Raw genomic sequence first — 56687 nt, 5'->3', positions numbered from 1 at the left:
CACCAGGCCGGTGGCGATGCCGAGCACGTAGTTGATCACGTACAGCTGGCCCCAGAAGCGGGTCAGCCGTTCCCAGCGGGGGTTGCGGGTCAGGAACCAGGCGGTCTGGAGGCCGACCAGCAGGGTGACCAGCCCGAGAGTGACCACGACGAAGAGGAAGTGGATCGAGGTGGTGGTGGCGAACTGCAGGCGCGCGAGGAGCAGGGTGTCCATGACCGCTCTCCAGGGGTTGGCTCGCTTGTCGTAGCGAGCCTACACGTAGCGGCACTACCTATCTCTACTACAGTATGTAGTACCAAAGGGTGAAGCGGGCCCGCCTCGTGCGGCGGGGCGGGTCAGCTCAGGAACAGCGAGACCGGCAGGGCGACCAGGGTGGTCGACACGGCCAGCGCGGCGGCCCCGAGCAGCCGGGGCGGCCGGTCCGCCACCATCAGCCGCTGCACCCGCACGTCCAGGTCGCGGTCGCCCACGCCGAGCGCGCCGGCCGGGGTGATCCGGTCGCCGCAGGTGGCGAAGCGGCGCAGCGCCCCGGCCAGCGGCGCCTCGGCGTGCAACTCCCGGGCCTTGTCGTCGGCGCGCATCTCGACCAGCAGCGCTACCCGCTCGTGCGCGTCGCGCACCCAGCGGAACCAGGGCAGCGCCAGGCGCAGCGCGGTGAACGGCAGCAGCACCAGGTCGTGCCGCTCGTGCGCGTGCGCCCGCTCGTGGGTCAGTACCGCCGCCAGTTCGGCGCGGTCCAGCAGGCTCAGCGTGCCCGCGCTCACCACCACCCGGGGCTTCACCCCGGGCAGGCAGTACGCCGCCGCGCTCGGGTGGTCCAGCACCAGCGCGCCGGGCACCGTGGGATCCCGGCGGGCGACCAGGGTGAGCAGGTCCCGGTGCCGACGCTGGGCGCGGACGCTCGCGTGGACGCTGCGCGCGGTCGTGGTGACCAGCACGGCGCCGATGCCGAAACCGACCCCGACCAGCCCCAGGTGCACGGCGCCCAGCCCGACGGGAAGGGTGCTGTGGGCCAGGTCGGTGGCGAGGGCGAGCAGGGCGCTACCGGTCGGCCGGTCGTACGCGGCCAGCCCGACCGCCATCGGCAGCCCCATCGCGGAGAGGCCGAGCGCCAGCCCGACCGCCTGCCAGCAGACGATCGCGACCCGGGGGGCACGCCAGGTCCAGGTGGACCGGGCCAGGACCTGCGCGGTGAGATAGCAGGCCAGCATCGACACGGCGAAGTGCACGGCGAAGGCCATGGCTGCCGCCCCTACCGGTCCGTCGCCTCGTCGGCCGTCCGGGCCCGGACGGCCCGGGGGTCCTCGATCCGACCGGTCAGCCCGGCCTCGGCGCCCAGCGCCGCCCGCAGCACCTCCGCCTCGGTGCCGGTCACCGACCGGGCGAAGCGGACCAGCGCCGCGTCCCGGCTGCCGCCGAGGTCGAGGGCGTCGAGCATGAGCTGTGCGATGTGCGCCTCGCGGCTGGCGGCGGCCCGGTAACGCCAGGCCCGCCCCTCCCGCTCACGCTGCACCATGCCCTTGCCGGCGAGCCGGTCCAGCACCGTCATCACGGTGGTGTACGCCAGCTCGCGCCCGTCCAGCGCGTCGGCGACCTCCCGCACGGTCACCCCGTCCGACGTGCCGGGGACCACGTCCCACAGCACGTCCATCACCGCGCGTTCCAGATCACCGAGCCGAGTCACCCGGCAATCCTACCTCGCGTAGTAGGTTGCCGGTCCTGGCCCGGGGCGTCCCACGGGCCGCTACCGCACGATCAGGTTGACGAGGCCGAGGATCAGCAGCAGGACCAGCAATGGACCGCCGATCATCCAGGCGAGGAGGCCGGTGGTGAACAGCGCCCGGTCGAGCCCCCAGGTCGTCGCCGGGGCCGCCGGCCGGGACTCCGCCGCCTCGGCCTCCGGCCGGGGCGGGCTGAAGTCGGTCGGATCCTCGCGCCGGGGGCGCGGTCGCACGAACAGCCCCCCGGCGCAGGCGAGGACGGCGAAGGTGAGCAGCACGCAGGCGAGCCAGGCCGGGTAGATGCCCGACGCGTCATGCCTGGTGCGGCGGATCGCCGCGTCCGGGGAGAGCGGCGCCACCAGCCAGGCCACGGCGGCGACCAGCACGCCGTAGGCCAGCAGGCGGGCAGCGTTCTCCCATCCCCGCCGCACCGACACCCCGGCGGCCGCGGCGGGCGCGGTGTGCAGCAACGTGCCGACCGGCACCGCGATCGCGAAGAAGAGGATCATGAATGAACCGGTGTCGAGCCAGTGCTGCCGCACCGTCCGCATCGTCGGGTAGCCCTCCGACTGCTCCCCCAGCCAGGCGGTGAGGCCGGCGCTGATGCCGATCGCCGCCAGCGTCAGGGTGATGCGCAGCGCGCGGCTCTCGGTCCGGGGAGCGGGGTTGATCACGGCCGGCAGCGTAGCCGGTCCCCGCATGTCGTCCCCGGTCTCGGGGTCGGGTGGGGCCTGCGGGGGGTCCCACCCGACGCCCGTCACACCCCCTTGGGGTGCCAGACCGTCTTCGTCTCCAGCAGCGTGGTCATCCGGGTGACGCCCGGGTCGACGGTCCAGTCGTGGTCGGCCGGGGCCGGCCGCAGCACCCGCTTGAGGTTCTGCGCCGCCTTGACCTCCAGGTCGACCGCCAGCTCGGCGTCCGTCACCCCGGTCAGGTCGATCGCGTTGACGTCCATGTGCGCGGCCAGCGTCGGCGCCGTCTCGGTGATCTTCCCGGTGAGGATGTTGACCACCCCGCCGGGCAGGTCGGAGGTGGCCAGCACCTCGGCCAGGGTCACCGCGGCCAGGGGCGCCGCCGGGGAGGCGGCGACCACCACGGTGTTGCCGGTGACGATCGCCGGGGCGATCACGCTGACCAGGCCGAGCAGCGCCGGCGCCTCGGGGGCCACCACGGCCACCACGCCGGTCGGTTCGGGCGCCGACAGGTTGAAGTACGGCCCGGCCACCGGGTTCGCGCCGCCGTACACCTGGGCGAGCTTGTCGGCCCAGCCGGCGTACCAGACCCAGCGGTCGATCGCCGCGTCGACCTCGTCGGCCGGGATGCAGAGGGCGACGAACTGCTCGCGGCGGCCCTCCAGCATCTCGGCGACCCGGTAGAGGATCTGACCCCGGTTGTACGCGGTCGCCCCGGCCCACCCCTTCACCGCGGCGCGGGCGGCGAGCACGGCGTCCCGCGCGTCCTTGCGCGAAGCCAACGACACATTCGCGTCCTGCACGAGATACGACCGTCCCGACTCGCTGCGCGGGAACTTCCCGCCGATGAAGAGCTTGTACGTCTTGCGTACCGCGACCCGCTCAGACATTGAGGTAGCCCTCCAGCCCGTGCCGGCCGCCCTCGCGACCGTAGCCCGACTCCTTGTAGCCGCCGAAGGGCGAGGTGGGGTCGAACTTGTTGAACGTGTTGGCCCAGACGACGCCGGCGCGGAGCCGGTCGGCCATCCAGAGGATCCGCGAGCCCTTGTCGGTCCAGATGCCGGCCGACAGCCCGTACGGCGTGTTGTTGGCCTTCTCCACGGCCTCGGCCGGGGTGCGGAAGGTCAGCACGGACAGCACCGGGCCGAAGATCTCCTCGCGGGCGATCCGGTGCGCCTGGGTCACCCCGGTGAAGATGGTCGGCGCGAACCAGAAGCCCCGCTCGGGCAGCTCGCACGGCGGCGACCAACGCTCGGCGCCCTCGGCGGAGCCGGCGTCGGAGAGCTCGCGGATCCGCTCCAGCTGGGCGGCCGAGTTGATCGCGCCGATGTCGGTGTTCTTGTCCAGCGGGTCGCCGACCCGCAGCTGGGCCATCCGGCGCTTCAGCGACTCCAGCACCCGGTCGGCGACGTTCTCCTGGACGAGCAGCCGGGAGCCGGCGCAGCAGACGTGCCCCTGGTTGAAGAAGATGCCGTTGACGATGCCCTCGACGGCCTGGTCGACCGGCGCGTCGTCGAAGACGATGTTGGCGGCCTTGCCACCCAGCTCCAGGGTGAGCTTCTTGCGGCTGCCGGCGACCGAGCGGGCGATGGCCCGGCCGACCTCGGTGGAGCCGGTGAAGGCGACCTTGTCGACGCCGGCGTGCTCGACCAGGGCGCGACCGGTGTCGCCGGCGCCGGTGACGATGTTGACCACACCGGCCGGCAGGTCGGCCTGCTGGCAGATCTCGGCGAAGAGCAGCGCGGTCAGCGGCGTCGTCTCGGCCGGCTTCAACACCACCGTGTTTCCGGCGGCGAGCGCCGGGGCGATCTTCCAGGCCAGCATGAGCAGCGGGAAGTTCCACGGGATGACCTGGGCGGCCACCCCGAGCGGCTTCGGGTCGGGTCCGAAGCCGGCGTGCTCCAGCTTGTCGGCCCAGCCGGCGTAGTAGAAGAAGTGCGCGGCGACCAGGGGCAGGTCGACGTCGCGGGACTCCTTGATCGGCTTGCCGTTGTCCAGCGACTCCAGGACGGCCAGCTCGCGGGAGCGCTCCTGGATGAGCCGGGCGATCCGGAACAGGTACTTGGCGCGGTCCCGGCCCGGCATCGGACCCCAGACCCGCTCGTACGCCTCGCGGGCGGCCCGGACCGCGCGGTCCACGTCCTGCGCGCCCCCCTCGGCGACCTCGGCGAGCACCTCCTCGGAGGCCGGGTTGACCGACTTGAAGCTGCCGCCGTCGGCCGGGTCGACGAACTCCCCGTTGATGAACAGCCCGTAGGAGGCCTTCAGATCCACCACCGAGCGGGACTCGGGGGCGGGCGCGTATTCGAACATCACTCTCAGTCCAGGGTGAAGTAGTCGGGACCGGAGTAGACGCCGGTCGTCAGCTTGGTGCGCTGCATGAGCAGGTCGTTGAGGAGGCTGGAGGCGCCGAACCGGAACCAGTCCGGGTCGAGCCAGTCCGGGCCGACGGTCTCGTTGACCATCACCAGGTACTTGATGGCGTCCTTGGTGGTCTTGATGCCGCCGGCCGGCTTCACGCCGACCTGCCGCCCGGTGGCGGCGCGGAAGTCGCGGACCGCCTCCAGCATCACCAGGGTCACCGGCAGGGTGGCCGCGACGGGCACCTTGCCGGTGGAGGTCTTGATGAAGTCGCCACCGGCCAGCATGGCCAGCCAGGAGGCCCGGCGCACGTTGTCGTAGGTGGCCAGCTCGCCGGTCTCCAGGATCACCTTCAGGTGGGCGTCGCCGGAGGCCTCCTTGGTGGCCACGATCTCGTCGTAGACCTCCTTGTAACGGCCGGCCAGGAAGGCGCCCCGGTTGATCACCATGTCGATCTCGTCGGCGCCGGCCTCGACGGCCGCCCGGGTGTCGGCGAGCTTGATCTCCAGCGGCGCCTGACCGGACGGGAAGGCGGTCGCCACACTGGCCAGGTGCACACCGGATCCGCGCAGCACCTCGGCCACGTACGGGACCATCGCCGGGTAGACGCAGACCGCGCCGACGTGCGGGCAGGAGAGGTCGGCCGGGTCGGGGCGCAGCGCCTTGGCGGCCAGCGCCCGGACCTTGCCGGGAGTGTCCGCGCCCTCCAGGGTGGTCAGGTCGACCATCCGGATGGCCAGGTCGATCGCCTGGGCCTTGGCGGTGGTCTTGATGGAGCGGGTGCCGAGCTGTGCCGCCCGCTGCTCCGCGCCGACCTGGTCCACGCCCGGCAGGCCGTGCAGGAAGGTCCGCAGAGCGGTCTCGGATCGTCCCAGCTCGGAGAGGTCCGACCGGGCCGACGTCGCTGTCGCCGTCATGACCCGAATACTACGCATCCCGAGGTCGAGTGATCTTGGTCACGGCGGACCGGTCGCGCGCGCCACACGTGAGCGGCGTCGCTGGTCACCCCTCACCCGCAGTGCCCGGCCACCCGGACCGGTAGGTTGAGCGATCGTGGACGTACACGTCATTGACCACCCGCTCGCCCAGTCGCGACTGACCGCCATGCGGGACGCCCGGACCGACTCGTCGACGTTCCGGGCCGCGCTGCACGAACTCACCACCATGCTGGTGTACGAGGCCGCGCGCACCTTCCCGGTCGAGAAGTACCCGGTGCAGACCCCGGTCACCGGCACCGAGGGCACCCGACTGGCCAACCCCCCGCTGCTGGTGCCGGTGCTGCGGGCCGGGCTCGGCATGGCCGACGCCGCGCTCGGGCTGCTGCCGGAGTCGTCGATGGGCTTCGTCGGCCTGGCCCGGGACGAGAAGACGTACGAGCCGCGCGCGTACATGGAGTCGCTGCCCCGCGACCTGTCCGGCCTGCCCGTGCTGGTGCTCGACCCGATGCTGGCCACCGGTGGCTCGCTGGAGCACTGCTGCCGGCTGCTGGCCGACCGTGGTTGCACCGACATCACCGTGCTCTGCGTGCTGGCCGCGCCGGTCGGCATCGCCCGGCTGGAGCAGTCGGGCCTGCCGCTGCGCCTGGTCACCGCCTCGATCGACGAGGGCCTGAACGAGAACATGTTCATCGTGCCGGGCCTCGGCGACGCCGGCGACCGGCAGTTCGGCGGCATGCCCCGGTTCTGACCGGTCACCGTCACGGTCCCGGGGCGGATGTCGGCGGGTCGGCGCGCGGGGGAGCGCGCAACCGCTACCGTCTCGGGCCATGACTGGTGTTGCGCTCGCCGAAGAGCTGCTGCTGCTGGCGTACGACGACGAGACCGGCAAGGCGACCATGCCGCGGATCAGCCTCGACCTGGGGATGGCCGCGGCCGTCCTGGTCGAGCTGGCCCTGGCCGGCCGGATCGCGTACGCCGAGAGGTCCCTGACCGTCACCGACCCGACGCCGGTGGGTGAGCCCATCATCGACGAGGTGCTGGCCCGGATGGCCGCGGACACCCCGCACACGCCGTCCTCGTGGGTGCAGCGGCTCCGGCACGGCCTGCGCGACCGGATCCTCGGCGATCTGGTCGACCGGGGCGTGGTCCGGGACGTCGAGGAGACCGAGCTGGGCTTCATCCACGTGCACCGCTATCCGACGGCGGACGCCACGGTGGAGGAGGAGACCCGGCGGCGGCTCGCCGAGGCGCTGGCCGACGGGCAGCTCCCCGACGAGCGGACGGCTGCCCTGGCCACCCTGGTCGCGGTGCTGCGGATGGAACCGGCGCTCCGGCTGACCGGCGCGGCGGCCGAGGACGCCCGCCGCCGGCTGGAGGAGATCGCCGGCGGTGCCGGCTTCTCCGGCAACGTCAGCCTCGACGACTCCGTGGTCCGCCCCTCGGTCGGCCTCGTCGTCGCCGCCCTGGCCCAGGCCGTGGACCAGGCCCTCGGCAAACGCCCCTAACCCCCACCAGGCCCCCCACCAGCCCCGTTGATCAAGGAGTTTGCGTCCTGGAGAGCGCTTCCGGAGGACGCAAACTTCTTGATCAACCGTGAGTGGGGGGGTGGCCGGGGTGGGTGGGGTCAGAGGCCCAGCGCGGTGGCGATCTCGGTGCGGAGGGTTGCGATCGCGGTTTGGGCGCGGGCGCGGGCCGCGGGCACGTCGCCGTCCGCGACCGGCTCCACCACCTCCAGGTACGCCTTGAGCTTCGGCTCGGTGCCGGACGGGCGGATCACCACCCGGACGGCGTCGGTCCGCAGGATCACCACGTCCGAGGCGGGGAGCAGGTCCTCCGCCGCCGTCACCGGCCGCCCCAGCAGCGCGGTGGGGGTGGCCGCCCGGACCCGGGCCATCGCGTCGGCGATCACCCGCAGGTCGTCCACCCGCACGGAGAGCTGGTCGGTGTGGTGCACGCCGAACTCGGCGGCGAGCTCGTCCAGCCGGTCGGTCAGCGTGCGGCCCTGCGCCTTCAGCCCGGCGGCCAGCTCGGCGACGGTCAGCGCGGCGGTGATCCCATCCTTGTCCCGGACGTGCTCCGGCGCCACGCAGTAGCCGAGCGCCTCCTCGTACCCGAAGACCAGCGGCTCGGCCCCGCCGCCGGCCCGGACGATCCACTTGAACCCGGTCAGCGTCTCGTCGTAGGGCAGGCCCCGGGCGGCGCACATCGCCCGCAGCAGGGACGACGACACGATGGTGGTGGCGTACAGGCCGGTCACGCCGCGGCGCATCAGGTGGTCGGCGAGGAGCGCGCCCACCTCGTCCCCGCGCAGCATCCGCCAGCCGGTCTCCCCGTCGCGCACCGCCACCGCGCAGCGGTCCGCGTCGGGGTCGTTGGCGATGGCGAGGTCCGCCCCGATGGAGCCGGCGAGCGCGACGAGGTGGTCCACCGCGCCCGGCTCCTCCGGGTTGGGGAAGCTCACCGTCGGGAAGGCCGGGTCCGGCTCCGCCTGGTCGGGCACCACCCCGGGCACCGGGAAGCCGGCCCGGGCGAAGGCCGCGGTCAGCACCGCCCCGCCCACCCCGTGCAGCGGCGTGTACGCCACCTTCAGGTCGCGGGGGCCGTCCGGGTCGACCACCGCGGCGGCCCGATCCACGTACGACGCGACCAGGTCGTCGCCGAGCACCTGGCCGGGCTGGCCGAGCGGGACCTGGGCCAGCACGCCGACCGCCCGGATGGCGGACTCGATCCCGGCGTCGGCCGGCGGCACGATCTGGGCGCCCGCGCCGAGCGCCCCACCGAGCTGCGCGCCCAGGTAGACCTTGTAGCCGTTGTCCTGCGGCGGGTTGTGGCTGGCGGTCACCATCACCCCGGCCACCGCTCCGAGGTGGCGCACCGCGTACGCCAGCACCGGGGTGGGCAGCGGCCGGGGCAGCAGCAGCGCGGGCCGGCCGGCGCCGGTGGCCACCTCGGCGGTGCGCTCGGCGAACGCCCGGGAGCCGTACCGGGCGTCGTACCCGATCACCAGCGGCCCCTCGCCGCCCTTGGCGGCGAGCCAGCCGACCAGCCCGGCCGCGGCCCGGGTGACCACCGCGAGGTTCATCCCGTTCGGGCCGGCCCGCAGCGGGCCGCGCAGCCCGGCGGTGCCGAAGGTCAGCGGCCCGGCGAACCGGTCGGCCAGCTCCGGCGCGCTCTCCGGCAGCCGGTCGAGCACTGCTCGCAGCTCGTCCCGGCTGACCGGGTCGGGGTCGTCGTCGAGCCAGCGTCGAGCCTGGTCGCGCATCTGGTCAAGGTCAGTGGTTTCCGCCGCCATTGCCTCTTGATAGCACGGCGGCGGATCACCACGTCCCGTCGGCCTCGACTCAGCCGGCCGTCGTGAGCTGGAACGTCTTCGTCATCTCGTCGAAGATCGGCTTGCTCTCGTCGAACTTGGCGTCGGTGGCGGAGAGGTAGAACGAGTACATCTTCCCGTCGCTGAGCACGCCCCGCCACACCCCGTGCCGCTTGCCGTCGCCGTCGCCGCAGGTGTACTCGAACTGGACGCCCGGCTTGCCGGCGGTCTCCTGCTCGTCCATGCCGACCTGCTGGTACGGCTTGTCGCAGGTGGTGCTCTTGGTCTTCAGGAAGTTCTGGGCGACCTCGGCCCACCGGCTCGGGGTGCCCTTCCACTTCTCGGCGAGGATGCGCACCTTGCGCCCGTCGTCGGCCGGGTCGACGTAGTCGACGTAGCTGCCGCCGGTCGCCTTCTTCCAGCCCTTGGGCACCATCAGCCGCACGCCCTTGGCGTTGTGCTCCTGCATCTCCGGCAGCTCGGCACCGGCCGCCGGCGCGGTCGGCTGGGCCTGCTGCGGCGCGCTCGGCTTCGGGTCGTCGCCGCCGCTGAGCGAGATCACGCCGATCAGCAGCACCACGGCCAGGCCGGCCGCCGCCGCGAGCTGGACCTTGCGCGGCCAGCCCTTCACGGTGGTGACCAGTTGGCCGCCGGCCCCCTTGACCTTGCCGAGGGCGCCAGCGTCGTTCCCCGGCGGCGCGGTGGCCGGCGACGTCCACGGCTGGCCGGTGCCCGGCACCGACCACTGGCCGCCGCCGTAGACCGGCTGGGTGGCCTCGGGCCGGCCGGCGTACATCTGCTGGGTGGCGTCCCGGGTGCCGCCGTAGACGCGCTGGGTGGCGTCGGGGTGGCCGGTGCCGATCCGCTGGGTCGCCTCGGGCGCCCCGCCCGGGTTGATCCGCTGGGTGGCCTCCGGTGCGCCGCCGTACGTCCCGGCCACCGGTCGGCCCGGGGTGGGCATCGCGCCGGTGGGCGTGTGCAGCGGGCCGGCGAGCACGTCGGCGCTGGTGTCGTCCAGGCCGGCGGCGGCCGGCGCCGGCGTCGGCCGCTCACCGCGGCGCAGCGCGGCCAGCCGGTCGGTCAGCGACTCGCCGGGGCCGATCATGGCCCGACCGCCGATCTGACCGCTCGGCTTCGGTTCGGGCTGCGCGGGCGGGGCGGGCGGCGCCGAGGGACGCTGCACCGGCACCACCGCGTACGGGTCGGTGACCGAGTTGACCGCGGTGGCGGTGCTGGTCAGCGGCCCGGTGAGCAGCTCACGGAGCATCGCCCGGGCGGTGTGCACGTCGAGCCGGCGGGCCGGGTCCTTCTCCAGCAGGCCCATCAGCACCCGGGTCAGTGGACCGCTGCGCTGCGGCGTGGCCGGCGGGTCCTCGACCACGGCGTGCATGGTCTCGATCGGGTCACCCCGGTCGAACGGTGGCCGCCCCTCCACCGCGGTGTAGAGCGTCACACCGAGCGAGAAGAGGTCGCTGGGCGGGCCGAACTCCTGGCCCATGGCCCGCTCGGGGGAGATGAAGTGCGGCGAACCGAGCACCATGCCGGGGGTGGTGAGCTGGACGTCGGTGGGCATCCGGGCCACGCCGAAGTCGGTCAGCACGCAGCGGCCGTCGGTGCAGATCAGCACGTTGGCCGGCTTGACGTCGCGGTGCAGCACGCCGTTGGCGTGCGCCACCTCCAGCGCGCCGAGGAGCGCGATGCCGATCTTGGCCACCGCCCGGGGCGCGACCGGCCCGTCCTCGATCACCATGTCGGCGAGGCTGCGCGCGTCCAGCAGCTCCATCACGATCCAGGGGCGGCCGCCCTCGGTGACCACGTCGTACACCTGGACCACCGCGGGGTGCTGGATGGCCGCCGCGGCGCGGGCCTCGCGCAGGGTGCGCTCGTACATCGAGTCCCGGTCGCTGGGGGCCAGCCCGGGAGGCAGGACGACCTCCTTGACCGCGACGTCACGTCGCAACAGGGTGTCGGTGGCACGCCAGACCGTGCCCATGCCGCCGTTGCCCACCGCGGACCGCAGCGAGTAGCGACCGCCGATGGTGGTGCCGGGTGCCGCACGTCCGTTCGGAGGACTGACTGGTCCGCCGCTCCACGTCGGGATCTGAGTCACAGAAAAGCCACCGGGGGATATCGAGGGGGGCTGGGACACAACTCCCCTATCTTGCTGGTTCCGACGCCCGATGCGAAACCCGACGCGGCGGACCTTTGCGCTACTCGACGGTACGTGCCCGGGTCTTCACCTCCGGTCGATCTCCGTCGGTGCTGGTGTGCGGTATCCCTCACCCATCGACGGCGTCCGGCGTCCTACCATCCGGTAATGAGCGAACGGCGGTCGAGCGAGTCCGGTTTCCCGATCAAGGGCGTCTACACGGCGGCCGACCTGCCCGACGAGTTGGAGACGCGGCTCGGCGGGCCGGGCGAGTATCCCTACACCCGTGGGGTCTACCCCACCATGTACACGTCCCGGCCGTGGACCATGCGGCAGTACGCCGGCTTCGGCACCGCCACCGAATCCAACGCCCGCTACCACCAGCTCCTGCGGGCCGGCACGATGGGCCTCTCCGTCGCCTTCGACCTGCCCACTCAGATGGGCTACGACTCCGACGACCCGATCGCGCACGGCGAGGTGGGCAAGGTCGGGGTGGCCATCGACTCGATCGAGGACATGCGGCTGCTCTTCGCCGGCATCCCGCTGGACAAGGTCTCCACCTCGATGACCATCAACGCCCCCGGTTCGGTGCTGCTCCTGCTCTACCAGCTCGTGGCCGAGGAGGCCGGCGTGGCGGGCGGCGCGCTCAACGGCACCATCCAGAACGACATCCTCAAGGAGTACATCGCCCGGGGGACGTACATCTTCCCGCCGAAGCCGTCGCTGCGGCTGGTGGCCGACACCTTCGCGTACTGCCGCAAGGAGGTGCCGAAGTGGAACACCATCTCCATCTCCGGCTACCACATGGCGGAGGCCGGCGCGACGCCCGCGCAGGAGATCGCGTTCACCCTGGCCAACGGCGTGGAGTATGTCCGGGCCGCGCTGGCGGCCGGGCTGGCCGTGGACGACTTCGCGCCCCGGCTGTCGTTCTTCTTCGTCGCCCGCACCACCCTGCTGGAGGAGGTGGCGAAGTTCCGCGCCGCCCGGCGGATCTGGGCCCGGCTGATGCGCGACGACTTCGGCGCCAAGGATCCGAAGTCGATGATGCTGCGCTTCCACACCCAGACCGCCGGCGTGCAGCTGACCGCCCAGCAGCCCGAGGTGAACCTGGTCCGGGTCGCGGTGCAGGGGCTGGGCGCGGTGCTCGGCGGCACCCAGTCGCTGCACACCAACAGCTTCGACGAGGCGATCGCGCTGCCCACCGAGAAGGCCGCCCGGCTGGCCCTGCGTACCCAGCAGGTGCTGGCGTACGAGACGGACCTGACGGCCACCGTCGACCCGTTCGCCGGGTCGTACGTGGTGGAGGCGATGACCGCGGAGATCGAGGCGGCGGCGCTCGAGCTGATGGAGCGGGTGGCCGACCACGGCTCCGCGGTGGACGCCATCGAGGCGGGTTTCCAGAAGCGTGAGATCGAGCAGTCGGCGTACCAGATCGCCCAGGAGATCGACTCGGGCGAGCGGGTGGTGGTCGGGCTCAACCGCTTCACCGTCGACGAGGAGGAGCCGTACGAGCCGCTGCGGGTGGACCCGACGATCGAGGCGGCCCAGGCCGACCGGCTGGCCCGGCTGCGCGCGGAGCGGGACAACGGGGCGGTCGAGCGGGCTCTCGCCGAGCTGCGGGCCGCCGCCGAGGGCAGCGACAACGTGCTCTACCCGATGAAGGAGGCGCTGCGGGCCCGGGCCACCGTCGGCGAGGTCTGTGGGACGCTCCGCCAGGTGTGGGGGACGTACCGTCCGAGCGACCGCTTCTGATCTGCGCCTTTCCGACGGCCCCCGGCGCGATGCGGCGCCGGGGGCCGTCGCGCGTCCGGGTAGGGGTGTCCGGTCAGGGGTCGCGGGCGGGGCCTGGACGGAGCTACCGTCGGTGACAGATTCCTGGTGCGCCGCCCGTGCGGGCCGCCCGGGCAGCGTGGCCCTCCGGGCGCGGGCGTGTGCCCCCGGGGTTCCTGGGTAACCCGAACGGGTGAACCGGACGGACAGCATGTCCGGCCGCGCGCGGGACCGTCGTGTCACCGTCGGGAGTCGCCCGGCTGCCGTGGGTCGTCGGTTAATTGTCGGAGTGCCAGTTAACCGCAACGACTAATGCGACAATTCGGAACGACGGCTCGGATCGACGGCGATTTCGTGACCGCCGAAACGGTTACGCGTTGTAGGAGGTGTGGGGCAGATGACGGCGTTCGAACGCGATCTACCTGCTGTCCCGCTGTTTTTCGAGCCCTCTCACCAGGGCTTACGTGACGCTGCGCGGTCCGATCACTACCGTAACGAGGTTGCGCAGCGTCACCGCCGGAGGTCTAGGCTGTCTGCTGTCCGCTCCGATGATCCATCCATTCCTAGTGATCGAGAATTCGACGTGACGAGTGCGTTGACGCTGCCGAACGGCAGCCAGCTGGCGTCGTCCTGGCCGGAGGCGCCATCCGGGTCCCAGCCCCTGCCCCATGAGCTCGACCATCTGCTCGCCCTGCGGGTACCCGGCCTCATCGCCACCCGTCGCCACATCCACTCCCACCCGGAGCTCTCCGGCGAGGAGTTCGAGACGGCGGCGCTGGTCGCCCGCGAGCTCTCCCTGGCAGGCCTGCACCCACGGCTGCTGCCGAAGGGCAACGGGGTCATCTGCGACGTCGACGGGCGCCCCGACGGCCCGGTGATCGCGCTCCGCGCCGACATCGACGCGCTGCCGCTGACCGATCCGAAGGACGTCTCGTACCGGTCCACAGTGGACGGGGCCTGCCACGCCTGTGGCCACGACGTGCACACCACGGTGCTGCTCGGCGTCGGCATGCTGCTGGCCCAGCTCAAGGAGATCGGCCAGCTCGACGGCCGGGTCCGGCTGATCTTCCAGCCGGCGGAGGAGATCCTGCCCTGCGGCTCGCTGGAGGTCATCGAGGCCGGCGGCCTGGAGGACGTGGTGCAGATCTTCGCGCTGCACTGCGACCCGGCCCTGCCGGTCGGCAAAATCGGGCTGCGGGTCGGCCCGATCACCGCGGCCGCCGACAACGTCACCGTCCGGCTCACCGGCCCGGGCGGGCACACCGCCCGCCCGCACCTGACCGTCGACCTGGTCGACGCGCTCGGTCGGCTGGTCACCGAGGTGCCGGCCCTGGTCAGCCGCCGGGTGCCGGCCAACAGCGGGCTGCTGCTGGTGTTCGGCCACGCCTCGGCCGGCACCCGCTACAACGTCATCCCCTCCGAGGCGTGCGCCTCCGGCACCCTGCGGGTGATGGACCGCGACACCTGGGAGCAGGCTCCCAAGATCGTCGCTCAGGTCGTCCGGGACGTCATCGCGCCCACCGGCGCCACGGTCGACCTCGAATACCTGCGCGGCCGGCCGCCGGTGAGCAACGACTCCCGGGCGATCCAGGTGCTCACCGCCGCCACCGCCGCGTCACTCGGGCCCGAGGGGATCGCCGAGACCCCGCAGAGCATGGGCGGCGAGGACTTCTCCTGGTACCTGGAGTACGTCCCCGGCGCGCTGGCCCGCCTCGGCGTCGGCCGGTCCGGGCCCAACGTGGACCTGCACCGGGGTTCGTTCGACGTCGACGAACGGGCCATCCCCGTCGGGGTGCGGCTCATGGTCCAGACCGCGCTGCGGGCACTGGCGGCGGCGCGATAGGAGCCGGCGGGTGGCCACCGCCGATCGGCGCCGTCGGCGGCGCCGGGGGTGCGGGCCGCCGCCGACGCCGCCGGCGCGCCAGCACCATCAACAGCGCCACGGGTACGCCGAAGGTCAGCAGCCAGGGCAGCACCGCCCCCAGCACGGTGAGCAGGATGGTCATCGAGGCCACGAAGACCCGCCACCCGCCGCGCAGACCCACCATGAAGCCGGTCTCGGTCTCGTCCTCCGCCGTCGAGGCGTCCTTGCCGACGAAGGTCACGGTGATCGTGGAGAGCGCGGTCAGGTCGCCGAGCTTCCGCTTCTTCGCCTCCAGCGAGGCCAGGTCGGCCTGCCGCTTGCTGACCTCGTCCTCGAGGGACACCAGCTCCGGGATCGAGGACGCCCGGGCGAGCAGCTTGCGGGCGCTCTCCACCCGGGCCCGCTGGGTGATGATCCGCGCGTCCAGGTCGACCACCTCCTCGGTGACGTCCTGGGTCTTCACCTCCCGGCGCTGCTGCTTGCCGTAGGTGGCCAGCTCGTCGATGAGCGCGGTGAACTTCGCCGCGGGCACCCGCAGCTCCAGTTCCGCCTCCGCGTCGGCGGCCACGCTGCGCCGGTTGTCGCCGCCGACGAAGCCGCCCGCCTCGCCGACCGCGGCGACCGCCTTCCGGGCCGCACCCTCCACGTCGTCCACCTGCACCCGCATCGTTCCGGTGTAGATGATCGACCGCTGGTCGACCCGCAGGTCCGGTGCCGTACCACCGGCCTTGCCCGGCTCGGCGGCGCCACCGGCCGGCGCCTGGGCCGCCGGCCTCCCGGAGTCCGAGGCGGAATCGCTCCCACCCGCCCCGCAACCGGTGGCCAACAGGGCCACCAACCCGATCACCGCCAGGGCCACACCCCGGCGTCGTACCGTTCGTCCCGTCATCCCCGCTCCTGTCCCGTGACCGCCCCGACTGCCGGGGCGATGGTTCGGACGCGACGCGACACCGCGTCGGTTCCGGCAGACTGCGCTGAGGACGTCACGATTCGATACGCGAGGAGTCACGATGCGGCTCACCAAATACGCCCACTCCTGCCTCCGGGTCGACCACGACGGGTCGGTGCTGGTCGTCGACCCCGGCGGGTTCAGCGACCCGGCGGCGCTGGACGGGGCGGACGCGGTGCTGATCACCCACGAGCACCCGGACCACGTGAACGTCGAGGCGCTCACCCGGCAGCTGGAGAAGAACCCGGTGCCGGTGCACGGGCCGGCCTCGCTGGCCGGCGTCCTGGGCGACGCGGCCGAGGCGCTGCGCCCGGTACTACCGGGTGAGTCGTTCACCGCCGCCGGCGTGCCGGTACGCGCCCTCGGCGGCCGACACGCCGTCATCCACCCCGACATCCCGGTGGTCGACAACATCGGCTACCTGCTCGACGGGCGGATCTACCACCCGGGCGACGCGCTCTTCGTCCCCGAGGACGTCGAGGTGGAGACGCTCTTCGCCCCGATCCACGCGCCCTGGTCGAAGTTCTCCGAGGTGGTCGACTTCATCCGGGCCGTCGCGCCCCGCCGGGCGTACGCCCTGCACGACGCGCTGCTCAACACCAACGGGTACGCCATCCTCGACCGCCAGTACACCGCGCTCTCCGGCACCGAATACCAGCGGCTCGAGCCGGGCACCCGGATCGACGTCTGAGCCGTGCCCGCCGCCCCGTCCGACCTCGTCCGGGAGCTCTACCGCACGCCCCCGGACCGGTTCGTCGCCGCCCGGGACGCCGCCGTCGCCGAGGCCCGCCGGGCCGGTGACGCCGCCGGCGCCCGCCAGATCGCCCGGCTGAAGCGGCCCACCGTGGCCGCCTGGCTGGTCAACCTGCTCGCCCTGGACCGCCCCGAGCTCGTCGCCGATCTGGCGCCGCTCGCCGAGGCGCTACGCGCCGCCCAGCGCGACCTCAAGGGCGCGAAGCTGCGCGAACTCTCCGCCCAGCGGCGGGCCGTGGTCGCCGCGCTGGTCGCGGAGGTCCGCCGGATCGCCGCCGCCACCCCGGACGCCCCCGGGGCCGGAAAGCTGCCGCTGGGCGAGGTGGAGTCGACCCTCAACGCGGCGCTGGCCGACCCGGAGGTGGCCGAGCAGGTGCGCTCGGGGCAACTGCTGCGGGCCGCCCACTACGCCGGCTTCGGCGAGGTGCCTCGTCCGCAGCTGCGGCTGGTCACCGGGGGCGAGCAGGAGCCCCGGCGGGCGCCGGACCGGGAGGCGGAGCGGGCGGCGCGTCGGGTCCGGGACGAACGGACGGCGGCCCGGGCGGCCCGGGCCGAGCGGGCGAACCGCCGCCGGGCGCTGGAGCGGGAGCTGAGCGCGGCGCGTACCGACCAGGAACGGGCCGAGTCCGAGCGGAACAGCGCGGCGCAGGCCGAGCAGGACGGTGCCGCCGCCCTGGACCGGATCGAGGCCGAACTGGCCGAACTGGAGCGCCGGCGGGCCGCCGCCGAGCAGGAGCTGAGCCGGTCGAAGCTGGCCCGGCGGGCCGCGGAGCGGACGCTGACCGCGGCCCGAAGGCGGGCCGGCGAGGTCGAGGCGGCCATCGAGGCGCTCGATGCCGAAGAGGAGGATGCCGACGCGGCCGACGACCGTCCACAATGAGCTGGATGGATGCGCGCAGCGGGCGGCCGGCGTGACGCCGGAACAGGTGGCGACCGCGAGCAAGCCCGCCGTGCTGGAGCTGGGCGAGGCGTTCAGCCGCTGCCCGGCCACGCTGCGCCGGGCCCGGCTGCTCGGCATCTCCGGGTGGGCCTTCTACATCACCGGCCGGGCCGGGGCGCTCGGCGACGTCCGCGCCGAGACGGTCGCCGCCGCGCTCGGCTTCATCGCCCCGGAGGCGGTCGCCGACGGGTGGGACGCGGCCGCCCGGGTGGTCCGCCCGCTGGAGGTGGCCTCGGCCAACCTCGCCGAGTGCTGCCGGTGGGGCGGCACGCACCTGGACGACCTGCCGGGCATGCCGCGACTGGCGGCCCTGCTGGAACGGGTGGTGGCTGCGGCGGACGCCACCGGCATGCCGCTCTTCGCCGCCTGGCGGGCCATGCCGGCGCCGGCCCACACCGCCGGGGCTCGGGCCGCGGTCGCCCTGCTGCTGCTCCGTGAACACTTCACCGGGGCGTACCTGCTGGCCATCCGGGCCGGCGGGATGACCCCGCTGGAGGCGGTGCTGGCCGGACCCGAGGGCGCGGCCGGGGCGACGGCGTGTGGCTGGTCGCCGCCGTACCCGCCGGTGGGCCCGTTGGTCCGGCGGCGGCTCTGGGCGGAGGCGGTCACCGACCGGCTCACCTCGGCGGCGTTCCGGTCGCTGCGCCCCGGCGAGGGCGCGGAGCTGGTGGAGCTGCTCGCCGGCACCCGGGCCCGGCTCGCCACCCCGGCGGGGCGGTAAATCGGCGGCGGGCGCGCCGCCCCGCTGCCACAATCTCCGACCGTGACCCTTCCCGCCGGTTGGACCGCCCGCCGCCCCACCCTCGACGACGTCCCCGCGATCCTCGCCGTGGTGCACGCCTCCGACACCTTCGCCATCGGGCACCCCGACTTCGACGCCGCGGACGTCCAGGACTGCCTGACCGCGCCCTTCTTCGACCCGGCCCGGGACTCCTGGCTGGTCACCGACCCCGACGGCCGGGTCGTCGCCTGGACGCTGGTGGACAACCCCACCGGCGTCGGACGGGAGTGGGTCGAGGTCTACGTCGATCCGGAGCGGGCGACGGAGCTGCGGGCCGCGCTGCTCGCCCGCCAGCTCGACCGGACGGCCGAACGCGCCGCCGAGCGGGGGCTGGCCGGGCTGACCGTCCGCACCGGCGTCTACCCGCCGGAGACCCGCTGGGCGGCCGAGCTGACCGAAGCCGGCTTCACCCGGATCAAGCGGTACATCCGGATGAGCCGCGAGCTGGCCGACCTGCCCGCCGAGCCGCCGCCCCCGCCCGGGGTGACCGTCCGCCCGCTGCGCGCCGACGACGAGGCCGATCTGCGCGAGTTCCACCGGATCTACGACACCGCGTTCCGGGACACCCCGGACTACGAGCCGCTGGACTTCGACCGCTGGCGGGAGCACATCCCCGCCTCCTGCCAGGTCTGGGACGAGTGGTTCGTCGCCGAGGTCGACGGCGCCCCGGCCGGTGCCCTCGTCTCCTCCAACCAGGCGCTGGACCAGGACATGGGGTGGGTTCGCACGCTGTCGGTGCTGCCGGAGTACCGGCGGCGCGGAGTGGGCGCGGCGCTGCTGCGGCGGGCCTTCGCGGTGTACGCGGCGAAGGGCCGCACCGCAGCCGGCCTCGGCGTCGACCTCGCCAACCCGACCGCCCCGGTCACCCTCTACCGCTCGGTGGGGTTGCGCGAGGTTCGCTGGACCGACATGTACGAGCGGATCGTCCCCGCCGCCGCTGTGTGATGCACGACCCTCGCCGGGGTCGGCGGCGGAAGCCGGCGGCCCCGGGAGCAGACTAGGGGCGTGCGATACGCGCTACGCCGACGCGGTGCCGGTGGGGCGGGACCGCAGCTCGGTGACGTAGTCGTCCGGCGCGCCCGCCTTCTCCGCCGCGTTCGCGATCTCCGACAGGTACCAGGAGGTCGGCAGGCCGCCCTCGTACCCGTCGAAGACGTACACCCAGGCGGTCACGTCCCCGTCGAGGGTCGAGACCCGGACGGTGAGCTTGCGGTACGTGCCGGCGGTGACGCCCTCGATCTCGTCGAGCTGCGCGGCGTCGTACGGGTGGATGTCGTACAGCGCCACGAAGACCCGGTCGCCCGGGGACTCGACGACGGTGCTGACCGAGCCTTCCCAGCCGATCACGTCCTCGCCCGCGAAGGTCAGCCGCCAGCCCTCCAGCCAGCCGACGCCCACCATCGGCGAATGCGGACAGTAGGCGCGCATCCGGGCGGGGTCCAGGTTTGAGCCGTAGGCCGCGTAGTGACGCACGGCGATGACGATAGCCCGGCGGACGGGTGGGGGAGAATACGACGGTGCGTGTCGGACGCGTTCGGGAGAAGAAAGTCACCATGAGCACTGACGGAGGGCGAGGGCTGTGACCCACATCGTGATCATCGGCGGGGGGCCGGCCGGCTACGAGGCGGCGCTGGTCGCCGCCCAGCTGGACGCCGACGTCACCGTGGTGGAGGCCGAGGGGGCCGGCGGCGCCTGCGTGCTCTCCGACTGCGTCCCGTCGAAGACCTTCATCGCCAGCTCGTCGGTGGTGACCGGCTACCGGGACACCGAGGAGTTCGGCGTGCACTCCGACGGCCTGGAGGCGGTGACGGTCGACGCCACCGCGGTCCACGAGCGGGTGAAGCGGCTGGCGCTGGCCCAGTCCGCCGACATCCACACCAAGCTGGTGAAGGCCGGGGTCACCTTCGTCGCGGGCACCGCCCGGCTGGGCGAGGACACGCTCGGTCACACCCACCGGGTGATCGTCACGCCCGCCGACGGTGGTGACGAGTACTCGATCGCCGCGTCGACCGTCCTGGTCGCCACCGGGGCCACCCCCCGCCAGTTGCCCACCGCCGTGCCGGACGGCGAGCGGATTCTGACCTGGCGCCAGGTGTACGACCTGCCGGAGCTTCCCGAGCACCTGATCGTGGTCGGTTCCGGCGTGACCGGCGCCGAGTTCGCCAGCGCCTACCTGGCGATGGGCGTGCAGGTGACGCTGGTCTCCAGCCGGGACCGGGTGATGCCGCACGAGGACGCCGACGCGGCCATGGCGATCGAGCGGGTCTTCCGCAACCGGGGCATGAGCATCCTCAACAACTCCCGGGCGGACGCGGTCCGCCGCACCGACGACGGCGTCGAGGTCCAGCTCTCCGACGGCCGCGTCGTGTACGGCTCGCACGCGCTGATCGCCGTCGGTTCGGTCCCGAACACCGCCGGCCTGGGTCTCGCCGAGTACGGCGTCGAGCTGGCCAGGGGCGGCTACGTCACGGTGGACCGGGTGTCCCGGACCAACGTCCCCGGCGTCTACGCCGCGGGCGACTGCACCGGGGTGCTGCCGCTGGCCAGCGTCGCCGCCATGCAGGGCCGGATCGCGATGTGGCACGCGCTCGGCGAAGCGGTCCGACCGCTGCGGCTGCGTACCGTGGCGGCGAACGTGTTCACCGACCCGGAGCTGGCCACGGTGGGCGTCTCGCAGGACGAGGTGGACGCCGGCAAGGTGCCGGCCCGCCAGGTGATGCTGCCGCTGTCGGGCAACGCCCGGGCGAAGATGGACGACCTGGCCGACGGCTTCGTGAAGCTCTTCTGCCGTCCGGCCAGTGGCCAGGTGGTCGGCGGCGTGGTGGTGGCCCCCAAGGCCAGCGAGCTGATCCTCCCCATCACGTTGGCGGTGGAGAACAACCTGACGGTCAACGAGCTGGCCCAGACCATCACCATCTACCCGTCGCTGTCCGGCTCGATCACCGAGGCGGCCCGCCAGCTCATGCTCCACGAACTGGAGTGACCGCCGGGCGGCGGAAGGCGGCCGCGCCGATATCAGCCTCCCGCAGGCTCGCTCACTCGACGGGAAGTTCGGCGCGGGCGTTGCGGGCGCCGACCGCGGTCATCGCCCAGCCGGCCGCCGCGAACCCGGCCGTCGCCGCCCCCGCGATGACGGCCAGCCGCCACGCCGACTCGGTCAGCGCGGTGCCGCCGAGGTGGCCGACCAGCGCGCCGTAGCTCGCCCAGCCCAGTGCCGCTGCGGCCTCGTAGCAGAGGAACAGCCGGTACGGGTAGCGGCTCCGGCCGGCGGAGAAGCAGGCCGCCATCCGGCCACCGGGCACGAACCGGCAGAGCAGGATCACCAGTGGCCCCGGCTGGCGCAGCCCCCGGGTGACCCGGACGGCGACCCGTCGGGCCCGGCCCGGGTCGGCGTGCCGAGGTTGGCGGCGGTCGGGGGCGGTCCGCCCCAGCAGGTAGCAGGCCAGGTCGCCGGCGAAGACGCCGAGGGCGCCGACGGCGATGGTGAGCGGCAGGTTGAGTCCGCCGTAGACGGTCAGCGCCCCACCGGTGATCATGACGACCTGGGTGGGGATGACCGGTATGAACGCGTCCGCGATCAGCAGTCCCAGCAGCACCAGGTACGCCCAGGTCGGCGACGCGACGTCAGTGAGTAGTTCGGGCACGCCTGCCACCTCGCCGGTCAGGGCCGATTGGGTGTACCGAGCCTGACGGCGTGTCCGCCGTCACCGTGGACGGGCCCGGCCGCGGGTGACCACGGACACGACAGGTCCATCCGTCTACAACGATGCAGTTCAGCGAGGCGTGACGGATCTCCGGTACGCGACTCGCGTCGGTTGCGGTCGGCGGATCGGCGGTCGTGCGCGTACCGTTGTCAACGCGCGGCCCTGCACCCGTCGGGTCCCCCGTTCCTGACGAGCGGGCCGCCGCGGGTCGCCGGCAGGTCCCGTGCCGGCGACCCGCACCCTTCCGCCGCCCCGCCCCGCCCCGACGCTCCCCGCCGGAAAATTCGTTCGCCGGGCGGCCCGCCGTGCTCGTACCGTCGGCACATGCGCAGCGCGGAAGTGACCACGACGCCGGGAAATCCCGGCGCGCCGCACTGACGCTTGACGTCGACGAGGCCCCGGGCGATCCGCCCCGGGGCCTCGCGGCGTTCCGGGCCTGATCGCCTCCGGGTCGTACCCGATCAAGGAGCGCGACATGATCGACCACCGTAGGCTCGGCCGGGAGCTGGACCTGTTCCTCTCCGACCCCCTCGCGGGGGCCGGCCTGCCGATCTGGCTGCCGGCCGGCGCCGCCGCGCGGCATGCCGTCGAGGAGTACGTCCGGGAGTTGGAACGCCGGGCCGGCTACCAGCACGTCTACTCCCCGCCGCTGGGCAAACGGGAGCTCTTCGAGCTCTCCGGCCACCTCGGCTACTTCGCCGACGACATGTTCCCGCCGTTGCGGCTCAGCGCCGACGACGAGTTCGTGCTCCGCCCGGCGCTCTGCCCGCACCACGCCCTGGTGTTCCGCGCCCGCGGCCGCTCCTACCGGGAGCTGCCGCTGCGGATCGGTGAGCTTGGCGGGATGTACCGGGCGGAACGCTCCGGGGTGCTCGGCGGGCTGTCCCGGGTGCGCGCCATCTCGCTCAACGACGCGCACAACTTCTGCACACTCGACCAGGTCGGCGAGGAGGTCCGCGAGATCCTGCGGCTGATCGGCGAGGCGCACGCCGCGCTCGGCGTACGACCGGCCGGGTTCCGGCTGTCGCTGCGTGGGCCCGGGGAGAAGTACGTCGGGGACGACGCCCAGTGGGCGCGAGCCGAGGAACTGCTCCGCGTCGCGCTCGACGGGGTGGAGTTCACCGAGGCCCCCGGCGAGGCCGCGTTCTACGGCCCCAAGATCGACATTCAGATCGTCGACGCGGCGGGCCGGGAGTCGACCATCTCCACCGTCCAGCTCGATTTCGACAAGCCGGAGCGGTTCGACCTGTCGTACACCGACTCGGACGGCGCCCGGCGGCGGCCGGTGATGGTGCACCGCAGCCTCGTCGGCAGCATGGAGCGGCTCTTCGCGTACCTGATCGAGGTGCATCAGGGCGCCTTCCCGCCCTGGTACGCCCCGGTTCAGCTGGTGCTGCTCCCGGTCGACGCCGGGCAGGACGGGGCCGCCGCCGAGCTGGCCCGGCGGGCCGTCGACGCCGGCCTGCGGGTCGAGGTCGACGCCGCCGGCTCGCTGGGCGCCCGGATCCGCGACGCCGCCCGCCGCAGGATCCCGTACGTCGGGGTCCTGGGCCCCCGCGAGGCGGCCGACGGCCGACTCTCGCTGCGCCTGCGCGACGGTCGATCCGTGGACCCGATGCCCGCCACCCAGGCCCTCGCCCTCATCGGCGGCGCGATCACCGCCCGCTGCGCCGACCTCCTCCCGCCCGCCTGAGCCGCCCGCCCACGTCGAGCGGGGAGCTGTCGCTGTCGATGGATCTGCGTTCACGGCGACAACCCCTAGATCGACGCGGGCTGGGGGGCTGCGGCGTCGGCGACGTCGTCGACCGCCGGGGCGCTGAACTGGGACTGGTAGAGGCGGTGGTAGGCGCCCTGGGCGGCGAGCAGCTCGTCGTGGGTGCCCTGCTCGACGATCCGGCCGCTCTCCATCATCAGGATCAGGTCGGCGTCCCGGATGGTGGAGAGCCGGTGCGCGATGACGAAGCTGGTCCGGTCCGAGCGCAGCGCCGCCATCGCCCGCTGGAGCAGCACCTCGGTGCGGGTGTCCACCGAGCTGGTCGCCTCGTCCAGGATCAGCAGCGACGGCTCGGCCAGGAACGCCCGGGCGATCGTGATCAGCTGTTTCTCACCGGCGCTGACGTTGCTGCCCTCCTCGTCGATCACGGTGTCGTACCCGTCGGGGAGGCTGTGGACGAAGCGGTCCACGAAGGTGGCCCGGGCCGCGGCGAGGAGCTCCTCCTCGGTGGCGTCGGGCCGGCCGTAGGCGATGTTGTCCCGGATGGTGCCGCCGAAGAGCCAGGTGTCCTGGAGCACCATGCCGATCCGGCCGCGCAGCTCCTCCCGGGGCATGCTGCCGATGTCCGTCCCGTCCAGGGTGATCCGGCCCGCGTCCAGCTCGTAGAACCGCATGATCAGGTTGACCAGGGTGGTCTTGCCGGCGCCGGTCGGGCCGACGATCGCCACGGTGTGACCCGGCTCGGCGACCAGCGACAGGTCGTCGATCAGCGGCTTGTCCGGGTCGTACCGGAAGGAGACATGCTCGAACTCGACCCTGCCGGTGACCCGGGCCGGTGCGGCCCGGTCCGGGGTCTGCTCCTCGGCGTCGAGCACCGCGAAGACCCGCTCGGCGGAGGCCACCCCGGACTGGAGCAGGTTCGCCATCGAGGCGACCTGGGTCAGCGGCTGGGTGAACTGCCGCGAGTACTGGATGAACGCCTGGACGTCGCCGAGGCTCATCGTCCCGGAGGCCACCCGCAGCCCGCCGACCACGGCGATCGCGACGTAGCTGAGGTTCCCGACGAACATCATCGCCGGCATGATGATCCCGGAGATGAACTGCGCCGCGAAGCTGGCCTGGAAGAGCTCCTCGTTCTTGGCCGCGAAGGCGGCCTGCACCTCGCGCTGCCGGCCGAAGACCTTGACCAGTTCGTGGCCGGTGAACGCCTCCTCGATCTGGCCGTTCAGCTCACCGGTGTGCCGCCACTGGGCGATGAACCGGCGCTGCGACCGCTTGGCGATCTGCTGGGTGACGACCACCGACAGCGGCACCGCGACCAGGGCGACCAGCGCCAGCAGCGGCGAGATCCAGAACATCATCGCCAGCACGCCGACCAGGGTCAGCAGTGAGGTGAGCAGCTGGCTGAGCGTCTGCGAGAGGGTCTGCGAGATGTTGTCGATGTCGTTGGTGACCCGGCTGAGCAGTTCGCCCCGCGGCTGCCGGTCGAAGTACGGCAGCGGCAGTCGGTTGAGCTTCTCCTGCACCTCGGCGCGCAGCCGCAGCACGGTCCGCTGCACCACCCCGTTGAGCAGCCAGCCCTGCCACCAGGAGAGCAGTCCGGCCGCCAGGTAGAGGCCGAGCGCGAACAGCAGCACCCGGCCGAGCGCGTCGAAGTCGATGCCGACGCCGGGGACCACGTCCATCCGGGCCAGCATGTCGGCGAGGTTGTCGTTGCCCGAGGCCCGGGCGCCGGCGACGGCCTGGTCGAGGGTGCTGCCGGCGGGCAGTTGCCGGCCGACCACCCCGGCGAAGATGATGTCGGTGGCGTGGCCGAGGATCTTCGGACCCACCACGCTGGCGCCGACGCTGGTCACCGCCAGGGCGATGATGCCCGCCAGCGACCACCGGTGCGGTCGCAACCGGGTCAGCAACCGCCGGGCGGACGGCCCGAAGTTCATCGACTTCTCCGCCGGCATGCCGGCGGCCATCCATGGCGGGCCACCGGTGCGCCGGCCGGCCGCCGGGAGCCGCTTCGGCGTCGCCGCCTCCGGGCCCTTCTTCTGCTCCGGCACGCCGCCCGGTGGCATCCCGGGGCGACCGTCTCTCGTCTCGCCGCCGCGCTCGGTCACGCCGGCACCTCCGCGGTCTGCTGGGACGCCACGATCTCGGCGTACGTCGGGCAGCTCTCCAGCAGGTCCGCGTGTCGTCCCCTGCCGACGACGGCCCCGTCCTCGAGCACGATGATCTGGTCGGCGTCGACGATCGTGGAGACCCGCTGGGCCACGATCACCACCGCCGCGTTCACGGTGACCGGCCGCAGCGCCGCCCGCAGCCGGGCGTCGGTGCTGAGGTCGAGCGCCGAGAACGAGTCGTCGAAGAGGTAGATCTCCGGCTGGCGGACCAGCGCCCGGGCGATGGCCAGCCGTTGCCGCTGTCCGCCGGAGACGTTCGTGCCGCCCTGCGCGATCGGGGCCGCCAGGCCGCCGGGCAGCTCGGCCACGAAGTCCCGCGCCTGGGCGATCTCCAGCGCCCGCCAGAGTTCCTCGTCGGTCGCGTCCGGGTTGCCGTACCGGAGGTTGCTGGCGACCGTCCCGCTGAACAGGTACGGCCGCTGCGGCACCAGCCCGATCCGGCGCCACACCTCGTCCGGTTCCAGCAACCGCACGTCCACCCCGTCGACCAGCACCGCGCCGGCGGTCGGGTCGACCAGCCGGGGGATCAGCGTGAGCAGGGTGGTCTTGCCCGCGCCGGTGGAGCCGATGATGGCCGTGGTCCGGCCGGGGCTGGTCCGGAACGAGATGTCGTGCAGCACCGGCGCGCTCGCCCCGGGGTACTGGAAGGTCACCCGGCGCAGCTCCAGCTCGGCCTGCCTGGTCACCGCGATCACCGGATCGACCGCCGGCACCACCGACGACTCGGTATCCAGCACCTCGACGATCCGCTCACTGCAGACCGCCGCCCGCGGCACCATCATCAGCATGAAGGTGGCCATCATGACGGCCATCAGGATCTGCATCAGGTACTGCAGGAACGCGGTCAGCGCGCCGATCTGGATCTGCCCGGCGTCGACCCGCTGCGCGCCGAACCAGAGCACCGCGACGCTGGAGACGTTGAGCACCAGCATCACCACCGGGAAGATCATGGCCATCAGCCGGCCGACGCGCAGCGCGGTCGCCGTGAGGTCGGCGTTGGCGACGCCGAAGCGCTCCGTCTCGTACGGCTCGCGGACGAACGCCCGGACCACCCGGATGCCGGTGATCTGCTCACGCAGCACCCGGTTGACCGTGTCGATCCGGGTCTGCATCTCCCGGAATCCCGGCACCATCCGCCGGATGACCAAACCCAGCGCGATCGCCAGCACGGGCACGCTGACCAGCATCAGCCAGGAGAGGTCGAGGTCCTCGCGCAGCGCCATCACCACGCCGCCGACGCACATGATCGGGGCGGCGACCAGCATGGTGCAGCTCATCAGCACGAGCATCTGCACCTGCTGCACGTCGTTGGTGTTGCGGGTGATCAACGAGGGTGCGCCGAAGCGGGCCACCTCGCGGGCGGAGAAGCGGTTGACCTGCTCGAAGATCGTCGCCCGGACGTCCCGGCCGAAGGTCATCGCGGTCCGCGCGCCGAGGTAGACCGCCGTCACCGAGCAGGCGATCTGCACCAGGCTGACCAGTAGCATCCAGCCGCCCGTACGCACGATGTAGCCGGTGTCGCCCCTGGCCACGCCGAGGTCGATGATGTCGGCGTTGAGGCTCGGCAGGTAGAGCGAGGCCATCGTGCCGACGAACTGGAACAACACCACCGCGAGCAGCGGCCGGCGGTACGGGCGCAGATGGCTGCGTAAGAGGCGGATCAGCACGGACGGCCCCCGGGTGTCGTCTGGTCTGCGGATTCCTGCGGTGGGTTCAACCTGCCGTCCTCCCCGTCGGACGTGGTCGTGATGAGCTCGATGAGGAACTCGCGGATCACCGCCCGCTTCGCCGGGTCGGCGTCGACGGAGGTGAGCGGCGGATCGCCCTCGATCAGTTCGGTGAGGGCCCGCGCGTGCTGGCGTCCCTTGTCGGTCAGGGTGAGTTGCACGGTGCGACGGTCGGCGGCGTCCCTGCGGCGTGCGACGAAGCCGTCGCGCTCCAGGGTGTCGACGACGCCGGTGAGCGTGCCGGGCCGGACGAAGCAGCGTTCGGCGACGTCCCGGTGGGTGGTGTCGCCGAGCCGGCTCAGGATGAACAGCACCCGCATGCCCGCCGGTGTGAGGCCGTGGTGCTCGGCCAGGTAGCGGCCCCAGTGCTGGTCGACCAGGTGGCCGGCGACCGAGACCAGCCGGCCCAGCGGCGCGTGCCACATCAGGTCGGGGCGGGGCGGTGGTTCCATCTGCACGCGATGAGGTTAGCTCCCGAACCGTTCGGTGCCTAACGGGTTTCGGATACGCGACATCTTGCCGCTGACAAGTTAAGCTGCCGGGTATGGCGAGGGGCGCGTACCACCACGGGGACCTGCGGCGGGCCCTGCTCGACGCGGCGGTAGAGGCGATCGACGAGTCCGGCCCGGCCGCGCTCAGCCTGCGCGACCTGGCCCGGCGTGCCGGTGTCTCGCACGCCGCCCCCGCGCACCACTTCGGCGACAAGGCGGGCCTGCTCACCGCCCTCGCCGTCGAGGGGTACCACCGGCTCGCCGCGACGCTCGTGGCCGCCGGCGAGGACCTGCTGGAGGTCGGGGTGGCCTACGTCCGCTTCGCCGTCGACCACCGGGCCCACTTCGAGGTGATGTTCCGCCCGGACCTGTACCGGCGCGACGACCCCGAGGTCGCCGCCGCCCGGGGCCGCGCCGGGGCGGCCCTGCGTGCCGGGGTGGTGTCGGTACGCCGCGGGCGCGCACCGGCCGACCCGGCCCCGTCCGCCGGGGACGAGCTGGACCGGGACGCGCTCGCGGCCTGGTCGATCGTGCACGGCTTCGCCACCCTCTGGCTCGCCGGCGCCCTCCCCGGCGGTGCCGACCGGGACCCCGAGGCCGCCGCCCGCGCGGTGATCCGCCGCCTCTTCGAGTGAGCGCCCGCCGGTCGGCTCACCAGCTGGTCGGCAGCGGCATCCCCTCGGTGTAGCCGGCCGCGCTCTGCACCCCGACGAGCGCCCGCTCGTGGAACTCGTCCAGGTTGCGGGCGCCGGCATAGGTGAACGCGCTGCGCACCCCGGAGATGATCTCGTCGATCAGGTCCTCGACGCCCGGCCGGGTCGGGTCCAGGTGCATCCGGGCCGAGGAGATGCCCTCCTCGAAGATCGCCTTGCGGGCCCGGTCGAACGCGCTGTCCTCCGCGGTCCGCGCGCTGACCGCCCGCGCCGAGGCCATCCCGAAGCTCTCCTTGTACCGCCGGCCGTCCACGTCGGTGTAGAGGTCGCCGGGGGACTCGTAGGTGCCGGCGAACCAGGAACCCACCATGACGTTGGACGCCCCGGCGGCCAGCGCCAGCGCCACGTCGCGCGGATGGCGGACGCCGCCGTCGGCCCAGACGTGCCGACCCAGCGCGCGGGCCGCCGCGGCGCAGTCGAGCACGGCGGAGAACTGCGGCCGGCCGACGCCGGTCATCATCCGGGTGGTGCACATCGCGCCCGGCCCGACGCCGACCTTGACGATGTCGGCACCCGCCTCCACCAGATCCCGTACGCCCTCCGCGGTGACGACGTTGCCGGCCGCCACCGGGACGGCCGGGTCGAGCTTGCGCACCGCCCGCAGCGCGGAGATCATCCGCTCCTGGTGCCCGTGCGCGGTGTCCACGACCAGGGTGTCCACCCCGGCGGCGAGCAGCGCCTCGGCCTTGCCGGTGACGTCGCCGTTGATGCCGACCGCCGCGGCGATCCGCAGCCGGCCCCGGTCGTCGACCGCCGGTCGGTAGAGGGTGGCGCGTAGCGCGCCCTGCCGGGTCAGCACCCCGACCAGCCGCCCCTCGGCGTCCACCACCGGGGCGAGCCGGCGCCGGCCGGCGGAGAGCCGGTCGAAGCCGGTACGCGGGTCCGCGTCCGCCGGCACGGTGTGCAACTCGGTGGACATCACGTGCCGCAGCTGGGCGAAGCGGTCCACGCCGACGGTGTCGGCCTCGGTGACCACGCCGAGCGGGCGACCCGCCTCGTCCACCACCACGACCGCGCCGTGCGACCGCTTCGGCAGCAGGTGGATGGCGTCGCCGACCGTGTCGGTCGGGCCGAGCGTGATCGCGGTGTCGTGCACCAGGTGCCGCTGCTTGACCCAGCCGACGACGTTGGCCACCACCTCGATGGGGATGTCCTGCGGGATCACCGCGATCGCGCCGCGCCGGGCGACCGTCTCGGCCATCCGCCGGCCGGCCACCGCCGTCATGTTCGACACCACCAGCGGGATGGTGGTGCCGGTGCCGTCACCGGAGGAGAGGTCGACGTCGAGCCGGGACCCCACCTCGGAGCGGGCCGGGGCCATGAAGACGTCGTTGTAGGTCAGGTCGTGCGCGGGGACCGCGCCATGAAGGAACCGCACGGGCCCCATCATCCCTGCTCCCGTTCCCGCCCGCCGCCGCTGGTGCGGCAAACCACTCGCCGGGCCGCCGGTTGGTGGCCCGTTGCCGGGTCCGCTGGCGGGCGTGTCGGAGCGAGCGGCGGATTCCGCAGTGAGCGATATGACTGAGGGTCATATTCATGACTCCCAGTCATATCGCTCGCGGTGGTGTTCCCCCGCGGGGCGATCCGGGCTGCTGGCGCGGCCCCGCTCGCCCCCGTCCGCCTGCCCTGGCCCAGTCGGGTCGACGGCTGAGCGGTCAGGCGATGGTGCAGATGGCGGCGCCGGCCGTGATCACCGCGCCGACCTCGGCCGAGAGCCCGCTGACCGTACCGGCCTTGTGGGCGTGCAGCGGCTGCTCCATCTTCATCGCCTCCAGGACGACCACCAGATCGCCCTCGGCGACGGTGTCCCCCTCGGCCACAGCGATCTTGACGATGGTGCCCTGCATCGGGGAGGCGAGCGCGTCACCGCTGACCGTGGCACCGGCCTTGGCCCCGCCGCCCCGGCGGGCCGGCTTCTTCGCGGCGGTCGCGGCGCTGGTCGTACCCGCGCCGAGGCCGGCGGGGAGGGTGACCTCCAGCCGCTTGCCACCCACCTCGACCACGACGGTCTCGCGCTCCGCCGGCGCCTCGGCGGCGCCCGCGGTGGCGGTGAACGGCGGCACGGTGTTGTCGAACTCGGTCTCGATCCACCGGGTGTGCACGGCGAACGGCTCGGCGGTGAACGCCTCGTCACGGACCACCAGCCGGTGGAACGGCAGCGCGGTGGCCATGCCCTCGACGACCATCTCGTCCAGCGCCCGGCGGGCCCGCTCGATCGCCTCGGTCCGGGTCTCCCCGGTGATGATCACCTTGGCCAGCAGCGAGTCGAAGTTGCCGCCGATCACGTCGCCGGCGGAGATGCCGGTGTCCACCCGGACGCCGGGGCCGGTGGGCAGCCGCAGCGCGGTGATCGTGCCCGGGGCGGGCAGGAAGTTGCGGCCCGGGTCCTCGCCGTTGATCCGGAACTCGATGGAGTGCCCGCGCGGCGTCGGGTCCTCGGCCAGCCGCAGCTTCTCCCCGTCGGCGATCCGGAACTGCTCGCGGACCAGGTCGATGCCGGCGGTCTCCTCGGTCACCGGGTGCTCCACCTGCAGGCGCGTGTTGACCTCCAGGAAGGAGATGGTGCCGTCCACGCCGACCAGGTATTCCACGGTGCCGGCGCCGTGGTAGCCGGCCTCCCGGCAGATCGCCTTGGCGCTGTCGTGGATCTGGGCGCGCTGCGCCTCGGTCAGGAACGGCGCGGGGGCCTCCTCGACCAGCTTCTGGTGCCGGCGCTGCAGCGAGCAGTCCCGGGTGCCGACCACGACCACGTTGCCGTGCTGGTCGGCCAGGACCTGCGCCTCGACGTGGCGGGGCTTGTCCAGGTAGCGCTCGACGAAGCACTCGCCCCGGCCGAACGCGGCGACCGCCTCGCGGGTGGCCGACTCGAACAGGTGCGGGATCTCCTCCATGGTGCGCGCCACCTTGAGGCCGCGTCCCCCGCCGCCGAAGGCCGCCTTGATGGCGACCGGCAGGCCGTGGTCGACGGCGAAGGCGAGCACCTCGTCCGGCCCGGAGACCGGGTCGGGGGTGCCGGGCACCAGGGGAGCGCCGGCGCGCTGGGCGATGTGCCGGGCGGTGACCTTGTCACCGAGATCGCGGATCGCCTGCGGGGTGGGGCCGATCCAGGTCAGCCCGGCGTCCATGACGGCCTGGGCGAAGTCGGCGTTCTCGGAGAGGAAGCCGTAGCCGGGGTGCACCGCGTCGGCGTCGGCCTTCGCGGCCACCTCGATCAGCTTGTCGATCCGCAGGTACGTGTCGGCCGCGGTGTCGCCGCCCAGGGCGTACGCCTCGTCGGCCAGGGTGGCGTGCAGGGCGTCCCGGTCGGAGTCGGCGTAGACGGCGACGCTGCCCAGACCGGCGTCGCGGCAGGCGCGGATGACGCGGACGGCGATCTCTCCGCGGTTGGCGATGAGTACCTTGCGCACCTTGGTGGCTCCTCCCAGGCTCGTTGCCGGGAGTGTATCGGCCACTCTGATCGCCCTAACGATCGCTCAGTGTGGGATGCCGCACTGTGGCGCCGCGCGGTAGTCAAACTTGGCTATTACGCTTGTCCGATGTCTGCGACTCGGATGATGATCCTCGGCCTGGTCCGGTGGATGCAGCCGGTGCACGGGTACGACGTGCGCCGCGAGCTGCTCAGCTGGAACGCCGACCGGTGGGCCAACGTGCAGCCCGGCTCGATCTACCACGCGCTGCGCAAGCTCACCGAGGAGGGGCTGCTCCGGACGGTCGCCACCGAGCAGGTGGGCGCCCGGCCGGCCCGGACCACGTACGAGGTCACCCCGAAGGGGGAGGACGAGTTCGAGTCCCTGCTGCGGGGCCTGTGGTGGCAGCTGCACGAGACGCCGGACCCGTTCGTCGCGGCGTTCTCGTTCCTGCCCGCGATGCCCCGCGAGGAGGCGACGGCCGCGCTGCGCAACCGGGCGAACCTGCTCCGCGCCGGTGTCGAGTCGATGCGTGCCTCGTTGGACTCCGACTGGATGCGCGACACCAAGCCGGTGCACGTGGCCTGGATGTTCGAGCTCTGGGCGGCCCGGGCGGAGGCGGAGATCGCCTGGTGCGAGCGGATCGCCGAGCGGATCGAGTCCGGGGTGTCGTACCTACCTGCTGGACTCACGGAGGCGGAGGGCTGGCAGGGCTGGGCGGACGGCCGGCCGGTACGCGGTCGAGACACGCAATAATCAACATTGACCACAAGAGCTATATCGCGTTAGCCTACTCGCGGCACAACGGGGGAGCACGCCGTCCGGCGTCGTCCCCGGGGAGGGCGGTCGGTGCGGCCGGCCCGGACGACCAGGAGCAAACATGATCGAGACCAGGGGGCTGCGGAAGTCGTTCCGCTCCCGTGAGGGTCGCCAGACGAAGACGGTCGACGCCGTCCGGGGGGTGAACCTGGAGGTCGCCGAGGGGGAGATCTTCGGGTTCCTCGGCCCCAACGGCGCCGGCAAGACCACCACGCTGCGGATGCTCGCCACGCTGATCGAGCCGGACGGCGGCGAGGCCACCATCGCCGGCGCCGACCTGCGCACGGACCCGGCCGAGGTCCGCCGGCGGATCGGCTACGTCCCGCAGGGCGGCAGCACGTGGGACGAGTCCACCGCCCGGGAGGAGCTGGTCCTGCACGCCCGGCTGTACGGGATCGGCAAGGCCGACGCCCAGCGCCGCGCCGCCCGGGCCCTGGACGCGTTCCAGCTCACCGAGTACGCCGACCGCAAGTGCAAGACGTACTCCGGCGGCCAGCGGCGCCGGGTGGAGATCGCCCTCGGCATCATCCACGACCCGAAGGTCGTCTTCCTCGACGAGCCGACCACCGGCCTCGACCCGCAGAGCCGCGCCCACATGTGGGACGAGATCCGCCGGCTGCGTACCGAGGGGATGACCGTCTTCATCACCACGCACTACCTCGACGAGGCCGACGCGCTCTGCGACCGCATCGCGATCATGGACCACGGCGAGGTGGTCGCCGAGGGCACCCCGGCCGAGCTGAAGCGGGAGATCTCCGGCGACGTGGTGCTGGTCGGCCTGGACGTGGCGACCACCCCCAAGGCGGCCGACGTGCTCGACACCGAGCCGTACGTCAACAAGCTGGAGACCGCCGACGGCGGCGGGCTGCGCCTCTACGTCGACGAGGGCGCCACCGCCATCCCGCAGGTGCTGCGCCGACTCGACCACGCCGGGCTGGACCTGCGCTCCATCGAGCTGCACCGCCCCAGCCTCGACGACGTCTTCCTCACCAAGACCGGCCGCTCGCTGCGCGAGTCCTGAGACACCGGAGACAAGACCATGAAGCTCCTCCGTGACACCTGGCTCATCTTCGAGCGCCAGATCCAGCTGCTGCTGCGCAACCCGGTCTGGGTCTTCGTCGGCGTCTTCCAGCCGGTGATGTACCTGCTGCTCTTCGCCCCGCTGCTCAAGCCGGCGCTGAACGCGCCCACCCAGGCCGCCGCCTACAAGATCTTCGTCCCCGGCCTGCTGGTGCTGCTGGCCATCTTCGGCGGCCTGTTCCAGGGCTTCGGCCTGATCGCCGAGCTGCGCGCCGGCGTCATCGAACGCTCCCGAGTCACCCCGGTCAGCCGGCTCGCCCTGCTGCTCGGCCGCTCCCTGCGGGACGTGGTCTCGCTGATCGCGCAGGCGGTGATCATCACCCTGCTGGCGCTCCTGTTCGACCTGCGCGTCTTCATCGGCGACCTGCTGCTGGCGTACCTGATGCTGGCCCTGATCGCGCTGATGACCTCGGCGGTCTCCTACGGCGTCGCGCTCAAGGTGAAGAGCGAGGACGCGCTGGCCCCGCTGATGAACACCGTCGCCCAGCCGGTGCTGCTGCTCTCCGGCATCCTGCTGCCGCTGACCTTCGCCCCCGGCTGGTTGCAGGGCATCGCCGACTGGAACCCGTTCTCCTGGGCGGTCGACGGCACCCGGGCGCTCTTCGCCGGCGACCTGGGCAACGACAAGGTCTGGCAGGGGCTGACGATCATCGCGGTGCTCGCCGCCGCCGGGGTGGTCTGGGCCGCCCGGCAGTTCGCCCGCAGCGTGCGCTGAGGCGAGAGCTGCCTCTCACCAGGGGCGGGGCACCGGCCGGACGCTTGTAGCGTAAGGCCAGTGCCCCGCCTTACCCGTGACAGCACCACCTGGTTGACCTACGCCCAGCTCGGCCTCTGGGGCTTCTTCCTCTACGGATTCGGCCCGGTCGTGCCGCTGCTCCGCGACGAGCAGGGCACCAGCGCCGCTGTCGCGGGCCTGCACAGCACCGCCGTCGCCGGCGGCGCGCTGCTCGGCGGGGCGCTCTTCGCCCCACTCGCCCGCCGGCTCGGCCGCGGGGTCGCCATCTGGACCGGCCTGGCCGGCCTGGCCGTCGGCGTGACCGCGTTCGGCCTGCTGCACCCGCTGCCCGCCACCCTCGCCGCGGTCGTGGTGATCGCCACCGGCGGGATGATGGTGATCAGCGGCGTCGCCGTGGTGCTCACCGCCCGGCACGGCCCGGCCGCGCCGGGCGCGCTCACCGAGGCCAACGCCGTTTGCGCCGGGATGGGCATCCTCGCCCCGCTGGTCATCGGCGCCAGCGTCGACGCCGGTTACGGCTGGCGGCCGGTAATGGCCGTCGAGGTCGGGCTGATCGCGCTGGTCGCGCTCGCCGCCCGCCTCTTCCGGGTACGCCTGCCGCAGGCCGCCCCCGCTACCGCGGCTGCCGACGACCCCGTCCGGGTGACCGCCTCCGCCGAACCCGCCCGACCGCACCGGCGGCCCGCCCCGGCGCGGCCCGCGCCGGCCGGGCGGCTGCCCAGGGCGTACTGGATCGCCTGGGTGTTGATGTCGGTCACCGGGTCGATCGAGGTCTGCCTGTCGCTCTGGACCGCGGACGTGCTCCGCTCACACGCCGGGATGACCGCCGCGGCCGCCTCGGCGGCCGTCGCGGCGATCGTCTGCGGCATGTTCCTCGGCCGGCTGGTCGGCGGCCGGATCGCGCTGCGCTGGCCGCCGGCGCCGCTGCTGCTCGGCGCCCTGACCGTGTCGCTGGTCGGGTTCACCCTGTTCTGGCTGGCGCCGGTCGGCTGGCTCGCGGTCACCGGGCTGGTCGTGCTCGGGTTGGGCAACGCGCTGCACTACCCGCTGGCGATCTCGATCGCGCTGGCCGTGGCCGGGCCGGCCGCCGACAAGGCGGCCGGCTGGTCGTCGTACTCCATGGGGGTGGGATTCGGGATCGCGCCGGTGGCGCTGGGCGCGGTGGCCGACGGGGTCGGACCCCACCTGGCCTTCCTCGCGCTACCCGGCTTCATCGTCGCGGCCGTGCTGCTCACCGTGCGGCTCGGCCGGGCACTGCGGGCCGCGCCGCCGGCCGCCGCCGACCGGATGCCGGCCACCGTCGGCGCGTGACCAGGGTCGGGGATCAGAGCACCCGGGCGAGGGTCACCCCGTCGGCGAGGGGAAGCATGACCGCCTCGACGCGGACGTCGGCCAGCACCTCGTCGTTGAACGCGGCGATCGCCCGATCGTCGGCGTTCTGCGGCGCGATGACCCGCCCGCCGCGCAGGGTGTTGTCCACGGCGATCACCGCACCCGGCCGCATCCGGGGCACCAGCTCGTCCCAGTAGATCGGGTACCCGGTCTTGTCGGCGTCGATGAACGCCAAGTCCAGGTAGCGCTCCCGAGGCAGCTCCCGCAGCCGGTCCGCGGCCGGCCCGATGCGCAGGTCGATCCGCTCGGCGACGCCCGCGCGCGCCCAGTACGACCGGGCGATCCCGGTGTACTCCTCGGAGATGTCGAAGCAGGTCAGCCGGCCGTCCTCGGGCAGGCCCCGGGCGATCGCCAGCGACGACAACCCGGTGAAGGTGCCCACCTCGACCGCCTGCCGCACGCCGAGCAGCCGGGTGAGGAACGTCAGGAACGCCGCCTGCTCCGGCGCGACCTGCATCGTCGCCTGGTCCGGCAGCATGGCGAGCGTCTCCGCGGCCAGGTCGCGGACGATCTCGTCCGGCGGGGAGCCGTGCGCGACGAGGTAGGCGTGCAGTTCCGGAGTGAGCGGCAGCGGCTTGGTGGTCATGACCGGACGCTAACCCACATGCTCGACCTCCTGGCCGCCCGGCGCGACCTTCGTCCACAGGTCGGTGATGCTGAGGTCCAGGTCGTTCAGGAGTTGACGCAGCAGCGGCAGGGAGAGTCCCACCACGGTGCCCGGGTCACCCTCGATGCCGGTGAGGAACGCCCCGCCGATCCCGTCGATGGTGAACGCGCCGGCCACCGCCAGCGGCTCGCCCGTGGCCACGTACGCCGCGATCTCCGCGTCGCTGATGTCGGCGAAGTGCACCGTGGTCGAGGCGACCGCCTCCGCGCGCGCCTCGTGCGTCACGTCGATCAGGCTGTGCCCGGTGTGCAGCACCCCGCTGCGACCGCGCATCCGCTGCCACCGGCGGGTCGCGTCGGCGGCGTCCTCCGGCTTGCCGAGGATCTCCCCGTCGAAGGCGAGCACCGAGTCGCAGCCCAGCACCAACGTCCGCTCGTCCGGGCTGGGGCGCAACCGGTCCAGCACGGCACGCGCCTTCAACCTGGCCAGTTCCAGGCAGAGATCCTCCGCCCGCTCGGCGACCACCTGGGACTCGTCGACGCCGCTCACCAGCACGTCGGGTTCGATCCCGGCGGCCTGGAGGAGCTTGCGGCGAGCGGGACTCTGGGAGGCGAGCACAAGGCGCAGCGGCAGGGAGTTCGACACGTCGCCGACGCTACCGGCTGATCCTCGGCGGCGGGTCGTCGGCACGTCGACGCCGCCGCCAGAACAGGTAGCCGCCGCCGGCCACGACGATCGCGGTGAGGGTGGCCAGGCCGCGCGCGGTCGCGCCGCCGCCGTCCTCGTTGCCCGCCGGTCCGGCGATCGCCGTCGTCTCCGGGCTGGTGGTTACGGGGACGCTTGTCGCAGGGGCTGGCTTTTCCGGGGGGATGTCGGCGGTCAGCGCGGCGACCAGGTCGATCACTCCGTAGCCGTAATCGTCGTCCCGGCCGGGCGGTCCCTTGTCAATGGCGGTGGCAGTCAGCCGGTGAGCGACCTCGCTGGCTGGCATGTCGGGGTATTTGGATCGGATCAGGGCTACGGCTCCCGCGACGATCGCGGTTGCGCTCGACGTTCCGGTTCCTTTGGAATACTTTCCGTTGAAGCTGGTGCTGTATATGTCCACAGCGGGCGCGGTAAGGTCAACCTCTGGCCCGGTAACAGAGATGCTTGCGTGCCTTCCGTTCCGGTCTACGCCAGCAACTGCTATGACTCCTTCATAAGCAGCCGGGTAGTCGACCCGGGTGCTTTCTGGCCGATTGCCAACCCCTGCTACTACGACGACATCTGCGTCAAGCGCAGCGCTCACGGACTGTCTAAGTCGGGCAGTGTCTCCAGTGACTCCCGAAACGCTGATTACGTCTGCTCCATGGGCTGTCGCCCACTCGATGCCGGCGGCGAGCCCGTTGCTATCTCCTTGAGAGTTGGCCGGTATGCCATAGATTGGTAGAACCTTTGCCTTAGGGGCAATACCCAGCGCCCCGATCCCGTTGTCTCTGCCGTGAGCAGCTATCAGGCCGGCCATCGAAGTGCCGTGGCTGTCCCTGTCTAGGCGTCCATCACCGCTTCCGCCAGGAATCACGTCGACTCCGGAAAGCAAGTTGCGAATCAGGTCAGGGTGCGGATCGACGCCTGTGTCTGGTACTGCGACGGTTACGCCATTGCCCTCACTTATTCGATGCGCCTCTGCCGCTCTTAAATACCGCAAGTGCCACTGATCGCCGCGTATTCGCTCCTCACCGGTACGTGCCGCCACCGCGTGGTCTGGCGTGATTGGCAGTAAGTTCGTACCCGAGATCACTAGGGCGGCGAGCATGCATCTGGCGTAGCGTCGCATCACCGTTCGAAGCCAATAGCGGGCCCCGGGTCCATGGGCCCATGGTCATCCGGTGGCCGGACCACCGGGCTCACGCCCTCATCCACTTCCCATGGATGGTCGGGATCCCAACGGCGTGACTCGCCCTCATTGGGATCTGGCCGGGTCGGGTTTCCGGATGTCCCGCCGATGCGCTGTCCCGTTCCACTCATGCCATAGGGGCCGCCGCTTTTGCCGACTCCACTCCCGCCTATGCCCGGTGCTCCGCCGATTGGTGGCGTGCCCTGCATCCCGCCGAGTTGGGAAGCGCGTCCGGCTCCTGGGCGCGAGCCCGCCGCGCCGCTCGGGGCCGTGCCCGCAGCGCCACCTCCGATGACGCCACCCACTGGATTGACCCGACGGGGAGTAGCGGCACCACCGCCACTTGCTTGGCCGATACCCATGTTCGGGGGGCCGCCGATGAGACCGCCCGGCTGCATCGGGCGTGGCGGACTAATGTGCGGCAGTCTCTCGCCAAGTGGACCAGGATGGCCTCTCGTCGGGCCTGAGTTAGAACCGCGCCCGGTTGGCCCGGAGAGCGGTGGGAGACTCGAGGGCAGGCTTACGCTGGGACCCGAGGACGGGGTAAGCGGAGTGAGGGCAGGCGAGCCTGGGTTGACCGGCGTCGGCGCTAACCCGGGGCCCGCCGATCCAAGGACGGGTCCGTTCCCCTGGACCGGAGCGGCGCCAAGAACTGGCCCCTGAGTCGGAGCCGTCGCAACTGGTACTGGCCGGGCAGCTTCGCTTTGCCTGCTGAGCGGAGTCGCTCCACCTGCCGGCGCTATCGGCACCGTGACAATAGGGGGAATGATGGGGGCTGCCGAGCTGACGCTGTAAACATCAGGATTGTCATGCTGAATAGGCGACCAGGGTCGGGGCGGAGGCTGTCGGAGCATCACCTGTGCCTGCTGCAGTTCGCCGCTCAACCCGAACATGATCCCGCGCGCCCGTACGTTGAGCTGCTCCAACTCCGCGTCCGTCACCGGCGGGTCCACGACCCGGCTACCCGCGACCGCCTTCGGGTCGGCGGCGGTCGCCTCGTACGACCGCTTCTGCTGGAGTTTGGTCGTGTACTCCTCGTACACCTGCTTGAGTTCGGGGCGGCTGCTGTCGATGGCCCGGGTGGCCGCGGCGAGCGCGTCGTGGTTGGCGGCGGCCGCGTCGTGGGTGCGTTGCACCTTGTCGATGAGGGTGTCGAGTTCGCTGACGTAGGCCCGCGCGGCGGCGTTGGTCTCCGGCGGCCACGCCTCGGCCAGTCCACGGCGGTATTCGCGGAGCCGGCTGAGGTGGGTCAGCGCGAGGTCGCAGATCTTGCGCCACCCGGCGACCTGCTTCCAGTGACCCGTCGTGTCGTGGTCCTGAAGGCAGGCCCACATGCTGAGCACGTCCATCAACTGCCAGTCGGTGAGGCCGGAGGTCCGGCCGCTGCCCCTCTCGATCACGGCAGCACCACCGGCCCGCTCTCCGGGTCGGTGGGATCGTGCAGCACGGGCCGATGCTCCGGCATCACGGCGTACGGGTCGGCGAGCGCTCGTCGTACGTCAGCGACCTTGGCCAGCGCGAATGCGTCGGAGCCCTCGTAGTGCGCGGCGACCGTGCCGGCCGCCGAGGCCAGCTGGCCGGTGGCGCCACCCATCGACCAGACCATGTCGGCGGTGGCCTTCTGCGTCTCGTGGTGCGCCTGGAGGAACTGCACCAGCTCCACGAACGCGTCACACGGGTTGGGGATGGCGGCTGTCATGTCGTCGGCGATGTAGGTCAGGTGTGGCGCGTAGTTCCGTTCGACCTCGGCCTGGAGCCGGTCGGCGAACTCGCGCATCTGGCGGATGTCGGCCTCGATGCCGCCGTAGTCGCGCAGCCAGGCAGCTGGGCGCTCCTCCTCCGGGATCATCGACCCTCCTTACCGTCACGGCCCCGTTTCCCTGAGTGAGGTTAATGGCTGCGCCGCGATCTCGGCAGTCCCAGCGAGCTACTGACAGCTCAGTCGGGGCGTACCGGGGAAGGGTCAGCGCGGCAGACCGGAGACGCGCCACGCGCCCGCGCCGGCGGCGGGCGTCGCGCCGGACGGTCGGCCGCTGCGCGACCACGCGGAGGTGGCCACCGGTGCGGGCGCGGCGGCGGGACGGGATCGGCCCAGGATGACGCCGACCAGCGCGGCCAGCTCATCGGCGGTGGGGACGCCTCGGACGACCCGGAACAGCGGCTCATCGGCAGACATGGCGCCAGCGTACGCGTCGGGATGTTGACCTTCACCGCACAGTGGCGTGCCGGCGGTGTGAGCATTGCCGGCGCCGGGTACCGTCTCACCGATGTCCAACGCGCTTCCCCAACTTGTCGCTGACCGATACCGGCTACTGTCGCCGCTCGGTCAGGGCGGCATGGGCCGGGTCTGGAAGGCGAGGGACGAGGTGCTGCACCGGGACGTCGCCATCAAGGAGCTCGTCCCGCCGCCCAGCCTCACCGACGAAGAGCGCCGGGAGATGCGGGAACGTTCGCTGCGTGAGGCCCGGGCCATCGCCCGCCTCAACAACGTCAACGTGGTCCGCATCTTCGACGTGCTCCGCACCGACGGCGACCCGTGGATCGTCATGGAGTACGTGCCGTCGAAGTCCCTTCAGGACACCCTCACCGAGGACGGCCCGGTCTCGCCGGCCAAGGCGGTGGAGATCGGCCTCGGCGTGCTCGGCGCGTTGAAGGCGGCGCACAAGGCCGGCGTGATGCACCGCGACATCAAGCCCGGCAACGTGCTGCTCGGCGACGACGGTCGGGTGGTGCTGACCGATTTCGGGCTGGCCACCATCCCGGGTGACCCGAACGTGACCCGGACCGGCATGGTGCTGGGCTCGCCCGCGTACATCGCGCCGGAGCGGGCCAAGGACGGCACCACCGGGCCGGAAGCAGACCTCTGGTCGTTGGGCGCCACCCTCTACGCGGCGGTCGAGGGGAAGTCCCCGTACGCCCGGACGTCGGCGATCGCCACCCTGGCCGCGCTGGCCACCGAGCCGATGCCGCCGCCGAAGAACGCCGGGCCGCTCAAGCCGGTCCTGAACGGGCTGCTCCGCAAGGACCCGAAGGAGCGGATCACCGCCGAGGTGGCCGAGCGGCTGCTGCGCCGGGCCGGCGGCAAGCGGGCCAAGGGCATCTCGCTGCTCGACGGCGTACGCCGGCCGGGGCCGAACGGTCCCCGCGAGCCGCGTCCGCCGCTGGTGCCGGCGCCGCGCCCGGCCGAGGAGAGCATCGAGGCGAAGAGCCCCGCGCCGCAGGTCGCGGCGGGCGCCGCGGCTGCGGCGGCCGGCGCGCAGGCCGCCGACGAAGCCCCCGCGGCGACGTCGGTCGGCATCAACGCCGGCCCGACCGCGAAGGTCGACCCGCCGGCCGGCGACGCCGAGCCGACCAGCAAGCTCGACCGGCCGAAGCCGAGCAACCCCACGTCCGTCATGCCCGCGCCGGTCAGCCCGCCGGCGCCGCCCGCCGAGCGCGTTCCCGGCTCGGTGTACGACGGAAAGAGTCGCGACCGCCGTCGGCGCAACCTGCTGATCGGCGCCCTGGTGGCGGTGCTGCTGGTCGGCCTCGCGATCGCCGTGCCGCTGCTGACCAGCGGCGACAACGACCCGAAGGGTGGCGACACGCCGCAGGCCGGGGCGACCTCCGCCGCCTCGACGGCACCGTCGACCTCGGCGCCCACCTCTGCGCCGCCGGCCGCCCCGCCGCCCGCTCCCGCCACGAGCAGCGCCGCCCCGCCGAGCCCCACGCAGCCGGCCGCCGACGCGACCGGCACCAACGCGCCCCTGCCGGAGGGCTGGACGCGGTACAGCCGGTCTGAATTCTCGGTTCAACTTCCGCCGGGCTGGCGATTCACCGGCCTGGGCAGGGACAACTCGGCCATCTTCCGGCCCAGCAGCGGCGTGGGGAGGCTGCTGATCCAGTGGGGTTCCTCGCCGAAGGATGACGCGGTCGCGGACTGGCGGGAGCAGGAACCGTACCGGAAGAACATCGTCAAAAACTACGACCTCATCGGCATCAAGGCGTGCGACTGGTACCGGACCTGCGCGGACTGGGACTGGCTGGAGACCCAGAACGGGGTACGCATCCACGTCCGCAACCGGGGGGTCGCCACCGCCAGTAACCGGGGCTACGCCCTGCGCTGGGAGATCCCGACCTCCCGGTGGAACGCCAACCTGGCGAACTTCGACCAGATCGTCAAGGGTTTCCAGCCCGACCGGGTGAACTGACCGGGCGGGAATCGCGCTGCCGCGAATTTGATTCGCATGACTCTCCGTCGTATGGGGTATCTGACCTTCGACGACGGAGGGAGGCACGACATGAGTTACCGACGGAGGGACACCCGCCCGCGGGTGGCACTGTGGATGCTGGTCGCGCTCGGCGATGTCGTACTGCTGATGGTCAGTGCCGGGCTGCCGGCGATGGTGGCGCTGCTCGCCGTGGCGACGATGGTCGCCGCCGGGGTGGCCGCCTGGAAACTCAGCCGACGTGACGCGCTGGCCGGCGAGGACGCCGTGCCCGTGCCGGTGGTGGCACGACGGCGGGCCTGACCCTCGGATAGGACGGCGGCGGCAGCCGGACCAGTCATCGACCGTACGGTGATGACCGATCCCGCTGCCGCCGACCTGTGTCCGGCGCCGGTCAGGTGTTGTTGGCCAGCGCGATCAGCCGGGTCCGGTCGCCGTTCCAGTAGTTGCGGTCGACGTTGCCGCTGATCCCGGAGACGCTGCCGGTGCTGGTGTACTGCCAGAAGCTCCAGACCGAGGCGCCGGCCGGCAGGGTGCCCGGGGTGCTCGACCAGCGGGCCAGCCAGAGCGGGTGGTTGGCCCACGGGCTGGTCCAGCTGCCGGTGCACTGGTTCCACCAGCTGGTGGTGGTGTAGATGACCGCGTACCGGCCGGTGCGGGACCGGTAGGTGTTCAGGAAGTCCTGGATCCAGCTGCGCATGCCGGACGTGGTGAGGCCGTAGCAGTAGCCACCGCTGTACGGGTTGGCCTCGATGTCGAGCGCCGCGGGCAGCGTACGGCTGTCGGCCGACCAGGCCCCGCCGTTGCTGGCCAGGTAGCCGGCCTGGGTGGCCCCGGAGGAGATGTTCGGCCGGGCGAAGTGGTACGCCCCGCGGATCACCCCGGCGTAGTAGGCGTTGACGTAGTTGGTGTTGAAGTTGGCGTCCTTGTAGCTCGTACCTTCGGTGGCCTTGATGAAGGCGAACTGGATGCCCGCGTTGCGGACGCTGGTCCAGTTGATGGTGCCCTGGTAGCGGGAGACGTCGATGCCGGGAGTGGTGGCCGCGGCCGCCGGTGCGGCGGTGACGACGAGGGCCGCCGCCGCGGTGGCGGCGACGGTGAGGCCGGCGGCGAGCAGCCGGCGCAGCGAGAATCTGGTACGGGTCATGGATGCCTCCGAGGACGCCGATCGATTGACGCCAATCCTTGGAGGTAGTTGCCCTTGATCGCAAGAGGGGTCAAGGAAATTTTCATCGACGGCCACCGTTCCGACGGATGGCTGGTCGGTTCCGGTCAGCGCAGCGTTGCGGGGTCTAGCTGCCAGCGGATCGGCTCGGTGATGGCCAGGACCTCGCCGGCCTTCGCCACCCGGTCCTCGACGTAGTGCCCGCCCTCAAGCCGGTACAGCCGCAGTGAATGGCTGTCGCCGTCCTGCTCGACCAGTAGATACCACGGGATGCGCGCGATCGCGTAGAGCTGCATCTTGATCACCCGGTCGGCTGCGGCGTTGCCCGGAGACACGATCTCACCGATGAGAAACACCTGGCCTGCGTCGAGAAACGTCCCGTCGTCATCGGCGTCGGTGACGACGAGGTCCGGAACGACGATCCGGTCCACACCGAGGCGAACGTTGACCGCATCAAACACCGAGAGTCCCTGCGGCTCTGCTACTGCCTCGATGCTGTTCGCCAGTCGCCGCGCCACCCGCTGGTGCCGTCGACTCGGGGCAGGGCTCACGAGCAGGCTCCCGTCGAGCAGTTCGATCCGGTTCGGGGTCTCGCCCATGGCGAGGTAGTCGGCCTCGGTCCAGAGGCCGACGTGGTGTTCCAGGGGAGCCGCGCTCACCGGCGTCCACCTCCCGCTCCGATCGCCACCCGGTCAGTCTCACACGATACGAGCCCGCGCCCGGGCGGCGACACCGCTTCGGCCGGTAGGCTCCCCGCCCATGGTGTCGATCGACGGCCTCGGTGGCCTCTGGGACAAGCTCTTCAGCGCACAACCCGACCCACCGCCCCTGCTGGTGCTGCTCACCGCCGTCGTCGCGCTGGCGGTGGTCGCCACCCGACTGCCCTGGCGGGTCGCCCGCAACGCCGTCACCATCGCGCACGAGGGCGGGCACGCCCTGGTGGCGCTGCTCACCGGGCGCCGGCTGCACGGGGTCCGGCTGCACTCGGACACCTCCGGCCTCACCCTCTCCGCCGGTCGCCCCACCGGTCCCGGCATGATCCTCACCCTGCTCGCCGGGTACGTCGCGCCGTCGTTGGTGGGCCTCGCCGGCGCCTGGCTGCTCGGCGGCAACCGGATCACCCTGCTGCTCTGGGTCGCCGTGGCGCTGCTGCTGGCCATGCTGGTGATGATCCGCAACGTCTTCGGCGTCGTCTCGCTGCTGGTCACCGGGGGAGTGGTGCTCGCCGTCTCCTGGTACGCCTCACCGCAGGTGCAGGCAGCGTTCGCCTGGACCGGCGTCTGGTTCCTGCTGTTCGGCGGCGTACGGCCGGTCTTCGAGCTGCAACGGCTGCGCTCCCGGGGCCGGATGCCCCAGTCCGACGCCGACCAGTTGGCCCGGCTGACGCCCTTCCCCGCGTTCTTCTGGGTGACCCTCTTCGGCCTGGTCAACCTGCTCGCCCTGGCTGTCGGCGCGGCCCTGCTCGCCGGCCCGATCCTCACCGACGCCGGCCTGACCCTCTGACGCCTCTAGCCGGACGGGGCGGTGTCGCTCAGCCCAGCCGCTACTCTCGCCGGGCATGGACGAGCTGACCGCCCGCAACCGCGCCGCGTACGACCGGATCGCCGGTGACTTCGCCGCCCGCAACGCCGCCGTGCCGCCGCCCTATCTCGCGCTCGCCGACGACTTCCGCCAGCGCTGCGCGGGGCCGATGCTGGATCTGGGCTGCGGCGTCGGCCGGGATCTGGCCTTCTGGGCGGATCGGGGCGTGGCCGTGGTGGGGCTGGACCTGTCCCTGGGCATGCTCGACCACGCCCGTACCACCACCACCGCCCCGCTGGTGCAGGCGGACATGTTGCGTCTGCCCTTCGCCGACGTCGAGTTCGGCGGCGTCTGGTGTTCGGCGTCGCTGCTACATCTGCCCAAGGCGCTCGCCCCGTTGGCGCTGGCCGAGATGCGGCGGGTGCTCCGGCGGGCGGGGTGCTGCTGGTCTCGTTGCAGGAGGGCGCCGGGGAGACCTGGGACAGCTGGCCGGGCGAGGACGTCGACCGGTTCTTCGCCCGCTACGACGCCGACGGGTCGACGGCGCTGCTCGCGGGCGCCGGTTTCACCCCGCTGCGGCTGGAGCGGGGCGTCTCGCCGGTCGGGCAGCGCTGGCTGGTCCATCTCGCCGCGCTGGCCGTACCGGCAGAATGAGCCGGTGCGATATCTGATCATCGGGGCGGGCGCGGTCGGGGGCACCATCGGCGTACGGCTGGGGGAGGCCGGCCACGACGTGACGCTGGTGGCCCGCGGCGCGCACCTGGACGCGATCCGGCGGCGCGGTCTCACCCTGCGCCGGCCCGAGGCCGAGGCAACCTGGCGCGGGGAGGCCCTGGACGGCCCGGGTGAGCGGCCACTGCCGGCCGACACCGTCCTCGTGCTCACGGTGAAGTCTCAGGACACCGCAGCGGCGCTCGACGCCTGGGCCGACGCCCCGGTCGCCGGCGGCGGTACGGCGGGGGAGCGGCTACCGCTGTTCACCGCGCAGAACGGCGTGGCCAACGAGCCGGCCGCGCTGCGACTCTTCGCCGATGTGCACGGCGTCTGCGTCTGGCTGCCCGCCACCCACCTCGAACCGGGCGTGATCGTCGCCAACGGGCACCCGTACCCGGGGATGCTGCATCTCGGCCGGTATCCGTCCGGGGTGGACGCCACCGACCGCGCGGTCGCCGCCGACCTGGCCGCCGCCGGCTTCGTCGCGCGGGTGCGCGAGGACGTGATGCGCTGGAAGTACGGCAAGCTCCTGGCCAACCTCGGCAACGGTCTTCAGGCGCTGCTCGGCCCGGACGTCCCGGACGACCTGCGGGAGCGGGTCCGGGCCGAGGGTGAGGGGGCCCTCGCCGCGGCCGGGATCGCGCACACCAGCCGCGCGGAGGAGGCGGCCGAGCGGGGTGACCGGGTGGGTCTGCGCCCGGTCGCCGGCCAGCCGCGCAGCGGCAGCTCCACCTGGCAGAGCCTGGCCCGGGGCACCGGCTCCACGGAGGCCGACCACCTCAACGGGGAGATCGTCCTGCTCGGCCGGCGGCACGGTGTGCCGACCCCGGCCAATCTCGCCGTCCAGCAGGCGGTACGACGCGCGGTGCGGGAACGGATCCCGGCCGGCGACTTTCCCGCCGACGAGCTGATCAAAGTGATCGGCTGATCGGGCAACCGCGCCGCACCCGCCAGGCGTGTCACCTGCGATCGACCACGGGGAGGCTACAGGTGCCGGACGTCGACGGGTTCGACGAGTTCTACCGGGGCAGCCGGCAACGACTGCTCGGCTACGTCTACGTGCTGACCGGCGACCTGGCGGAAGCCCAGGACGCGGTGCAGGAGGCGTACATCCGGGCGTGGCAGCGCTGGTCGACGGTGGGCGGGTACGACGACCCGGAGGCGTGGGTACGCGTGGTGGCCAGTCGGATCGCGGTCAGCCGGTGGCGCCACCTGCGCAGCCGCGCCCGGGCCTACCTGCGGCACGGGGCGCAGGAGAGCGTGCCCGGCCCCGGCACCGACACCGTCGAGGTGGTCGCCGCCCTGCGCCGGCTGCCCGAGGAACAGCGCGTCGCGCTCGCCCTGTACTACCTGCTCGGCATGCCCGTCGCCGAGGTCGCCCGGCAGACCGAGGCCCCCGTCGGCACGGTCAAGGCCCGGCTCTCCCGGGGGCGCGCCGCGCTCGCCGGACTGCTCGCCGCCGCTGACCTGGAGGAGGCCCGATGAGCGAGGATCTGAGCTTCGTCGACCGGGTGCACCGGGACCTGGGTGGGGTCCGCTGGCCTGAACCGGCCGAGATCCGCGGCCGGGCCCGACGGCGCAGCCGACGTACGGCGGTGCTGGCTGCGGCCGCCGTGCTCGTCGTGCTGTCCGGCTCCACGTACGCGTTGGCCGGGCGGCCGGTGGAGCCCGCGCCGCAGCCGATGGCGTCCGCGCCGCAGCCGCTCGCGCCGGTCACCCGGGCGGAGATTCCCCGGGAGGCGCTGTTGCAGCAGGCGGACCTGGCGACAAAGGTCGATCTCGAACTCAGCGAGTCCGGTCTGGGTGGGACGGTCGATGTCATGGACCCGCTGGACCGGTGCGCGCGGGAGCGCCTTCCGGGCCTGACCGGCGAGGAGGCGCGGGCGTCGCGTTCGCAGACACTGCTGCGGCAGCGGGCCGGCGGCGGGGAGCATCCGCTCAGCGACATCCTCGTCGCACAGGACCTCTACCGGGTCACCCCACAGTTCGCCGGCAGCTTCTTCGCGGACCTGGACCGGCGGATCGCCGCATGCGCCGAATGGCGTGAGGTGCGGCCGGGCGAGCGGCAGGGCAGACCGATCACGACCGAGACGACGCACCGCTTCCAGACGCCCAGCCGGAACTTCGCCGGCGACGAGTCCGTACTGCTGCACCACACTGCCCGGGCGGGGGATGGGATCGTCGGCCCGGAAGCCGCTGACCCACCGAAACCGGACACCCTGGCGGTGGTCCGGGTCGGTGACCTGGTGACGGTGCTCATGCCGGGCCGGTCCACCACTGAGCAGGAGCTGCTTCGACTCGGTGCGGCTGCCGCACGCCGGATGTGTGCGGGCGCCAACCCGCCCTGCTGAACTGCTCGACCGGCGAGATCCGCGCGTCGCCGGAGTAGCCGGTACGGGAGACGGCGACCCCGGCGACACGCGGATCCCACAGCGCCGCTCAGAGCGGGATGTTGCCGTGCTTCTTCGGCGGCAGCGTCTCCCGCTTGGTGCGCAGCACCCGCAGCGCCCGGACGATCTGGGTCCGGGTCTCGTGCGGCGGGATGACGCTGTCGACGTACCCGCGCTCGGCGGCGATGTACGGGTTGGCCAGGGTGTCCTCGTACTCGGCGATCTTCTCGGCCCGGACGGCGGCCGGGTCCTCGGCGTTCGCCAGCTCCGAGCGGTAGAGGATGTTCACCGCGCCCTGCGCGCCCATCACCGCGATCTGCGCGGTCGGCCAGGCGAAGTTCAGGTCCGCGCCGAGGTGCTTGGAGCCCATCACGTCGTACGCGCCGCCGTAGGCCTTGCGGGTGATCACGGTGACCTTCGGGACGGTGGCCTCGGCGTACGCGTAGATGAGCTTCGCGCCGCGACGGATGATGCCGTCCCACTCCTGGCCGGTGCCGGGCAGGAAGCCGGGCACGTCCACGAAGGTCAGCACCGGGATGTTGAAGGCGTCGCAGGTCCGCACGAAACGGGCGGCCTTCTCCGAGGCGGCGATGTCGAGCGTGCCGGCGAAGTGCATCGGCTGGTTGGCGACCACGCCGACCGGGCGTCCCTCGACCCGGCCGTAGCCGATCAGCAGGTTCTGCGCGTAGAGCGGCTGGACCTCCAGGAACTCGCCGTCGTCGAGGACGTGCTCGATCACCCGGTGCATGTCGTACGGCTGGTTGGCCGAGTCGGGGATCAGCGTGTCCAGCTCCCGATCTTCCTCGGAGATGTCGAGGTCGGCGGGGGCCTCGTAGACGACCGGCTCGTCGAGGTTGTTCGACGGCAGGTACGACAGCAGCGCCTTGACGTAGTCGATCGCGTCGGACTCGTCGGTGGCCAGGTAGTGCGCGTTGCCGCTGCGCGAGTTGTGGGTGCGGGCGCCGCCCAGCTCCTCCATCGCCACGTCCTCGCCGGTGACCGTCTTGATGACGTCCGGGCCGGTGATGAACATGTGCGAGGTCTGGTCGACCATCACGGTGAAGTCGGTGACCGCCGGGGAGTAGACCGCGCCGCCCGCGCACGGGCCCATGATCAGGGAGATCTGCGGGATGACGCCGCTGGCCCGGACGTTGCGGAAGAAGATCTCGCCGTAGAGGCCGAGCGAGGCGACGCCCTCCTGGATGCGGGCGCCGCCGGAGTCGTTGATCCCGACGACCGGGCAGCCGATCTTCATGGCCAGGTCCATCACCTTGACGATCTTCTCGCCGAAGACCTCGCCGAGGGAGCCGCCGAAGACTGTGAAGTCCTGGGCGAAGACGCAGACCTGCCGGCCGTCCACGGTGCCGTAGCCGGTCACCACGCCGTCGCCGTACGGCCGGTTCTTCTCCAGCCCGAAGGCCGTCGACCGGTGGCGGGCCAGCTCGTCCAGTTCGACGAAGGAGCCCTCGTCGAGCAGCAGCTCGATCCGCTCGCGTGCGGTCTTCTTGCCCCTCGCGTGCTGCTTCTCGACCGCGCGCGCCGACCCGGCGTGCACCGCCCCGTCGACCCGTCGCTCCAGGTCCGCCAGCTTGCCCGCAGTGCTGTGGATGTTGATCCCGGTCTCGGTAGTCACCCAGGGAATATAACGATGGTTCAGGACTCCGCCGCTGTGCAGTACGCCTCAGTGCCGCCCGTAGGCTGTCGTAATGCCGGGCTCGCCGTACACCGATCTGGACCGCCCGCCGCTGTCGGCGGCGCGGCTGAGCCGCGCGTTGACCGCGCCGCTGGGCCCGTGGCGCCGGCTGGACCTGCGGGTCGAGACCGGCTCGACCAACGCCGACGCGGTGGCGGCCGCCCGCGCCGGCGAGCCGGAGGGCCTGGTGGTGGTCGCCGAGCGGCAGACCGCCGGCCGGGGCCGGCGCGGCCGGGTCTGGCAGTCGCCGGCCCGCGCGGGCATCGCGACCAGCGTCCTGCTCCGGCCGGGCGAGGCCGACGCCGCGCGCGGCTGGCCGCCGGCCCCCGCCACCGGGTACGGCTGGCTGCCGCTGCTCGCCGGCGTCGCGCTGGTCGAGGTGGTGACCCGGCTGGCCGAGTTGGAGGCCGGTCTGAAGTGGCCCAACGACCTGCTGGTCGGCGAGGCCAAGTGCGCCGGCATCCTCGCCGAGGCGGTGCCGGGGACATCACCGGCGCAGCCGCCCGCGATCGTGCTCGGCGTCGGCCTCAACGTCACGTTGCGCGCTGACGAGCTGCCGGAGAACCCGACCGGGCTGCCGGCCACCTCGCTGCAACTGGCGGGCGCCACCGCCACCGACCGGGACCCCCTGCTGCGGGCCCTGCTCCGCTCGCTCGCCGACTGGTACGACCGCTGGCGCGTCGCGGGCGGGGACGCGCAGGCCTGCGGGCTGCGCGAGGCGTACCTGGACTCCTGCGACACGATCGGCCGGCGGGTCCGGGTGCTGCTGCCCGACGGCGCGGAGCTGACCGGCCTGGCCACCGAGGTGGACGCCGACGGCCGGCTGGTGGTCGACACGTCCGCCGGGGAGCGGCGGGTGGCCGCCGGGGACGTTCTGCACCTGCGCTGATCTTCGGCGCGGCGGGCGGTTCGGGCGCCGGGGGCGATGGAAGCCGCGCGGCTGATCCGTCCGGTCGCCGGTACCGGTTACGGTCAGCGCGTCCGGTTCTGGCGATGGAGGTTCCCGTGGCGTTCCCCGAAGACGTGCTCACCGAGGACGAGCACGTCGTCCTGCACCTGCACCCGCACTGGAAGGCGCTGCTGCGGCCGATCCTGGTGGTGCTCCTCGGCGTCGCTGCCGTGGTGGCGGGCTGGCTCCTCCTGCCGGAGGGCGACGGCGCCACGATCGCGCCGTACGTGATCGCCGGCCTGGCCCTGGTGCTGGCGTTCTGGCTGGCGCTGTGGCCGTTCCTGGTCTGGCGCACCACCCACTACCTGTTCACCAACGAGCGGGTGCTGCTCCAGGAGGGCGTCTTCTCCCGGCACCGCCGGGACCTGCCGCTGGCCCGGATCAACGACCACTCGATGAGCCAGCGCTTCCTGGAGCGGCTGCTCGGCTGCGGCACCCTCACCATCGAGTCGGCCGGCGAGCGCGGCCAGTCGGTGCTGCGCGACGTCCCGCGGGTCGACCGGGTGCAGACCACCCTCTACGAGCTGGTCGAGGCGCAGCACGACAAGCACACCCTGGGCGACGGCGAGATGCGCGAGATCCTCGCGGACATGCGCGACGGCAAGCCGCTGCGCGACTCCACCAGCTGATTTCCCCCGTATCCACGACGTGGCGGTGTCCGAGAGGTTCGGACACCGCCACGTCGGCGTCGTGCGTGGGGACGGGCCCCGGGTGGGTCAGCTGCGGGGACGGCGCGTGCCGGCGTGCAGCTCGGCCGCCAGTTCCGCGTCCAGGTCCGCGCCGATGGTGCCGCCCAGGCCCGCGTCCAGCGGGGCCGGACGGCTCCTGGGCTGCGTGAAGGCCTGCCCGGCGGTGGCGCCGTCGCGCTGGCCCGGCTGCTCCTGGGCCTCCTCCAGTTCGCTGACCGACTCGGCCAGCTCGGCCACCGGGTCCATCTCGGCCATGGTGTCCCACTCGTCCCGCTGAATGGTGTGCCAGTTCTCCTCGGCGTGCTGCGGGACCGGCTGGAAGACGAAGGTCCGGTATGACCAGAACCGGAACAGCGTGCCGAGCACGACGCCGCCGGTCTTCGCCACGTTCAATGCCAGCAGGCTGTTCACGCCCAGGCCGTACTTGGCGGCGGCGAGGACGCCGAGTTCAATCAGCAGGCCGGCCCCGTTGAAGAGGAAAAAGAGGGCGTATTCGCGCCTCAGGGCCGATTTCGGTCGATCACGGTATGTCCAGTGCCGATTCATCAGATACGACGTGATCGTCGCCACGGTGGTGGCGATGACCGTCGCCTTCAGTTGACCGTCGACAAAGACCGTGAGTGCGAGCGCATTGAACACCGCGTAATTGATCGCGGTGTTGATGCCCCCGACGATGCCGAATTTGAGCGCCTCGTGGATGAACTTCTGCCAGCGCTCGGGCAGCAGACGGACAAGACGCATGCGGAACACCTTAGGGCAGTAGACGGGCCAGCCGGGGCCGGCGGGACTGGATGGGCGGCAGGTCACGCCCCGGACGCCCGGTCGGGGGCCGCCTCCGGAACACCGGGGGTTCCCGTATCCACGAAGACGAACCGTCGGTACGACCAGAATCGGAACAGCGTCCCCAGCCCTGTGCCGATGATGAAGCTGGCGATGTTGTCGGCCAGCGGGGTCTGGAAGACCTCCGGCCAGATGCTGCCCAGGCCGTACCGGCTGATCGCCAGGCAGGCCACCGCGATGCCCAGGCCCACCGCGTTGAAGAGAAAGAAGAGCGCGTACTCGCGGGCCGGGTTGGAGCGCTGGCGGTGCCGCCACGTCCAGAACCGGTTGCCGAGGAAGGCGACGCTCGCCGCGATGACGGTGGAGATCGTCTTCGCGGTCACCTGCTCGATCCCCCGGACCGTCGTCAGGTAGTTGAAGAGCGCGAAGTCGATGAGGAAGGCGATGCCACCCACCGTGGCGAACTTGCTCAGCTCGCGGATGAGGTGACCGAAACGGTCCAGCAGTGCGCGGACCAGACCCGGGCGGGTCGGCGGGGAGCTCGGTTGGTCCCCGGTCATCGTCGCGGCCACCCGCCGAGCGTACCGGTTGAGGGCACGCCGGAAGGGGAGCAATGACCCAGCGGCCCGGAGGTCGTGGGCACGCCGCGCTCGCGGCGGGCCGACCCGGGTGTCGGGAGGCTCCCGGTGGTGAGCAGATCGTAACCCTTCGTGGATGGTTCGCGGATGCGCCGACGGAATCGGGGCACCCGACACCCGACGTCCGGTTCCGCTGTTCCGCATCGTCCGATCTCCCGCTCCGCGACAGTTCCTCGAAGGATTTGCGTGAAACTGCGCGCGAAAGCGGGTATCAGCTCGTGATGCCGCAGCCGGGCCGTACCTTGTGCAGTTCTTCACAACCAGTCCCACTGACTCGCGGCTCGGCCCGGTTTACGCTGAGCCCAATCCCAAGGTTTCCACGAAGGCGACGCGGCCCGCGCCCGCCAAAACTCGTGCATCCCATAGATCGGTCAGCGTCGACCACAAGGAGATGTGTCATGGTTGCTCCGGCTACTGTGCGGGGTATCGATCAGGCCCCGACGACCCACCCCAAGCTGCTCGCCTGGGTCAGAGAAGTCGCGGAACTGACCACCCCTGACCGGGTGGTCTGGGTGGACGGGTCCGATGAGGAGTGGCGGCGCCTCACCGACGAGCTGGTGGAGAACGGCACGCTGGTCCGGCTGAACCCGGAGAAGAAGCCCAACTCGTTCTACGCGCGCACCGACCCGACGGACGTCGCCCGGGTCGAGGAGCGCACCTTCATCTGCTCCGTCGACGAGGCGGACGCCGGCCCCACCAACAACTGGATGGCGCCGGCCGAGATGAAGCGGACGATGACCGAGCTGTACCGCGGCAGCATGCGCGGACGCACCATGTACGTCATCCCCTTCTGCATGGGCCCGGTAGAGGCCGAGAACCCCATGTTCGGCGTCGAGATCACCGACAGCCCGTACGTGGTCGCCTCGATGCGCATCATGACCCGGATGGGCGCCAAGGTCCTCGAGGCGATGGGCGACGACGCCGACTTCGTGCACGCGCTGCACTCGATCGGCGCCCCGCTCGCCCCCGGCCAGCAGGACGTGGCCTGGCCGTGCAACGAGACCAAGTACATCTCGCACTTCCCGGAGAGCCGGGAGATCTGGTCCTTCGGCTCCGGCTACGGCGGCAACTCGCTGCTCGGCAAGAAGTGCTACTCGCTGCGGATCGCCAGCGTGATGGGGCGCGACGAGGGCTGGCTCGCCGAGCACATGCTGATCCTCAAGATCACCTCGCCGGAGGGCAAGGTCTACCACGTCGCCGGCGCGTTCCCGTCCGCCTGCGGCAAGACCAACCTCGCCATGCTGGAGCCGACCATCCCGGGCTGGAAGGTCGAGACCATCGGCGACGACATCGCCTGGATGCGCTTCGGGGAGGACGGCCGCCTCTACGCGGTGAACCCGGAGTACGGCCTCTTCGGCGTCGCGCCCGGCACCGACTGGAAGACCAACGCCAACGCCATGCGGACGCTGGACCGCGGCAACTCCATCTTCACCAACGTGGCCCTCACCGACGACGGCGACATCTGGTGGGAGGGCATGGGCGAGCCGCCGGCGCACCTGATCGACTGGAAGGGCAACGACTGGACGCCGGAGAGCGGCGAGCTCTCCTCCCACGCGAACAGCCGGTTCTGCACCCCGATCACCCAGTGCCCGATCCTCGCCGAGGACTACTACAACCCGAACGGCGTGCCGATCGACGCGATCCTCTTCGGCGGTCGTCGGCGGGACACCATCCCGCTGGTCACCGAGGCCCGCGACTGGGTGCACGGCGTCTACATGGGCGCGACGCTCTCCTCGGAGACCACCGCCGCCGCGTCCGGCGCGGTCGGTGTGGTCCGCCGCGACCCGATGGCCATGCTGCCGTTCATCGGCTACCACGCCGGCGACTACTTCCGGCACTGGATCGAGATGGGCAAGGGCGTCGACGGCGACGAGGCCAAGCTGCCCAAGATCTACTACGTGAACTGGTTCCGCAAGGACGCCGAGGGCAACTTCCTCTGGCCGGGCTTCGGCGAGAACTCCCGGGTGCTCAAGTGGGTCATCGAGCGCATCGAGGGTCGGGGCGACGCCATCGAGACCCCGATCGGCATGGTGCCGGCGCAGGACGCGCTGGACGTCGAGGGCCTGGACATGACCCCGGAGGACGTCCGGATCGCGCTCAAGGTGGACCCGGAGGAGTGGCGCAAGGAGCTCCCGCTGGTCACCGAGTGGTTCGAGAAGTTCGGCGACAAGCTGCCTGGCGTGCTCTGGGCCGAGCTGGACGCGCTGCGGGCCCGCCTCGACGCGGAGCAGCCGCAGAAGCAGGTGTGACGGACGCCCGCGCAGGGCAACAACGGATCCCATGAGGACGGCCGCCGAGACTGAGGTCCGGCGGCCGTCCGCCGTCCGGGCGCTGACCACCCTGCTCGCCGTGACCGCGGCGGCCACCGTCGTGGTCGAGCTGCTCAACTGGTGGTACGCCCCGGAGCAGGGCTTCGGCCTGGCGGTACGCACCGGCTGGGCGATGCTGCGCTCGCTCGGCTTCCTGGTGCTCATCGGGCACGTCAACCGCGGTCGTACGGTGGCGAGGCCGTTCGGGTTGATCCTCGCCGTCACCACCGTCTTCGCCGTCGGCCGGCTGGTGGTGCCCCGGCAGGGCGTGCCGCCGCTGCCCGGTCTGCTCGGCTTCGCGCTGCTCACTGCCCTCTGCGTCAGCGTGGTCGCGCTGCTCTACCGCTCGGACGCGGTCGGCGGGCACCTGGTCCGGCACCGCAAGGGCCTGGTCGTCGAGGGCGGAACGATCACCTGGCGGGAGGTCGCCCCGAAGCGGCCGCCGGTCACCGGCTGGCTGCTGACCAGCCGGGTCGCCGCGTTCACGTACAGCCCGCTGATGCTGGTGCCCGCGCTGATCGCCGGGGGCGCCGTCCTCGACGGGCGGCTGGCCGCGGTGCCGGCGGTGCTGCTCTGGTTCCTGGCCGGCATCGTGGCCAGCTACGCGGTGCTCTTCTGCACCGCCTTCCTCATGCGCGGCCGGCGCTGGGCCCGCCGGCTGCTGGTCGGCATCACCCTCGCCGTGCTCGCCGTCGACCTGCCGCTCTGCTGGTGGCTGCTCGGCGTCGACGGCCTGGTCCGCGACGGCGCCCCACTCCTGGCCGCAGCCCTGCTCGCCCTCTACGGCCTCTGGCGCGCCGCCCGAGCCGAATCCAGCCCACCCTGACCCCCTCACCTCCCACCTCCCCCTCCCACCCCCGCCCTCCTCGCCGTTGATCAAGGTGTTTGGGCACCCGAACCGGCCCGATCCAGGCACAAACTCCTTGATCAACGGGGTGATGGGTGGGTGGGGGCGGGCAGGAT

54 protein-coding genes and 1 pseudogene (1 of these 55 running past the window's edge) are annotated in these 56687 nt (G+C 72.3%); 27 read left to right on the top strand and 28 right to left on the bottom strand.

The features are described 5' to 3' along the window. From AC5RWQ_RS07860 to deoC, 7 genes are all read right to left on the bottom strand, one after another. On the bottom strand, positions 1–213 hold the start of the coding sequence (locus AC5RWQ_RS07860) for a cytochrome ubiquinol oxidase subunit I (RefSeq protein ID WP_494282078.1). 1041 nt of this gene lie to the left of the window's left edge; the window shows 213 of its 1254 coding nt (coding positions 1–213); the start codon lies at positions 211–213; the stop codon falls past the left edge of the window. Positions 214–335: 122 nt separating this feature from the next. After that, positions 336–1241 (bottom strand): M56 family metallopeptidase, encoded by a 906-nt coding sequence (locus tag AC5RWQ_RS07855; protein WP_494282077.1) that lies wholly within the window; start codon positions 1239–1241, stop codon positions 336–338. Between the two features lie 11 nt (positions 1242–1252). Continuing rightward, a complete protein-coding gene (locus tag AC5RWQ_RS07850; protein ID WP_494282076.1) occupies positions 1253–1684 on the bottom strand; it encodes a BlaI/MecI/CopY family transcriptional regulator in 432 nt (143 codons plus the stop codon). A gap of 60 nt (positions 1685–1744) precedes the next feature. Continuing rightward, positions 1745–2395, bottom strand: a complete 651-nt coding sequence (locus AC5RWQ_RS07845; RefSeq protein WP_494282075.1) for a hypothetical protein — start codon at positions 2393–2395, stop codon at positions 1745–1747. 83 nt (positions 2396–2478) lie between these two features. Beyond that, a complete protein-coding gene (locus tag AC5RWQ_RS07840; protein WP_494282074.1) occupies positions 2479–3303 on the bottom strand; it encodes an aldehyde dehydrogenase family protein in 825 nt (274 codons plus the stop codon). After that, complete coding sequence (locus tag AC5RWQ_RS07835) at positions 3296–4726, bottom strand: aldehyde dehydrogenase family protein (protein ID WP_494282073.1); 1431 nt, start codon at positions 4724–4726, stop codon at positions 3296–3298. The genes AC5RWQ_RS07840 and AC5RWQ_RS07835 overlap by 8 nt, the downstream gene beginning before the upstream one ends. 5 nt (positions 4727–4731) lie before the next feature. Beyond that, the gene (gene deoC / locus AC5RWQ_RS07830) at positions 4732–5691 is read right to left on the bottom strand and encodes a deoxyribose-phosphate aldolase (RefSeq protein ID WP_334485006.1); all 960 of its coding nucleotides are present in this window, start codon (positions 5689–5691) and stop codon (positions 4732–4734) included. A 136-nt stretch (positions 5692–5827) separates the two neighbouring features. Between deoC and upp the strand changes: the two genes are divergently transcribed. Both upp and AC5RWQ_RS07820 read left to right on the top strand, forming a co-directional pair. Continuing rightward, complete coding sequence (gene upp / locus AC5RWQ_RS07825) at positions 5828–6460, top strand: uracil phosphoribosyltransferase (RefSeq protein ID WP_334485008.1); 633 nt, start codon at positions 5828–5830, stop codon at positions 6458–6460. 79 nt (positions 6461–6539) lie between these two features. Beyond that, positions 6540–7217, top strand: a complete 678-nt coding sequence (locus AC5RWQ_RS07820) for a GOLPH3/VPS74 family protein (RefSeq protein ID WP_494282072.1) — start codon at positions 6540–6542, stop codon at positions 7215–7217. A 119-nt stretch (positions 7218–7336) separates the two neighbouring features. Here AC5RWQ_RS07820 and AC5RWQ_RS07815 read toward each other — a convergent pair whose 3' ends face one another. Next, complete coding sequence (locus AC5RWQ_RS07815; protein WP_494282071.1) at positions 7337–9004, bottom strand: phospho-sugar mutase; 1668 nt, start codon at positions 9002–9004, stop codon at positions 7337–7339. Between the two features lie 49 nt (positions 9005–9053). Further along, positions 9054–11132: a serine/threonine-protein kinase gene (locus AC5RWQ_RS07810; RefSeq protein ID WP_494282070.1), complete on the bottom strand. Its 2079-nt coding sequence runs from the start codon at positions 11130–11132 to the stop codon at positions 9054–9056. A gap of 207 nt (positions 11133–11339) precedes the next feature. On the opposite strand from AC5RWQ_RS07810, the gene AC5RWQ_RS07805 reads away from it, so the two are divergent. Further along, positions 11340–12923 carry an acyl-CoA mutase large subunit family protein gene (locus tag AC5RWQ_RS07805; protein WP_494282069.1) on the top strand — a complete coding sequence of 528 codons (1584 nt, stop codon included), beginning with the start codon at positions 11340–11342 and terminating at the stop codon, positions 12921–12923. 601 nt (positions 12924–13524) lie between these two features. Further along, positions 13525–14784 carry an amidohydrolase gene (locus AC5RWQ_RS07800; RefSeq protein WP_494282068.1) on the top strand — a complete coding sequence of 420 codons (1260 nt, stop codon included), beginning with the start codon at positions 13525–13527 and terminating at the stop codon, positions 14782–14784. Here the strand turns inward: AC5RWQ_RS07800 and AC5RWQ_RS07795 are convergent. After that, a complete protein-coding gene (locus tag AC5RWQ_RS07795; RefSeq protein ID WP_334485020.1) occupies positions 14741–15694 on the bottom strand; it encodes a DUF4349 domain-containing protein in 954 nt (317 codons plus the stop codon). The two genes, AC5RWQ_RS07800 and AC5RWQ_RS07795, sit on opposite strands and share 44 nt — an antisense overlap. A gap of 121 nt (positions 15695–15815) precedes the next feature. Between AC5RWQ_RS07795 and AC5RWQ_RS07790 the strand changes: the two genes are divergently transcribed. Genes AC5RWQ_RS07790 through AC5RWQ_RS07775 form a run of 4 tightly spaced genes read left to right on the top strand, consistent with a single transcriptional unit; the run spans position 15816 to position 19173 of the window. Beyond that, positions 15816–16445 carry an MBL fold metallo-hydrolase gene (locus AC5RWQ_RS07790; RefSeq protein ID WP_494282067.1) on the top strand — a complete coding sequence of 210 codons (630 nt, stop codon included), beginning with the start codon at positions 15816–15818 and terminating at the stop codon, positions 16443–16445. Positions 16446–16448: 3 nt separating this feature from the next. Then, on the top strand, positions 16449–17387 hold the full coding sequence (locus AC5RWQ_RS07785) for a hypothetical protein (protein ID WP_494282066.1): 939 nt from the start codon (positions 16449–16451) through the stop codon (positions 17385–17387). Positions 17388–17418: 31 nt separating this feature from the next. Then, positions 17419–18168, top strand: coding sequence for an SCO6745 family protein (locus tag AC5RWQ_RS07780; protein ID WP_494282065.1), 750 nt, complete (start codon positions 17419–17421; stop codon positions 18166–18168). Positions 18169–18210: 42 nt separating this feature from the next. After that, positions 18211–19173, top strand: coding sequence for a GNAT family N-acetyltransferase (locus tag AC5RWQ_RS07775; protein WP_494282064.1), 963 nt, complete (start codon positions 18211–18213; stop codon positions 19171–19173). 72 nt (positions 19174–19245) lie between these two features. On the opposite strand, the gene AC5RWQ_RS07770 is transcribed toward AC5RWQ_RS07775, so the two are convergent. Then, positions 19246–19701, bottom strand: coding sequence for a gamma-glutamylcyclotransferase (locus tag AC5RWQ_RS07770; protein WP_334485029.1), 456 nt, complete (start codon positions 19699–19701; stop codon positions 19246–19248). Between the two features lie 106 nt (positions 19702–19807). Between AC5RWQ_RS07770 and AC5RWQ_RS07765 the strand changes: the two genes are divergently transcribed. After that, a complete protein-coding gene (locus tag AC5RWQ_RS07765; protein WP_334485031.1) occupies positions 19808–21211 on the top strand; it encodes an NAD(P)H-quinone dehydrogenase in 1404 nt (467 codons plus the stop codon). 52 nt (positions 21212–21263) lie between these two features. On the opposite strand, the gene AC5RWQ_RS07760 is transcribed toward AC5RWQ_RS07765, so the two are convergent. Beyond that, entirely contained in the window at positions 21264–21872 is a 609-nt protein-coding gene (locus AC5RWQ_RS07760; RefSeq protein WP_494282063.1) for a DedA family protein, read from the bottom strand. Positions 21873–22407: 535 nt separating this feature from the next. Here AC5RWQ_RS07760 and thrS point away from each other — a divergent pair. Beyond that, positions 22408–23625: a threonine--tRNA ligase gene (gene thrS / locus AC5RWQ_RS07755; protein WP_494282062.1), complete on the top strand. Its 1218-nt coding sequence runs from the start codon at positions 22408–22410 to the stop codon at positions 23623–23625. A 65-nt stretch (positions 23626–23690) separates the two neighbouring features. Here thrS and AC5RWQ_RS07750 read toward each other — a convergent pair whose 3' ends face one another. From AC5RWQ_RS07750 to AC5RWQ_RS07740, 3 genes are read right to left on the bottom strand one after another with little or no spacing between them, the layout of a single operon-like run. Next, a complete protein-coding gene (locus AC5RWQ_RS07750; RefSeq protein ID WP_494282375.1) occupies positions 23691–25715 on the bottom strand; it encodes an ABC transporter ATP-binding protein in 2025 nt (674 codons plus the stop codon). 38 nt (positions 25716–25753) lie between these two features. Continuing rightward, positions 25754–27487 (bottom strand): ABC transporter ATP-binding protein, encoded by a 1734-nt coding sequence (locus AC5RWQ_RS07745; protein ID WP_494282061.1) that lies wholly within the window; start codon positions 27485–27487, stop codon positions 25754–25756. Continuing rightward, positions 27481–27999 carry a MarR family winged helix-turn-helix transcriptional regulator gene (locus AC5RWQ_RS07740; RefSeq protein WP_334485197.1) on the bottom strand — a complete coding sequence of 173 codons (519 nt, stop codon included), beginning with the start codon at positions 27997–27999 and terminating at the stop codon, positions 27481–27483. The genes AC5RWQ_RS07745 and AC5RWQ_RS07740 overlap by 7 nt, the downstream gene beginning before the upstream one ends. A 92-nt stretch (positions 28000–28091) precedes the next feature. On the opposite strand from AC5RWQ_RS07740, the gene AC5RWQ_RS07735 reads away from it, so the two are divergent. Next, a complete protein-coding gene (locus tag AC5RWQ_RS07735) occupies positions 28092–28673 on the top strand; it encodes a TetR/AcrR family transcriptional regulator (RefSeq protein WP_494282060.1) in 582 nt (193 codons plus the stop codon). A gap of 16 nt (positions 28674–28689) precedes the next feature. On the opposite strand, the gene AC5RWQ_RS07730 is transcribed toward AC5RWQ_RS07735, so the two are convergent. Beyond that, on the bottom strand, positions 28690–30129 hold the full coding sequence (locus AC5RWQ_RS07730; RefSeq protein ID WP_494282059.1) for a GuaB1 family IMP dehydrogenase-related protein: 1440 nt from the start codon (positions 30127–30129) through the stop codon (positions 28690–28692). Positions 30130–30406: 277 nt separating this feature from the next. Then, complete coding sequence (locus AC5RWQ_RS07725; protein WP_494282058.1) at positions 30407–32158, bottom strand: acetyl/propionyl/methylcrotonyl-CoA carboxylase subunit alpha; 1752 nt, start codon at positions 32156–32158, stop codon at positions 30407–30409. 129 nt (positions 32159–32287) lie between these two features. On the opposite strand from AC5RWQ_RS07725, the gene AC5RWQ_RS07720 reads away from it, so the two are divergent. From AC5RWQ_RS07720 to AC5RWQ_RS07705, 4 genes are all read left to right on the top strand, one after another. After that, the gene (locus AC5RWQ_RS07720; RefSeq protein WP_494282057.1) at positions 32288–32914 is read left to right on the top strand and encodes a PadR family transcriptional regulator; all 627 of its coding nucleotides are present in this window, start codon (positions 32288–32290) and stop codon (positions 32912–32914) included. 124 nt (positions 32915–33038) lie between these two features. After that, positions 33039–33998: an ATP-binding cassette domain-containing protein gene (locus tag AC5RWQ_RS07715; protein WP_494282056.1), complete on the top strand. Its 960-nt coding sequence runs from the start codon at positions 33039–33041 to the stop codon at positions 33996–33998. An 18-nt stretch (positions 33999–34016) separates the two neighbouring features. Then, positions 34017–34772, top strand: a complete 756-nt coding sequence (locus tag AC5RWQ_RS07710) for an ABC transporter permease (protein WP_334485047.1) — start codon at positions 34017–34019, stop codon at positions 34770–34772. Between the two features lie 60 nt (positions 34773–34832). Beyond that, complete coding sequence (locus tag AC5RWQ_RS07705; protein ID WP_494282055.1) at positions 34833–36104, top strand: MFS transporter; 1272 nt, start codon at positions 34833–34835, stop codon at positions 36102–36104. Positions 36105–36117: 13 nt separating this feature from the next. Here the strand turns inward: AC5RWQ_RS07705 and AC5RWQ_RS07700 are convergent, their stop codons facing one another. The 5 genes from AC5RWQ_RS07700 to AC5RWQ_RS07680 form a co-directional block, all read right to left on the bottom strand. Further along, positions 36118–36771, bottom strand: a complete 654-nt coding sequence (locus AC5RWQ_RS07700) for an O-methyltransferase (RefSeq protein WP_494282054.1) — start codon at positions 36769–36771, stop codon at positions 36118–36120. 9 nt (positions 36772–36780) lie between these two features. Further along, positions 36781–37437: a Maf family protein gene (locus AC5RWQ_RS07695; protein ID WP_494282053.1), complete on the bottom strand. Its 657-nt coding sequence runs from the start codon at positions 37435–37437 to the stop codon at positions 36781–36783. A 10-nt stretch (positions 37438–37447) separates the two neighbouring features. Further along, positions 37448–38587 carry a type VII secretion-associated serine protease mycosin gene (gene mycP, locus AC5RWQ_RS07690; protein WP_494282052.1) on the bottom strand — a complete coding sequence of 380 codons (1140 nt, stop codon included), beginning with the start codon at positions 38585–38587 and terminating at the stop codon, positions 37448–37450. 1477 nt (positions 38588–40064) lie between these two features. Beyond that, positions 40065–40517: a hypothetical protein gene (locus AC5RWQ_RS07685; RefSeq protein WP_494282051.1), complete on the bottom strand. Its 453-nt coding sequence runs from the start codon at positions 40515–40517 to the stop codon at positions 40065–40067. A 114-nt stretch (positions 40518–40631) separates the two neighbouring features. Then, positions 40632–40844, bottom strand: coding sequence for an acyl-CoA carboxylase subunit epsilon (locus tag AC5RWQ_RS07680; protein ID WP_494282050.1), 213 nt, complete (start codon positions 40842–40844; stop codon positions 40632–40634). A gap of 91 nt (positions 40845–40935) precedes the next feature. Between AC5RWQ_RS07680 and AC5RWQ_RS07675 the strand changes: the two genes are divergently transcribed. Together AC5RWQ_RS07675 and AC5RWQ_RS07670 are read left to right on the top strand one after the other, a co-directional pair. Further along, positions 40936–42858, top strand: coding sequence for a serine/threonine-protein kinase (locus AC5RWQ_RS07675; protein WP_494282049.1), 1923 nt, complete (start codon positions 40936–40938; stop codon positions 42856–42858). A gap of 90 nt (positions 42859–42948) precedes the next feature. Then, on the top strand, positions 42949–43179 hold the full coding sequence (locus AC5RWQ_RS07670) for a hypothetical protein (protein WP_494282048.1): 231 nt from the start codon (positions 42949–42951) through the stop codon (positions 43177–43179). A 91-nt stretch (positions 43180–43270) separates the two neighbouring features. Here the strand turns inward: AC5RWQ_RS07670 and AC5RWQ_RS07665 are convergent, their stop codons facing one another. Both AC5RWQ_RS07665 and AC5RWQ_RS07660 read right to left on the bottom strand, forming a co-directional pair. Continuing rightward, positions 43271–44023 (bottom strand): GH25 family lysozyme, encoded by a 753-nt coding sequence (locus AC5RWQ_RS07665; protein WP_334485065.1) that lies wholly within the window; start codon positions 44021–44023, stop codon positions 43271–43273. 125 nt (positions 44024–44148) lie between these two features. After that, positions 44149–44700 (bottom strand): Uma2 family endonuclease, encoded by a 552-nt coding sequence (locus tag AC5RWQ_RS07660; protein ID WP_494282047.1) that lies wholly within the window; start codon positions 44698–44700, stop codon positions 44149–44151. Positions 44701–44800: 100 nt separating this feature from the next. Between AC5RWQ_RS07660 and AC5RWQ_RS07655 the strand changes: the two genes are divergently transcribed. Next, positions 44801–45544, top strand: a complete 744-nt coding sequence (locus AC5RWQ_RS07655; protein ID WP_494282046.1) for a M50 family metallopeptidase — start codon at positions 44801–44803, stop codon at positions 45542–45544. A 40-nt stretch (positions 45545–45584) separates the two neighbouring features. On the opposite strand, the gene AC5RWQ_RS07650 is transcribed toward AC5RWQ_RS07655, so the two are convergent. Next, complete coding sequence (locus AC5RWQ_RS07650; protein WP_494282391.1) at positions 45585–45833, bottom strand: hypothetical protein; 249 nt, start codon at positions 45831–45833, stop codon at positions 45585–45587. Between AC5RWQ_RS07650 and AC5RWQ_RS07645 the strand changes: the two are divergent. The 5 genes and pseudogenes from AC5RWQ_RS07645 to AC5RWQ_RS07625 form a co-directional block, all read left to right on the top strand. Then, positions 45732–45947, top strand: a pseudogene (locus AC5RWQ_RS07645) (class I SAM-dependent methyltransferase); the annotation flags it as partial. The gene AC5RWQ_RS07650 and the pseudogene AC5RWQ_RS07645 overlap by 102 nt on opposite strands. Positions 45948–46000: 53 nt before the next feature. After that, positions 46001–46216 (top strand): hypothetical protein, encoded by a 216-nt coding sequence (locus AC5RWQ_RS07640; RefSeq protein WP_494282390.1) that lies wholly within the window; start codon positions 46001–46003, stop codon positions 46214–46216. 4 nt (positions 46217–46220) lie between these two features. Next, positions 46221–47204 carry a ketopantoate reductase family protein gene (locus AC5RWQ_RS07635; protein WP_494282374.1) on the top strand — a complete coding sequence of 328 codons (984 nt, stop codon included), beginning with the start codon at positions 46221–46223 and terminating at the stop codon, positions 47202–47204. A 62-nt stretch (positions 47205–47266) separates the two neighbouring features. Beyond that, positions 47267–47761, top strand: coding sequence for a SigE family RNA polymerase sigma factor (locus tag AC5RWQ_RS07630; RefSeq protein ID WP_334485085.1), 495 nt, complete (start codon positions 47267–47269; stop codon positions 47759–47761). Next, positions 47758–48627, top strand: a complete 870-nt coding sequence (locus AC5RWQ_RS07625) for a hypothetical protein (RefSeq protein WP_494282045.1) — start codon at positions 47758–47760, stop codon at positions 48625–48627. Before AC5RWQ_RS07630 ends, AC5RWQ_RS07625 begins: the two co-directional genes overlap by 4 nt. An 88-nt stretch (positions 48628–48715) precedes the next feature. Here the strand turns inward: AC5RWQ_RS07625 and AC5RWQ_RS07620 are convergent, their stop codons facing one another. Further along, positions 48716–50299, bottom strand: coding sequence for an acyl-CoA carboxylase subunit beta (locus AC5RWQ_RS07620; protein WP_494282044.1), 1584 nt, complete (start codon positions 50297–50299; stop codon positions 48716–48718). Between the two features lie 73 nt (positions 50300–50372). Here AC5RWQ_RS07620 and AC5RWQ_RS07615 point away from each other — a divergent pair, with 73 nt between their 5' ends. Next, positions 50373–51248: a biotin--[acetyl-CoA-carboxylase] ligase gene (locus tag AC5RWQ_RS07615; RefSeq protein ID WP_494282043.1), complete on the top strand. Its 876-nt coding sequence runs from the start codon at positions 50373–50375 to the stop codon at positions 51246–51248. A 116-nt stretch (positions 51249–51364) separates the two neighbouring features. Then, the gene (locus AC5RWQ_RS07610; RefSeq protein ID WP_494282042.1) at positions 51365–51937 is read left to right on the top strand and encodes a PH domain-containing protein; all 573 of its coding nucleotides are present in this window, start codon (positions 51365–51367) and stop codon (positions 51935–51937) included. 87 nt (positions 51938–52024) lie between these two features. Here AC5RWQ_RS07610 and AC5RWQ_RS07605 read toward each other — a convergent pair whose 3' ends face one another. Then, the gene (locus tag AC5RWQ_RS07605) at positions 52025–52738 is read right to left on the bottom strand and encodes a GtrA family protein (protein ID WP_494282041.1); all 714 of its coding nucleotides are present in this window, start codon (positions 52736–52738) and stop codon (positions 52025–52027) included. Between the two features lie 62 nt (positions 52739–52800). Next, a complete protein-coding gene (locus AC5RWQ_RS07600; RefSeq protein ID WP_494282373.1) occupies positions 52801–53337 on the bottom strand; it encodes a GtrA family protein in 537 nt (178 codons plus the stop codon). 476 nt (positions 53338–53813) lie between these two features. On the opposite strand from AC5RWQ_RS07600, the gene AC5RWQ_RS07595 reads away from it, so the two are divergent. Together AC5RWQ_RS07595 and AC5RWQ_RS07590 are read left to right on the top strand one after the other, a co-directional pair. Continuing rightward, complete coding sequence (locus tag AC5RWQ_RS07595; RefSeq protein WP_494282040.1) at positions 53814–55664, top strand: phosphoenolpyruvate carboxykinase (GTP); 1851 nt, start codon at positions 53814–53816, stop codon at positions 55662–55664. A 31-nt stretch (positions 55665–55695) separates the two neighbouring features. Next, positions 55696–56550 carry a hypothetical protein gene (locus AC5RWQ_RS07590; RefSeq protein WP_494282039.1) on the top strand — a complete coding sequence of 285 codons (855 nt, stop codon included), beginning with the start codon at positions 55696–55698 and terminating at the stop codon, positions 56548–56550. The last annotated feature ends 137 nt before the right edge of the window (positions 56551–56687 follow it).

Source organism: Micromonospora sp. BS32 (assembly GCF_059089345.1).
The sequence above is the reverse complement of the archived record's forward strand: the minus strand, read 5'-3'. Positions and strand labels throughout refer to the sequence as shown.

What these genes read in the sequence shown, in the direction of transcription:
- AC5RWQ_RS07820 (WP_494282072.1), top strand. Translation starts at nt 6,540, where the DNA reads ATGACTGGTGTTGCGCTCGCCGAAGAGCTGCTGCTGCTGGCGTACGAC.
- AC5RWQ_RS07795 (WP_334485020.1), bottom strand. Translation starts at nt 15,694, where the DNA reads ATGACGGGACGAACGGTACGACGCCGGGGTGTGGCCCTGGCGGTGATC.
- AC5RWQ_RS07750 (WP_494282375.1), bottom strand. Translation starts at nt 25,715, where the DNA reads ATGCCACCGGGCGGCGTGCCGGAGCAGAAGAAGGGCCCGGAGGCGGCG.
- mycP (WP_494282052.1), bottom strand. Translation starts at nt 38,587, where the DNA reads ATGCTCGCCGCCCTAGTGATCTCGGGTACGAACTTACTGCCAATCACG.
- AC5RWQ_RS07700 (WP_494282054.1), bottom strand. Translation starts at nt 36,771, where the DNA reads ATGACCACCAAGCCGCTGCCGCTCACTCCGGAACTGCACGCCTACCTC.
- AC5RWQ_RS07835 (WP_494282073.1), bottom strand. Translation starts at nt 4,726, where the DNA reads ATGTTCGAATACGCGCCCGCCCCCGAGTCCCGCTCGGTGGTGGATCTG.
- AC5RWQ_RS07605 (WP_494282041.1), bottom strand. Translation starts at nt 52,738, where the DNA reads ATGCGTCTTGTCCGTCTGCTGCCCGAGCGCTGGCAGAAGTTCATCCAC.
- AC5RWQ_RS07675 (WP_494282049.1), top strand. Translation starts at nt 40,936, where the DNA reads ATGTCCAACGCGCTTCCCCAACTTGTCGCTGACCGATACCGGCTACTG.
- AC5RWQ_RS07740 (WP_334485197.1), bottom strand. Translation starts at nt 27,999, where the DNA reads ATGGAACCACCGCCCCGCCCCGACCTGATGTGGCACGCGCCGCTGGGC.
- AC5RWQ_RS07615 (WP_494282043.1), top strand. Translation starts at nt 50,373, where the DNA reads ATGCCGGGCTCGCCGTACACCGATCTGGACCGCCCGCCGCTGTCGGCG.
- AC5RWQ_RS07665 (WP_334485065.1), bottom strand. Translation starts at nt 44,023, where the DNA reads ATGACCCGTACCAGATTCTCGCTGCGCCGGCTGCTCGCCGCCGGCCTC.
- AC5RWQ_RS07790 (WP_494282067.1), top strand. Translation starts at nt 15,816, where the DNA reads ATGCGGCTCACCAAATACGCCCACTCCTGCCTCCGGGTCGACCACGAC.
- AC5RWQ_RS07670 (WP_494282048.1), top strand. Translation starts at nt 42,949, where the DNA reads ATGAGTTACCGACGGAGGGACACCCGCCCGCGGGTGGCACTGTGGATG.
- AC5RWQ_RS07710 (WP_334485047.1), top strand. Translation starts at nt 34,017, where the DNA reads ATGAAGCTCCTCCGTGACACCTGGCTCATCTTCGAGCGCCAGATCCAG.
- AC5RWQ_RS07625 (WP_494282045.1), top strand. Translation starts at nt 47,758, where the DNA reads ATGAGCGAGGATCTGAGCTTCGTCGACCGGGTGCACCGGGACCTGGGT.
- AC5RWQ_RS07685 (WP_494282051.1), bottom strand. Translation starts at nt 40,517, where the DNA reads ATGATCCCGGAGGAGGAGCGCCCAGCTGCCTGGCTGCGCGACTACGGC.
- AC5RWQ_RS07720 (WP_494282057.1), top strand. Translation starts at nt 32,288, where the DNA reads ATGTCTGCGACTCGGATGATGATCCTCGGCCTGGTCCGGTGGATGCAG.
- AC5RWQ_RS07855 (WP_494282077.1), bottom strand. Translation starts at nt 1,241, where the DNA reads ATGGCCTTCGCCGTGCACTTCGCCGTGTCGATGCTGGCCTGCTATCTC.
- AC5RWQ_RS07805 (WP_494282069.1), top strand. Translation starts at nt 11,340, where the DNA reads ATGAGCGAACGGCGGTCGAGCGAGTCCGGTTTCCCGATCAAGGGCGTC.
- AC5RWQ_RS07815 (WP_494282071.1), bottom strand. Translation starts at nt 9,004, where the DNA reads ATGGCGGCGGAAACCACTGACCTTGACCAGATGCGCGACCAGGCTCGA.
- AC5RWQ_RS07840 (WP_494282074.1), bottom strand. Translation starts at nt 3,303, where the DNA reads ATGTCTGAGCGGGTCGCGGTACGCAAGACGTACAAGCTCTTCATCGGC.
- AC5RWQ_RS07590 (WP_494282039.1), top strand. Translation starts at nt 55,696, where the DNA reads ATGAGGACGGCCGCCGAGACTGAGGTCCGGCGGCCGTCCGCCGTCCGG.
- thrS (WP_494282062.1), top strand. Translation starts at nt 22,408, where the DNA reads ATGATCGACCACCGTAGGCTCGGCCGGGAGCTGGACCTGTTCCTCTCC.
- AC5RWQ_RS07735 (WP_494282060.1), top strand. Translation starts at nt 28,092, where the DNA reads ATGGCGAGGGGCGCGTACCACCACGGGGACCTGCGGCGGGCCCTGCTC.
- AC5RWQ_RS07655 (WP_494282046.1), top strand. Translation starts at nt 44,801, where the DNA reads ATGGTGTCGATCGACGGCCTCGGTGGCCTCTGGGACAAGCTCTTCAGC.
- AC5RWQ_RS07595 (WP_494282040.1), top strand. Translation starts at nt 53,814, where the DNA reads ATGGTTGCTCCGGCTACTGTGCGGGGTATCGATCAGGCCCCGACGACC.
- deoC (WP_334485006.1), bottom strand. Translation starts at nt 5,691, where the DNA reads ATGACGGCGACAGCGACGTCGGCCCGGTCGGACCTCTCCGAGCTGGGA.
- AC5RWQ_RS07680 (WP_494282050.1), bottom strand. Translation starts at nt 40,844, where the DNA reads ATGTCTGCCGATGAGCCGCTGTTCCGGGTCGTCCGAGGCGTCCCCACC.
- AC5RWQ_RS07715 (WP_494282056.1), top strand. Translation starts at nt 33,039, where the DNA reads ATGATCGAGACCAGGGGGCTGCGGAAGTCGTTCCGCTCCCGTGAGGGT.
- AC5RWQ_RS07600 (WP_494282373.1), bottom strand. Translation starts at nt 53,337, where the DNA reads ATGACCGGGGACCAACCGAGCTCCCCGCCGACCCGCCCGGGTCTGGTC.